50 protein-coding genes, 1 tRNA gene and 1 riboswitch (1 of these 52 running past the window's edge) are annotated in these 56,886 nt (G+C 64.7%); of the genes, 26 read left to right on the top strand and 25 right to left on the bottom strand.

Annotated features, from left to right (window positions below; all coding sequences use genetic code 11):
- Positions 1–117 precede the first annotated feature (117 nt).
- From OJB03_RS09210 to OJB03_RS09220, 3 genes are all read right to left on the bottom strand, one after another.
- On the bottom strand, positions 118–861 hold the full coding sequence (locus OJB03_RS09210) for an ABC transporter ATP-binding protein (protein WP_263786722.1): 744 nt from the start codon (positions 859–861) through the stop codon (positions 118–120).
- Positions 862–970: 109 nt separating this feature from the next.
- Positions 971–2,350, bottom strand: a complete 1,380-nt coding sequence (locus tag OJB03_RS09215) for a sigma-54-dependent transcriptional regulator (protein ID WP_263786724.1) — start codon at positions 2,348–2,350, stop codon at positions 971–973.
- 129 nt (positions 2,351–2,479) lie between these two features.
- A complete protein-coding gene (locus OJB03_RS09220) occupies positions 2,480–3,196 on the bottom strand; it encodes a tetratricopeptide repeat protein (protein WP_263786725.1) in 717 nt (238 codons plus the stop codon).
- A gap of 344 nt (positions 3,197–3,540) precedes the next feature.
- Here OJB03_RS09220 and gap point away from each other — a divergent pair, with 344 nt between their 5' ends.
- From gap to OJB03_RS09265, 9 genes are all read left to right on the top strand, one after another.
- Positions 3,541–4,545, top strand: coding sequence for a type I glyceraldehyde-3-phosphate dehydrogenase (gene gap / locus OJB03_RS09225; protein WP_263786726.1), 1,005 nt, complete (start codon positions 3,541–3,543; stop codon positions 4,543–4,545).
- A gap of 90 nt (positions 4,546–4,635) precedes the next feature.
- Positions 4,636–5,832, top strand: coding sequence for a phosphoglycerate kinase (locus OJB03_RS09230; RefSeq protein WP_263786727.1), 1,197 nt, complete (start codon positions 4,636–4,638; stop codon positions 5,830–5,832).
- A 44-nt stretch (positions 5,833–5,876) separates the two neighbouring features.
- Complete coding sequence (locus tag OJB03_RS09235) at positions 5,877–6,818, top strand: mechanosensitive ion channel family protein (RefSeq protein ID WP_263786728.1); 942 nt, start codon at positions 5,877–5,879, stop codon at positions 6,816–6,818.
- 5 nt (positions 6,819–6,823) lie between these two features.
- Positions 6,824–7,768 carry an ABC transporter ATP-binding protein gene (locus OJB03_RS09240; protein ID WP_263786729.1) on the top strand — a complete coding sequence of 315 codons (945 nt, stop codon included), beginning with the start codon at positions 6,824–6,826 and terminating at the stop codon, positions 7,766–7,768.
- Positions 7,769–7,773: 5 nt separating this feature from the next.
- A complete protein-coding gene (locus tag OJB03_RS09245) occupies positions 7,774–8,622 on the top strand; it encodes an ABC transporter permease (RefSeq protein ID WP_263786730.1) in 849 nt (282 codons plus the stop codon).
- A 93-nt stretch (positions 8,623–8,715) separates the two neighbouring features.
- A complete protein-coding gene (locus OJB03_RS09250) occupies positions 8,716–9,609 on the top strand; it encodes a dimethylarginine dimethylaminohydrolase family protein (protein WP_263786731.1) in 894 nt (297 codons plus the stop codon).
- Between the two features lie 181 nt (positions 9,610–9,790).
- Positions 9,791–10,489, top strand: a complete 699-nt coding sequence (locus OJB03_RS09255) for a TIGR04283 family arsenosugar biosynthesis glycosyltransferase (protein WP_263786732.1) — start codon at positions 9,791–9,793, stop codon at positions 10,487–10,489.
- Between the two features lie 119 nt (positions 10,490–10,608).
- Complete coding sequence (locus tag OJB03_RS09260; protein WP_263786733.1) at positions 10,609–11,022, top strand: BlaI/MecI/CopY family transcriptional regulator; 414 nt, start codon at positions 10,609–10,611, stop codon at positions 11,020–11,022.
- The gene (locus tag OJB03_RS09265; RefSeq protein WP_263786734.1) at positions 11,003–12,724 is read left to right on the top strand and encodes a M56 family metallopeptidase; all 1,722 of its coding nucleotides are present in this window, start codon (positions 11,003–11,005) and stop codon (positions 12,722–12,724) included. The genes OJB03_RS09260 and OJB03_RS09265 overlap by 20 nt, the downstream gene beginning before the upstream one ends.
- A 10-nt stretch (positions 12,725–12,734) precedes the next feature.
- Here OJB03_RS09265 and OJB03_RS09270 read toward each other — a convergent pair whose 3' ends face one another.
- From OJB03_RS09270 to obgE, 6 genes are all read right to left on the bottom strand, one after another.
- On the bottom strand, positions 12,735–13,259 hold the full coding sequence (locus tag OJB03_RS09270; protein ID WP_263786735.1) for a hypothetical protein: 525 nt from the start codon (positions 13,257–13,259) through the stop codon (positions 12,735–12,737).
- A gap of 119 nt (positions 13,260–13,378) precedes the next feature.
- On the bottom strand, positions 13,379–13,879 hold the full coding sequence (locus OJB03_RS09275; RefSeq protein WP_272507283.1) for an HNH endonuclease: 501 nt from the start codon (positions 13,877–13,879) through the stop codon (positions 13,379–13,381).
- A 265-nt stretch (positions 13,880–14,144) separates the two neighbouring features.
- Positions 14,145–15,275, bottom strand: coding sequence for an RluA family pseudouridine synthase (locus OJB03_RS09280; protein WP_263786737.1), 1,131 nt, complete (start codon positions 15,273–15,275; stop codon positions 14,145–14,147).
- 38 nt (positions 15,276–15,313) lie between these two features.
- Entirely contained in the window at positions 15,314–16,453 is a 1,140-nt protein-coding gene (locus OJB03_RS09285; protein ID WP_263786738.1) for an aminotransferase class V-fold PLP-dependent enzyme, read from the bottom strand.
- Between the two features lie 168 nt (positions 16,454–16,621).
- Positions 16,622–17,785, bottom strand: coding sequence for a DNA-processing protein DprA (dprA, locus tag OJB03_RS09290; RefSeq protein ID WP_263786739.1), 1,164 nt, complete (start codon positions 17,783–17,785; stop codon positions 16,622–16,624).
- Complete coding sequence (obgE, locus tag OJB03_RS09295; protein WP_263786741.1) at positions 17,782–18,801, bottom strand: GTPase ObgE; 1,020 nt, start codon at positions 18,799–18,801, stop codon at positions 17,782–17,784. The genes dprA and obgE overlap by 4 nt, the downstream gene beginning before the upstream one ends.
- Positions 18,802–18,980: 179 nt before the next feature.
- Here obgE and rnhA point away from each other — a divergent pair, with 179 nt between their 5' ends.
- Positions 18,981–19,427, top strand: a complete 447-nt coding sequence (rnhA, locus tag OJB03_RS09300; RefSeq protein ID WP_263786742.1) for a ribonuclease HI — start codon at positions 18,981–18,983, stop codon at positions 19,425–19,427.
- Positions 19,428–19,482: 55 nt separating this feature from the next.
- On the opposite strand, the gene OJB03_RS09305 is transcribed toward rnhA, so the two are convergent.
- Positions 19,483–20,112, bottom strand: a complete 630-nt coding sequence (locus OJB03_RS09305; protein ID WP_263786743.1) for an IMPACT family protein — start codon at positions 20,110–20,112, stop codon at positions 19,483–19,485.
- A gap of 279 nt (positions 20,113–20,391) precedes the next feature.
- On the opposite strand from OJB03_RS09305, the gene OJB03_RS09310 reads away from it, so the two are divergent.
- From OJB03_RS09310 to OJB03_RS09320, 3 genes are read left to right on the top strand one after another with little or no spacing between them, the layout of a single operon-like run.
- Positions 20,392–21,753, top strand: coding sequence for an efflux RND transporter periplasmic adaptor subunit (locus OJB03_RS09310; protein WP_263786744.1), 1,362 nt, complete (start codon positions 20,392–20,394; stop codon positions 21,751–21,753).
- Between the two features lie 45 nt (positions 21,754–21,798).
- On the top strand, positions 21,799–24,930 hold the full coding sequence (locus OJB03_RS09315; protein ID WP_263786745.1) for an efflux RND transporter permease subunit: 3,132 nt from the start codon (positions 21,799–21,801) through the stop codon (positions 24,928–24,930).
- A 43-nt stretch (positions 24,931–24,973) separates the two neighbouring features.
- Positions 24,974–25,645 (top strand): SAM-dependent methyltransferase, encoded by a 672-nt coding sequence (locus OJB03_RS09320; RefSeq protein WP_263786746.1) that lies wholly within the window; start codon positions 24,974–24,976, stop codon positions 25,643–25,645.
- A gap of 89 nt (positions 25,646–25,734) precedes the next feature.
- Here the strand turns inward: OJB03_RS09320 and OJB03_RS09325 are convergent.
- A tRNA-Ala gene (locus tag OJB03_RS09325) sits at positions 25,735–25,807 on the bottom strand.
- Between the two features lie 246 nt (positions 25,808–26,053).
- Here OJB03_RS09325 and OJB03_RS15770 point away from each other — a divergent pair.
- Together OJB03_RS15770 and OJB03_RS09330 are read left to right on the top strand one after the other, a co-directional pair.
- The gene (locus tag OJB03_RS15770) at positions 26,054–26,215 is read left to right on the top strand and encodes a DUF2256 domain-containing protein (RefSeq protein WP_081580681.1); all 162 of its coding nucleotides are present in this window, start codon (positions 26,054–26,056) and stop codon (positions 26,213–26,215) included.
- An 81-nt stretch (positions 26,216–26,296) separates the two neighbouring features.
- Positions 26,297–27,748, top strand: a complete 1,452-nt coding sequence (locus OJB03_RS09330) for a DASH family cryptochrome (protein ID WP_263786748.1) — start codon at positions 26,297–26,299, stop codon at positions 27,746–27,748.
- Positions 27,749–27,920: 172 nt separating this feature from the next.
- Here OJB03_RS09330 and OJB03_RS09335 read toward each other — a convergent pair whose 3' ends face one another.
- From OJB03_RS09335 to recO, 4 genes are all read right to left on the bottom strand, one after another.
- Positions 27,921–29,117: an MFS transporter gene (locus OJB03_RS09335; protein WP_263786750.1), complete on the bottom strand. Its 1,197-nt coding sequence runs from the start codon at positions 29,115–29,117 to the stop codon at positions 27,921–27,923.
- A gap of 77 nt (positions 29,118–29,194) precedes the next feature.
- Positions 29,195–29,821, bottom strand: coding sequence for a class I SAM-dependent methyltransferase (locus tag OJB03_RS09340; protein ID WP_263786752.1), 627 nt, complete (start codon positions 29,819–29,821; stop codon positions 29,195–29,197).
- 57 nt (positions 29,822–29,878) lie between these two features.
- Entirely contained in the window at positions 29,879–30,529 is a 651-nt protein-coding gene (gene lexA, locus OJB03_RS09345; RefSeq protein WP_263786753.1) for a transcriptional repressor LexA, read from the bottom strand.
- 110 nt (positions 30,530–30,639) lie between these two features.
- Positions 30,640–31,422 carry a DNA repair protein RecO gene (gene recO / locus OJB03_RS09350; protein ID WP_263786754.1) on the bottom strand — a complete coding sequence of 261 codons (783 nt, stop codon included), beginning with the start codon at positions 31,420–31,422 and terminating at the stop codon, positions 30,640–30,642.
- Between the two features lie 196 nt (positions 31,423–31,618).
- Between recO and OJB03_RS09355 the strand changes: the two genes are divergently transcribed.
- On the top strand, positions 31,619–32,056 hold the full coding sequence (locus tag OJB03_RS09355; RefSeq protein ID WP_263786755.1) for a ComEA family DNA-binding protein: 438 nt from the start codon (positions 31,619–31,621) through the stop codon (positions 32,054–32,056).
- A 26-nt stretch (positions 32,057–32,082) separates the two neighbouring features.
- On the opposite strand, the gene OJB03_RS09360 is transcribed toward OJB03_RS09355, so the two are convergent.
- Positions 32,083–32,352, bottom strand: a complete 270-nt coding sequence (locus tag OJB03_RS09360; RefSeq protein ID WP_263786756.1) for a hypothetical protein — start codon at positions 32,350–32,352, stop codon at positions 32,083–32,085.
- A 181-nt stretch (positions 32,353–32,533) separates the two neighbouring features.
- Between OJB03_RS09360 and OJB03_RS09365 the strand changes: the two genes are divergently transcribed.
- The 4 genes from OJB03_RS09365 to OJB03_RS09380 all read left to right on the top strand — a co-directional run bounded on the left by OJB03_RS09365 (position 32,534) and on the right by OJB03_RS09380 (position 39,325).
- Positions 32,534–33,298 carry a response regulator transcription factor gene (locus tag OJB03_RS09365; protein ID WP_263786757.1) on the top strand — a complete coding sequence of 255 codons (765 nt, stop codon included), beginning with the start codon at positions 32,534–32,536 and terminating at the stop codon, positions 33,296–33,298.
- 424 nt (positions 33,299–33,722) lie between these two features.
- Positions 33,723–33,911, top strand: a complete 189-nt coding sequence (locus OJB03_RS09370) for a hypothetical protein (protein ID WP_263786758.1) — start codon at positions 33,723–33,725, stop codon at positions 33,909–33,911.
- Between the two features lie 547 nt (positions 33,912–34,458).
- Entirely contained in the window at positions 34,459–35,478 is a 1,020-nt protein-coding gene (locus tag OJB03_RS09375; protein WP_263786759.1) for an NAD-dependent epimerase/dehydratase family protein, read from the top strand.
- A 115-nt stretch (positions 35,479–35,593) separates the two neighbouring features.
- Positions 35,594–39,325 carry a multifunctional oxoglutarate decarboxylase/oxoglutarate dehydrogenase thiamine pyrophosphate-binding subunit/dihydrolipoyllysine-residue succinyltransferase subunit gene (locus OJB03_RS09380; protein WP_263786760.1) on the top strand — a complete coding sequence of 1,244 codons (3,732 nt, stop codon included), beginning with the start codon at positions 35,594–35,596 and terminating at the stop codon, positions 39,323–39,325.
- A 173-nt stretch (positions 39,326–39,498) separates the two neighbouring features.
- Here OJB03_RS09380 and rpsU read toward each other — a convergent pair whose 3' ends face one another.
- The gene (gene rpsU, locus OJB03_RS09385) at positions 39,499–39,711 is read right to left on the bottom strand and encodes a 30S ribosomal protein S21 (RefSeq protein WP_263786761.1); all 213 of its coding nucleotides are present in this window, start codon (positions 39,709–39,711) and stop codon (positions 39,499–39,501) included.
- A 132-nt stretch (positions 39,712–39,843) separates the two neighbouring features.
- On the opposite strand from rpsU, the gene rdgB reads away from it, so the two are divergent.
- Entirely contained in the window at positions 39,844–40,455 is a 612-nt protein-coding gene (rdgB, locus tag OJB03_RS09390; protein WP_263786762.1) for an RdgB/HAM1 family non-canonical purine NTP pyrophosphatase, read from the top strand.
- A 45-nt stretch (positions 40,456–40,500) separates the two neighbouring features.
- Entirely contained in the window at positions 40,501–40,953 is a 453-nt protein-coding gene (dtd, locus tag OJB03_RS09395; protein WP_263786763.1) for a D-aminoacyl-tRNA deacylase, read from the top strand.
- Between the two features lie 45 nt (positions 40,954–40,998).
- Here the strand turns inward: dtd and OJB03_RS09400 are convergent, their stop codons facing one another.
- On the bottom strand, positions 40,999–42,477 hold the full coding sequence (locus OJB03_RS09400) for a glutamate synthase subunit beta (protein WP_263786764.1): 1,479 nt from the start codon (positions 42,475–42,477) through the stop codon (positions 40,999–41,001).
- A 124-nt stretch (positions 42,478–42,601) separates the two neighbouring features.
- Entirely contained in the window at positions 42,602–47,176 is a 4,575-nt protein-coding gene (gene gltB, locus OJB03_RS09405) for a glutamate synthase large subunit (protein WP_263786765.1), read from the bottom strand.
- Positions 47,177–47,421: 245 nt separating this feature from the next.
- Between gltB and OJB03_RS09410 the strand changes: the two genes are divergently transcribed.
- From OJB03_RS09410 to OJB03_RS09420, 3 genes are all read left to right on the top strand, one after another.
- Entirely contained in the window at positions 47,422–49,062 is a 1,641-nt protein-coding gene (locus tag OJB03_RS09410; RefSeq protein WP_263786766.1) for an amidohydrolase, read from the top strand.
- A gap of 118 nt (positions 49,063–49,180) precedes the next feature.
- On the top strand, positions 49,181–49,693 hold the full coding sequence (gene moaC / locus OJB03_RS09415; protein WP_263786768.1) for a cyclic pyranopterin monophosphate synthase MoaC: 513 nt from the start codon (positions 49,181–49,183) through the stop codon (positions 49,691–49,693).
- 48 nt (positions 49,694–49,741) lie between these two features.
- On the top strand, positions 49,742–50,344 hold the full coding sequence (locus OJB03_RS09420; protein ID WP_263786769.1) for a hypothetical protein: 603 nt from the start codon (positions 49,742–49,744) through the stop codon (positions 50,342–50,344).
- A gap of 31 nt (positions 50,345–50,375) precedes the next feature.
- Here the strand turns inward: OJB03_RS09420 and OJB03_RS09425 are convergent, their stop codons facing one another.
- The 5 genes from OJB03_RS09425 to rpmE all read right to left on the bottom strand — a co-directional run bounded on the left by OJB03_RS09425 (position 50,376) and on the right by rpmE (position 54,527).
- Entirely contained in the window at positions 50,376–51,326 is a 951-nt protein-coding gene (locus OJB03_RS09425; RefSeq protein WP_263786770.1) for a hypothetical protein, read from the bottom strand.
- A 19-nt stretch (positions 51,327–51,345) separates the two neighbouring features.
- Positions 51,346–51,828: a hypothetical protein gene (locus OJB03_RS09430; protein WP_263786771.1), complete on the bottom strand. Its 483-nt coding sequence runs from the start codon at positions 51,826–51,828 to the stop codon at positions 51,346–51,348.
- A 77-nt stretch (positions 51,829–51,905) separates the two neighbouring features.
- Positions 51,906–52,694 (bottom strand): PspA/IM30 family protein, encoded by a 789-nt coding sequence (locus OJB03_RS09435; RefSeq protein ID WP_263786772.1) that lies wholly within the window; start codon positions 52,692–52,694, stop codon positions 51,906–51,908.
- A gap of 66 nt (positions 52,695–52,760) precedes the next feature.
- Complete coding sequence (locus OJB03_RS09440) at positions 52,761–54,128, bottom strand: thymidine phosphorylase (protein ID WP_263786773.1); 1,368 nt, start codon at positions 54,126–54,128, stop codon at positions 52,761–52,763.
- 144 nt (positions 54,129–54,272) lie between these two features.
- Positions 54,273–54,527: a 50S ribosomal protein L31 gene (gene rpmE / locus OJB03_RS09445; RefSeq protein WP_263786774.1), complete on the bottom strand. Its 255-nt coding sequence runs from the start codon at positions 54,525–54,527 to the stop codon at positions 54,273–54,275.
- A gap of 178 nt (positions 54,528–54,705) precedes the next feature.
- A riboswitch (SAM riboswitch) is annotated at positions 54,706–54,824 on the top strand.
- A gap of 96 nt (positions 54,825–54,920) precedes the next feature.
- Here rpmE and OJB03_RS09450 point away from each other — a divergent pair.
- On the top strand, positions 54,921–56,120 hold the full coding sequence (locus OJB03_RS09450) for a trans-sulfuration enzyme family protein (RefSeq protein WP_263786775.1): 1,200 nt from the start codon (positions 54,921–54,923) through the stop codon (positions 56,118–56,120).
- Positions 56,121–56,226: 106 nt separating this feature from the next.
- Here the strand turns inward: OJB03_RS09450 and uvrB are convergent, their stop codons facing one another.
- Positions 56,227–56,886: the 3' end of an excinuclease ABC subunit UvrB gene (gene uvrB, locus OJB03_RS09455; protein WP_263786776.1), read on the bottom strand. The gene runs 1,416 nt beyond the window's last position; the window shows 660 of its 2,076 coding nt (coding positions 1,417–2,076); its start codon lies off the right edge, out of view — the gene reads right to left on this strand; it ends in the stop codon at positions 56,227–56,229.

The following is a 56,886-nucleotide window of genomic DNA, read 5'->3' on the forward strand; positions in this document are numbered from 1 at the left end:
GGACCCGGCTCTGTATACGAGCGTGTACCGCCCCGTTTGTACAGTTTGGCACAACGGACCCTCGAACCCGGAGTTCGACGCCCGCCGCCAAAGGATCATTTTCGTTTCATCCCAAGATCAGGCCTCCGGGCGCTCTCCGTCGGGCGGGCCCGTTTCGGGAGCCATCTCGTCGGCTGGGGCCGGCGGGTGCAGCGAGCCGTGCTCAAGCCGAAGGATGCGGCCGGCCACCTCAGCGAGGGACGGGTCGTGCGAGGCCAGCACGAAGGTATGAGCCATCTCGCGGCTCAGCCGCTCAATCTCGCGGTGCAGGGGCTCGGCCGTGCGGGCGTCCAGATTGCCGGTGGGCTCGTCCATGAGCACCAGTGCCGGCTCGTTCATGAGGGCCCGGGCGATGGCTACTCGTTGCTTCTCTCCACCCGAGAGGGTACGGGGCCGATGGTCGGCACGGTCGTCCAGGCCCAGCAGGGCAAGCAGGTCGTGGGCCCGTGGCGTAACGTCCGCCAAAGAGCGGTGCTGGATGAGGGCCGGCATGGCCACGTTTTCGAGGGCCGTGAACTCCGGGAGCAGGTGATGAAACTGAAAGACAAACCCGATCGACCGATTGCGGAAGGCCGCAAGCTCCTCGTCGCTTTTCGCGAAGAGATCCGTTCCGGCAAACCGGACCGTTCCATCGGTCGGCCGGTCCAGGGCCCCCAGCAGGTGAAGGAGCGTGGACTTCCCGGTCCCACTCTCCCCCACGACGGCAAGAATCTCCCCTTCCTGTACGGCCAGGTCAAGGTCCTGAAGAACGGTAAGCGGGTCATCGCCCCCCGTGTCGTATTGCTTGAGGAGCGCATCGACCTGAAGCAGCGGCGTGTCCACGGCGGAAAGAGAAGTAAACGACGACAATGGAGTGGTGAGCACGGGCCGCCCGGAGCACGGATCCCTGGTGCACCCTCAGTTTTTGTGCGGGGACGAGCCGCGCCCCTCGCTAGTCCCCCCGTTCGAGCCCGTACTTGTTGAGTTTGTTGTAGAGGTGGGATCGCTGGATGCCGATCGTTTCGGCCGTCTGACTTACGTTCCAGTCGTGCTCGTGGAGCTTGTGTTGGATGAAGTGTTTCTCAAACTGATCGCGGGCGTCACTGAAGTCGTCGTAGCCCTTGATGAGCTCCTGGGCCGGGCCCTCCCCATTCCCCCCCGGCTGCAAAAACTGATCAATGTCGTCCCCTTCGATGACATCGCCCTTAACGAGAATGAGGAGGCGCTCGATGACGTTGTGCAGCTCTCGGACATTTCCCCGCCAGTCGTACCGCTGCAGCCGCCGGATCGCTTCCTCCGCAAAGTCTTTCGGCGGAAGCCCGTTGCGCTGGGCCACCCGCTCGGCGATGTGCCGGGTCAGCGGCGGGATGTCTTCTCGGCGGTCTCGGAGGGGCGGGACGTCGATGAGGATGACGCCGATGCGGTGATAAAGGTCCTCCCGAAACTGTCCCTCTTCAATCTCCTCCATCAGGTCCTTATTGGTGGCCGCCACCACTCGAACATCAACCGGAATGGTGTGCTCCCCCCCGACCCGCTCAATTTCATTTTCCTCCAGCACGCGAAGTACCTTCGCCTGCGCCGAAAGGCTCATGTCCCCAATCTCGTCCAGGAACAGCGTGCCCTCGTGGGCTTGCTCGAACTTGCCGATGCGCTGCTCCGTGGCCCCGGTAAAAGCCCCCTTCTCGTGCCCGAACAACTCGCTCTCAATCAACTCACTCGGAATCGCGGCGCAGTTCACCTCCACCATCGGCTCGTCGGCCCGGCCCGATTTGTAGTGCAGCCATTTGGCCACGAGTTCTTTGCCGGTGCCGTTCTCACCGGAGATGAGTACCCGCGCCGCCGTGGGGGCTACCCGCTCAATCGTATCCTTAATCGCTTGAATCTCGTCGCTCTCCCCAATGATCGGGGGCAGGTCTCCGGTGCTCTGCTCGGTGATCGTCTGCCGCATCCGGCGGTTCTCGACCTCCAGTTGCCCGTGGTCCAGGGCGTTGCGGACGGTTACCAGCAATCGGTTGAGGTCCGGCGGCTTCTCGATGAAATCGAAAGCCCCCAGCTTGGTCGACTCCACCGCCGTCTCGATGGTGCCGTGGCCACTGATCATGAGGACCGGGACCTCGTATCCCTCGTCGGCGATCGTTTCGAGCACCTCCATGCCGTCCCTCTTCGGCATCTTCACGTCGAGGATCACCAGGTCGTAGGCATTCTCGCGGAGGGCCACCAGCGCCTCCTCCCCGTCGACCGCCTCCTCCACCCCAAAGTCCTCATACTCCAGGATTTCGCGAAGCGTCCGCCGAATGCTCGCCTCGTCGTCAACGACTAAAATTGTAGGCATGCCGCGAAGGAGACTCGTCCATAGAACGCGCAGGAGGTCGAAGGACCAGACCTCGCCACAGGGATGCCTGGAGCCCCGAACGCTGATCTCTCACATGCTCGCGTCCCCGGACCCGAAGTGAAGGAGCGACTATGACGAGGGTGCGCTACCCAGACGCACTTCGGCGCGGGCCAGGTATTGCTCGGCGTTGCTGGCCTGGTCGGAGTCCGGGTACTCGTCCTGGATCCGCTCATATACCCCAATGGCCGCCTCGTACTGGCCGGCCTCTTCGTAGGCCCGTCCCGCATTGAGCAGATATCGGGGGGCCGTCAACTCATTCTGATACTGTGAGGCAGCCTGTTCGTAGAGATCGGCCGCCCGCTCAAAGGAGCCCTGGTTTTCCTGAATGGCCGCCTGTGCCGCGTACGCGCTGGCGCCGATGAAATCCTGCCCCTTCTCGAACCGCTGGTAATACGTGGCGGCCCGGTCGTACTCTTCCCGCTGATAGAGGGCGTTTGCGGCGTAGAAGGTGGCGAGGTTGCCCGCGTCGGTGCCGCCGTAGTCGTCCGCAATGGAAAGGAGCCCCGCCCGGTCGCCCGTCCCGTCAAGGGCCTGCTGAAAGTTGCCCTGCTCATACACCGGGAGAATCTGGCCGAGCTGCTGGTTGGCCGCCTCTTCCTGCTGCTGGTGGTAGTAGATGTATCCCGGAATCGCCAGAATCAACACCAGAAGCGCCACCCCGAGTCCCTGCGCGAGTTGCTTGTACTCGTCGTAGAACAGAAGGGCCCGCGCGTACAGGTCGACGAAGATGTTTTGCCGAAGTTCTTGTCGGCGCGACGTCTTTTCGGGCGTTTTGAGGGCAGCCATGTCCAGCGGGAGAGTCCGGAATCAGAATAACGCGAGAGGACGGATCGTCGATGGAAGAATTCCACACGGATGGATCCACATTGGGTACTGAATGCCGTTTAACGTCCCGTCGTTCATTCGTTTCCCCCGCGGTCAGGCCGTCCCGGGGTGGGTCCGGTTTTGCATGTGATCTTTACCGAAGAGACTTCCGGCTCTTTTATACCTTTACGACGCGATACGTATAGCTCATTTGCTTCGTAGCAAGGGGGATCCGCGAACAGATTACACCCATTGTCCCCTTGTGGCCGCCGTCACCGCGGCGTGCCTTCGCCCATCTGTTGAACTAAGACGACTCTTGACTCCTTATGTCGATCAAACTAGGAATTAATGGATTTGGCCGTATCGGGCGGCTGTGTTTTCGTGCCCTCCTGGAACGCGAGGAGGACGAGATCGAGATCGTGGGCATCAACGACCTGACGGACGCCGAGACGCTGGCCACCCTGTTCAAGTACGACTCGGTACATGGGCAATTCCCCGGCGACGTGCACCTGGAGGAGAACACCCTCGTGGTGGACGATGAGGAGTTTCCCGTCTTCAGCGAAAAGGACCCGACGAACCTTCCCTGGGGCGACCACGACACCGACGTGGTGATCGAGTCCACGGGCGTGTTCCGCACCCGGGACAAGGCGGCCCAGCACCTTGAGGCCGGCGCGGACAAGGTTGTCATCAGTGCCCCCGCCAAGAGCGAGGTGGACGCCATGGTGGTGCTGGGGGTCAACGACGAGATCCTCACCGGAGACGAGAAGGTGGTGTCCAATGCCAGCTGCACCACCAACTGCCTCGCCCCCCTGGTCAAGGTTCTCGACGATGCCTTCGGCGTGGAGAGCGGCCTCATGACGACCGTGCACGCCTACACCGCCTCCCAGAACATCGTCGACGGCCCCCACGGTGACCTCCGCCGCGCCCGGACCGCCGCCGAGTCCATCATTCCCACCACTACCGGCGGCGCGAAGGCTGTCGGCAAAGTTCTGCCCCACCTCGACGGCAAGCTCGACGGCATGGCGATGCGCGTCCCGACGCCGGACGGCTCGGTGACCGACCTCACGGCGGTCGTAGAGCAGGACGTGACGGTCGAGGACGTCAATGAGGCATTCTACGAAGCCGCCAACGGCGAGCTCGAAGGGATCCTGGCCTACAGCGATGACCCGATCGTCTCCCGCGACATCATCCACGACCCGCATTCCTGCATCTACGATGCGCCGTGGTCGAAGGTAGCCGGCTCGCAGGTGAAATTGGTCGGCTGGTACGACAACGAGTGGGGCTACGCGAACCGGACCGTTGATCTCGTGGAGCGGCTCATGAACGCGTAACGGTGCTCCCGCGTCGCCCCGTGTTCCGGGCTACGCCCTTGCGGGGCGGCGTGATCAATCGCTCGTTCTGTCGCTCAACTTCCCCGTTCCATGCACAAGTTAACCCTCGACGACGTCGACGTACGCGGCCAGCGCGTCCTCATCCGTGTCGATTTCAACGTGCCGCTCGACATCTCCGAGGACGGAAGTCCCTGTGTGGGGGACGACACCCGTATCCGTGCCGCCCTTCCCACCATTCGCCACGTCCTCGACCAGGGCGGGAAGGCCATCCTCGTGAGTCACCTGGGCCGCCCAGGCGGACAGCCCGACCCGGACTTGAGCCTCGCCTGCGTGGGGGACCATCTCGGCACCCTCATCGAGGAGCGGGTTCGCTTCTCCAGCAACACGGTGGGGGATACCGTCGAGGAGGTCATCAACGGCATGAGCGACGGCAGCGTGATTTTGCTGGAGAACACGCGCTTCGACTCTGGCGAGAAGGCCAACGACGACACTTTCTCGAAGGCGCTGGCCAGCCTGGCTGACGTGTACGTCAACGATGCCTTCGGCGCGGCCCACCGGGCGCACGCCTCCACCGCCGGGGTGGCCGAGTTCATGGACGTGGCCGTCCTGGGGCGCCTGATGGAGGACGAGATCGAGGCCCTAGCGCGCGTCCGAGACGACCCGGAGCATCCCCTGGTCGCCGTCCTCGGCGGCTCCAAGGTCTCCGACAAGCTGGGGACGATCCGGGCTCTATCGGAGACGGCGGACCACCTGCTCATCGGAGGGGCCATGAGCTACACCTTCCTGAAGGTGCTCGGGCACGAGGTGGGAGCCTCCCGCGTGGAGGCCGATCGGCTGGAAACGGCCGAGGACCTGTACGAACAAGCCGAGGGCGCCATCACGCTCCCCACGGATCACGTCGTGGCCGAGGCGCCGGAGGCTGAGGCCGAGGCCTCGGTCGTGGAGGACGACATCCCCGAGGATCTCATGGGACTCGACATCGGTCCCGCTACAATTGACGCCTACCGCGACCGCATCCTCGACGCGGCCACGGTGGTCTGGAATGGACCCATGGGCGTGTTCGAGGTGGATCCATTCGCGGACGGCACGACCGCGATCGCAGAAGCTGCGGCCGACGCCACGGACGATGGCGCCTTTTCGGTGGTCGGGGGCGGCGACTCGGTGTCGGCACTGACCCAGTCCGGGTGCGACGACCGCATCAGTCACGTCTCCACCGGCGGCGGCGCCCTGCTTACGTTCCTTGAGGGCACCCCCCTTCCCGGAGTCGAGGCCCTCACGGATGCGTAGCTGCCCGACGCCCCGCTCCCCTCTCCGATGTCCTGCCTCCCGCCGTGCTTGACCTTCTCCTCCAGTTCGGTGCGCCTCCGGCATGGTTCGACTCGCTCAGCCTACGGGTCCTCCTCCTGGGAGCAGTGCGGATCGTCATCATTCTCGCCCTCGCCGCGCTCATTCTCGCGCTGGTCCGGCGGGGCACGGAGCGGTGGATCGCAGCCGTCGCGGATCTCCCGGCGACTGATCCCAAGCGCCAGCGCGCCGTCACACTTGGCAACCTGCTCCAGTCCACGGCAGGTTATGTCGTGTGGGCGGTCGCGGGCATCATGGTGCTCAGCGAAGTGGGCCTCGACATCGGGGCGCTCATCGCCACTGCCGGCATCGCGGGCCTGGCCGTTGGATTTGGGGCTCAGACCCTCGTGAAGGATGTCATCGGGGGCATTTTCCTCCTCTTCGACGACATTCTGCACGTCGGCGACCTCGTGACCATCAGCGGGCACACCGGAACGGTCGAGACGATCGGGGTGCGGCTGATCAAGCTGCGGAAGTTCGACGGCGAGCTCGTTATGATTCCCGCCGGAGAGGTGCGCATCTTTGGCAACAAGAGCGTCGAGTGGGCCCGCGCCATCGTGCCGGTGGGCCTCAGCTACGGCCAGGACGTGGATGCCATCCTACCCGTCATGGAACAGGTCGCGAACGAATGGGTGGCGGACCACGAGGAGATTGTGCTGGACGAGTCCCCGCAGGTGCAAGGCCTCATGGACTTCGGCGACTCGTCGGTCACGGCCCGGGTCGTGGTGCGCGTGGCGCCGGGCGAACAGTACGCCGCGGAGCGCGAACTACGACAGCGTCTGAAGCGGGCCTTCGACGCGAAGGACGTCGAGATTCCATTCCCACAGCGCACGACGCACGTCATCCAGAGCGAGGCACCGGCCCGAACCCCCGAAGCGGACGATGCATCGGATCCCCCTGCCCCCCCGGAGTCTGAAGAGAGCCGATAATCCCCATGCCTGCCCTCTCCGTCTCGTCGCTGTCGAAGACCTACCGCACCGGCCTCCTGCGGCGCTCAGCGGTGCGGGCACTCGACGGCATCTCGCTTGAGGTCGAGGAAGGCGCAATTTTTGGGCTTCTCGGTCCCAACGGGGCGGGAAAAACGACCCTCGTCAAAATTCTGCTCGGCCTCGTTCACCCCTCTGGCGGCACTGCCCGCCTCTTCGGCCGGCCCGCCGGCACCCCGGCCGCCCGCCACCGGATCGGGTTCGTCCCCGAAAACCACCGCTTTCCGGGGTTCTTCACGGCCACCCAGACGCTGCACGCCTACGGTCGCCTGGCCGACGTGCCGCGGACTGAGCGCAATCATCGCATCCCTCAGCTGCTGGACCGCCTCGCCCTCGACGGGCGGGGCGACACGAAGGTTAAGACCTTTTCGAAGGGCATGCTCCAGCGACTCGGGCTGGCCCAGGCCCTCCTCAACGAGCCCGACCTGCTGTTCCTCGACGAGCCGACCGGCGGCGTGGACCCAGTGGGGCGCCGCGCCATTCGGGACATCGTGCTGGAGCTGCGGGACAAAGGCAAGACGATCTTTCTCAACTCCCACCTCCTCTCCGAGGTCGAGAAGGTCTGTACGCAGATCGCCATTTTGCGGGACGGGACGCTGGTCCGGCGGGGAAGCGTCGAGGAGCTGACCGCCGTGGATCGGGTGTACGATCTCGTCGCCACGCCCGTCCCCGATTCGCTCCTGGACACGCCGGAGCTTCCCCTGACCCCCGCGCCCGACGGCTCTGCCTCTGCGTCGGACCTCGACCAGTATCGGGTCCACGCCGACGACCGGGCCACACTCAACGCGGTCGTGGACCGACTGCGCGGCGCCGACGTGGAAATTGAGTCCATCACCCCCCTTCGGCAGTCCCTCGAAGACTACTTCATCGACGTGGTCGATTCCCCGACCTGAGCGTCATGCGCCCCCTATTCGGTCTTGTTCTGATTACGTTTCGGGAGCTCTGGGCACGGAAGATCGTGCTGGGGCTGTTCATCGTCAGCTCCCTGGTGCTGCTGGCGGTCACCTTCGCCCTGAACCTGGACGTGGTGGAGGGGTCGCTCGCGGGCATCCGCCTCTTCGGGCAGGAAGCCGCCCCCGAGGACATGAGCGGGGAGGACGCACCGCCCTTGACGCTCTCCCGGGTGGTCGTCGCGGTGGAGTCTGTCGTGGCCGGCGTGGCGTACTGGATTGGCATTCTGCTGGCGCTCTTCGCCTCCGCCTCCCTTTTCCCGGACCTGCAATCCGACGGGCGTGTGGAGCTGCTGCTGTCCAAGCCCATTGGCCGCCTGAACGTCTTGTTTGGACACATGCTGGGGGTGTGGAGCGCCATCGGCATCCTCGCGGCGTATCTCTTGGGGGGGGTATGGGTCATCATGTCGCTCAAAACAGGGGTGTGGAACCCCCGCTTTCTGCTCTCCCTGCTTCTGGTCGTGGGCATGTTCGCGGTGATGTACGCGGCCGTCATGCTGATGGGGGTCTGGACCGAAAGCACGGCGCTGGGACTCATCGTCTCCTACGGCCTCATCTTCGTCTCGATGGTGCTGGCCGCTGCCGACCAGATCGGCCCAACCCTCGGCCCCGTCGGCAGCCCCGTCTTCTGGGGAATGTACCACACCTTGCCCAACTTCACAGAAGTCACCCAGATTGTCTCCACCCTGGCCAAAGGCGAGGCGGTGTCGTCCTGGTATCCGTTCGTCTCGTCGCTGCTCTTCGGCGGGGCCGCCTACGGAGTGACGGGCTACTGGTTTGTCCAGCGGGACTTCTGACCGTAGGGGCGGCGCATCTTTCCACCGGGCGTAGACTTCCCCCACTGCGTTGCCTATTTTTTCGCCCATCGCCTGTCCACGGTCCCCCTCCCCATGATTTACCAAACCCCCGACGCCCTTGACCTCCGGCTCAATCAAATTCCGCCGCTCCCTCGTCCGCAGCGTGTCGTCCTAACGACACCGACTCACTTCGACGTCGAATACGTCATCAACCCGCACATGTCGGAGAACGTGGGCGCGGTCAACAAGGACGTTGCCTGGCAGCAGTGGAAGGCCGTCCGCGCCGCCTACACGGCCCTCGACCACGCGCCCGTCACGATAAACGGCCAGTCCGGGCTGCCCGACATGGTCTTCTGCGCGAACCAGACCCTTCCCTTTTACAACCCCGAGTCCGACACAAAGGGCGTGGTGCTCAGCCGCATGCACAGCGAGCAGCGGGCGGACGAGGTGCCGTACTACGCCCGGTTTTTCGAGGAAAAGGGGTACGCGGTCGAGACCCTGCCCGAGAACCTGAACGCGGACTTTGAAGGCATGGGGGATGCCCTCTGGCATCCGGACCATCATCTCCTGTGGGGCGGGTACGGCTACCGGACGAGCATTGAGGCGTACGAGGCGCTCGGGGAGCTACTAGACGTCCCCATCGTGGCCCTCCGCCTCGTCGACCCGGACTACTACCACCTCGACACCTGTCTGTGTCCCCTAGACGCCCAGCACGCGCTCGTGGCCCCGGCGGCCTTCGACGACGCAGGCCGCGCTCTCATCGACGCCCTCTTCGAGACGGTCATCGAGGTGCCGGACCACGAGGCCCGGCATCAGTTTGCCTGCAATGCCCACTGCCCCGACGGCACACACGTGCTGATTCAGGAAGGCTGCGAGGGCACCAACGACCGACTGCGGGGCCACGACTTCGTCCCGGTGGAGCTCGACACCGGCGAGTTTATGAAGTCCGGCGGATCGGTATTCTGCATGAAACAGATGATCTGGTAAGCCCACACACTGGTGAGTCCACACAGGAGTCCCATGCAGGAGCAAGGTGCCTCTAGACGTGTGTCCTGGATACTGTGATGTGTGGAGGGGGGGCCCCAGAACAGGCACTCCCACGACACACGTATCCACCGCGTCTTGACAGCCCTGACGCTCCTCTGTCACAACGTCCGACCGCGTCGGAGTGATTGCCCCACGGCTTGTCTCGATCATTATCCCTACTCTGAACGAGGAAGACGCAATCGTCCCCACGGTGCGCCGGGCCCGCCGGCAGGAGGGCCCTGTGGAAATTCTGGTTGCGGACGGGGGGTCCACCGATGATACCCGGTCGGTGGCGCAGGCCCACGGCGCGGCGGTCCTACAGGCCCCGTGTGGCCGGGCCTCCCAGATGAACCACGGGGCCGATTGTAGCAGTGGAGACATTCTCCTTTTTCTGCACGCGGACACCCACCTCCCCCCGAACGGACTGTCACGGATCCGGCGTGCCCTGGCCGGGCCCGATGCCCACGCCGGCACATTTCGCCTGCGCTTTGATGACCCGACGCCGCTTCTCCGCTTTTACGCGTGGTGCACCCGATGGCCGTGGGTTCGTCTCTGCTTCGGCGACCGGGGCCAGTTCGTGGAGCGGTCGGCATTCGAGGCCGTGGGCGGCTTCCCAGACTGGCCCCTCTTCGAAGACCTGGAGCTAGCGGCCCGGCTCCACGGGCGTGGGGGATTTCACTTTCTGGATGCGGCCGTCACGACGTCGGCCCGCCGGTTCTACCGCCACGGGCCGCTCCGCCAACAGCTTCTCAATCTGTATCTGTGGAGCCACTACCTGTGGGGCACCGACCCGGACCGGCTGGCCTCCCTGTACCCCGACCGTCCCGCCCACCTCGACTAGCACTCCGTCCCGGCTAGGAGACGGCCTGCGCAAAAAGTGAAGATTCATGAAACCTGCTTGCATTGATACGACTTGCGTAGTACTAATTAAATAGTAATTACACACAAAGACATTCCCCCATGCAGCGAAAGTCCTTGACCCACCTCGGCGAAACGGAAATGGAGGTCCTCCACCACGTGTGGGACCTCGGCGAGGCCACCGTGGCCGACGTGCGCGAGCGCATTTTGGAGGACCGCGACGTGGCGTACACCACGGTCATGACAGTCCTCAAGAAGCTCGCCGAGAAGGGCTATCTCGACTACCACAAGGAAGGCCGATCGTACGTGTACAAGTCTGCCCAGGAGCAGGACGCGGTGCAGCACAGCCTACTGCGGCGACTGATGGAGAAGGTCTTTCGGGGCTCGCCTTCGGCGCTGGTGCAGACGCTCGTCCAGCGCGAGGACCTGAGTGACGACGAGCGTGAGGAGATCAGGGCCCTTATCAACGCCCTCGATGAGAAGAACTCCGAGACTGATGATGCAGATGATTCTTGACGGGCTCTCCGGCCTCGGCACGGCGACGATCGACCCACTGTGGCGGCCGGTTCTGGCGTGGACGGCCCTTGCTCTCCCCCTCTGGGCACTACTGGAGCAGACCGACCGCCTCCATCCGTACGCCGAATATCGGCTCTCACAGTTGATCCTCGCGGCCCTGCCCGCCGGCATCGTGGCGGTGGGGTTCGTTGAGCTGCTCCCTGGTGCCACACGTACCGCGGTCCTGCCTGCGCCGTCGGTTGTCGTGCTGCCGCCGATCGAGACCACGGCCGTCTCCACTGTCTCATGGTCGTGGATGCACGCGGTAGGGCTTCTCACCATCGGCGCGGTGGGAATTGGCCTGTTCCACCTTGGTCGCCTCGGGCTGGAGGTTTTGGCGGTATGCCGTGTCCGTCGGCGCGTTGGGACTACGGCGACGACGTCCTTGAACGCCGAGATCGATCGCCTCCGGAAGCAGCTCAACGTCGGCCGCCCGGTCCAAATCTGCACCTCTTCAGATGCGGCCGTGCCCGTGACGCTCGGCGGCCTCCGTCCCACGATTCTGATGCCGGAGCGGCTCGCAGACGCGCCGGAGGCACGTCGCATGGCCCTCCGCCACGAACTGATCCACATTCGCCGCCGGGACGACTGTGCCCAACTGGTGGAGCAGTTCATCGTCGCCCTGTTCGCCGCGCACCCGCTCGTGGGTCGACTGCGGCGACAGATTACCGAGGCGCGGGAGCGGGCCTGTGACGCGGCGGTCTTGGACCACGGCGCGACCCCCGCAGGCGACTACGCCCGCCTTCTCACCGCCTTTGCGGACGGAGACTCCTCTCGGCGCCTCGGCTCCCTCTCCCTCTCCGAATCGTCCTCTTCCCTCACCAACCGCCTTACTGCCATGCGCTCCTCAATGCCCTCATTTCTTTCCTCTCGATTCGCTCTCGGCACTGCCCTCGTGGCGGGGGGACTTGCACTCACGCTCGGCGTGGTCGCCTGCTCGGACAGCATCGGGCCGTCCTCCTCGACGGAGGAAACCACGGAGTCCAGCCCCTCCACGACGGCTAACAACGATGAGGTGTACATGGCCGTCGACGATCAACCCGAGCTCGTGGGCGGCATGGAGGCTCTACAGGAGTCCGTCTATTACCCCGAGGTGGCAAGGAGGGCGGGGCTTGAAGGGCAGGTCATCGTCCAGTTCGTGGTAGACGAGAAGGGAACTGTGACAAATCTCAAGGTCACGCGAGGGGTCGACGAGATACTGAACGAATCAGCCCTTGAGGCAGTGCGGCAGCAAACCTTTGAGCCAGGTCGAGAAGAGGGGGAGCCGGTGCCCGTACAGATGTCTCTTCCGATCACCTTCAAGCGGCCAGAGGCCGGTTCTCCCGAAACTACGACTCGGAATGAAGTTGTCGAATCTCCTAAATGGTCTCCGGCTGTTGCAAGTATTGAAGGAGGAAAACAAGCTCTTCAGGATGCTACCTCCTACCCTGATCTTGCCAGAAGTGCAGGAATTGAGGGAACCGTTCGCATCACCTTTACCGTGAGGAAATCAGGCGAGATCGAGGATGCCCGAGTCACGAAGAGCGTGCACGAAGCCCTTGATGCCGCTGCACTTGAGGCCGTGAGGAACGTATCGTTTACTCCAGCCAAAGAAGACAGCATTCTGGTTCCCACAGAGATGACCCTACCGATCAGCTTCTCCCTCGCAGGCAATGGAGAATAAAACTCTCCGTTTAGCGAGCCACCTGCCGGGCCGGATGGTTAGGGTCAGCCTCCGTAAGCCCGCGTTCTGCCGGGTCCCCGTTCTGTCGCAGGCTCCGGTTCCAGAACCAGATGATGACGCCGAAGAACAGGGCGGCCCCAAAACTCATGAGCCCGTTGATGCCGGCAATTCGGATCTGCGTATCCACGACCGGTGTCGCATTGATGGCCTCCGTGACGACAATGGACCGGCTGCCCCCCGACGCCACCCGTACCTGCAGGGTTTCTCGCCCCTTTAGGGCAGGCACGATGCCGTGGGGGAGCGAGAGCCGCTCGCGTGTGAGCGTGGAGCCGTCAGGCATCGGGACGCGGAGGCTCACGTAGTCGTACGTGACCTGGGTTCGGTTCGAGGCATGAACCTCCTGTACCTTCGCGGTGGCCGTCGTGCCTTGCGTCTTGGTGCTGTGCAGGTCGTACGCCACCTTCCCCTGATGCAGCGAGAGGACGACCATCAGGAACGGGACGAGCAAGGCAGCACGGGCAATCCAGCGGATCATCGGAGACAGGGGGTCCTGGTAGAGTGAGGATGGAGAGTATATCGGGTCCGTACGGCCGTGGTCCGCAGTCGATCAGTGGATGCCGGGGATTGTCCGTGAAAAGTCCTCCCTGAGCAACTCTACGACAGAAAGAGGTATGGCTTCCAGGTGTCTTCGATCTCGCCAGCAAAGTCCCGCAGAAACATCACGTAGCTGGGGCGGAACGGTTGGCGTGCCAGTTCCATGTCTGCCTCCTCAGGCGTCGAGTCTCCCTTCTGGTTGTTACAGGTGACACAGGCCGCCACGAGATTCTCCCACGTGTCGCGTCCCCCTCGAGACTTCGGCACCACATGGTCGATGGTGAGATTGCTTTGGGACCCGCAGTACTGACACGTGTTTCGGTCCCGCTTCAGAACGTTCTTGCGGGAGAGCATGACTCGCTTGTATGGGACGTTGGCGTACTGCTTCAGACGCACGATGCTCGGCCACGGCAGTTCTACGCTCGGCGAACGCACGTATCGATCGTCCGCCGATTCCACAAGGTGCACCTTTTGTAGGTGCATGAGGACAACGGCCCGCTCCACACTACAGACGGTGAGTGCGCTGTAATCCTGGTTCAACACGAGAACATGCCCGTTCATCGGACGCGAGCCTCCCATGCGGTACAGGACTGTCGCTCACTCCCCGCTCTGGCGGGGGCGGGACGGACCTCTAGCACGACCTGCGTGGAGTTAGTACGGAAGAGAAGAGCCTCCACCGGAATGTCCGGTGCTGATTCGGGATGCTAACGCTGCGGGTAAGCCCAAAATGCGTGGTGCGTTATCAAAGGTTAGGGCCCTTTGTTTCTCCGCGAGGTGCTCCGCAGGCTCGCACCCCTGTAACGTTTCTCTTTTTGTAAAACCCGTGTCACGGGTCCGTCATCCCCGCCCCTTCCTCCCGTCTTAGGTCGCGCAAGACGCGGCGCCAGGCCACCGGCGGATCGGCCTCGAAGCGAAGACGCTCCTCTGTAGCAGGATGATCGAAGCCGAGACGGTACGCATGAAGCGCAGGATGGGGAAGCGTCTCGAAGAGCTGATCGTAGAAATTCCGCCGGCTTCCACTCTGCGTCCCGTACCGGACCCGCTGCCCACCGTACTTCGGATCGCCAAGAAGCGGGTGGCCCTGCGAACGCGCATGCACTCGGATCTGGTGGGTGCGCCCCGTTTCCAACTCGAACTCGACGACGGACGTGTGGGCGTGGGCCTCTACGGTCTCGTAGTGCGTACGGGCCCACTTGCCCTCGTCCTCGGGCACGACGGCCATCCGCTGCCGGTGGTGCGGGTCGCGGCCGATGGCCCCCTCAATCGTCCCGTCCGGAGGGGCGAAGCCCCCCCACACAATCGCCCGGTACCGCCGGTCCACTGTGTGGGCCTTGAATTGCTCGGCCAAGGGCTGGTGGGCCCGGTCCCGCTTCGCCACGACCAGCAGGCCGGACGTGCCCTTGTCAAGCCGGTGCACGATGCCAGGACGTACCACTGGGTGATCCGGCGCCTCGGGAAGCGCGTTGACCAGCGAGAGGCCGACCTCCTCCTCCGACACCTCGTTCCGCTCATCGTCTGCGGCCACCGCCCCGCCATCCACGTGGTGAAGCAGGGCGTGGACGAGCGTCCCCGAACGGTGGCCCGGCGCCGGATGCACCACCATGCCCGCCGGCTTGTTCACCACGAGCAGGTCATCGTCCTCGTGGACCACGTCGAGCGGAATCGCCTCCGGCTCGGCCTGCATCGGCGGCTTCCGAATGAGCCGGAAGACGATCTCGTCGCCGGGCTCCACCCCGTACGACTTCTTGACGTCCTCCCCGTTCACGTTGAGGTGTCCCTTTTTGATTGCGCGCTGGATCTTGGTGCGGGAGGCCTCGGGGTAAAAGCGCGTGAGGTACTTGTCGATGCGCAGTGCGTCCGTTTCGGTCTCCGGCACGACCACCTCAACGACGTTCTCCTTCCGACGCACGTCGGCGTCGTACTGATTGGGATCGAATGACTCAGGAACTTGGCCCATCGCTCGAAAGCTAAAAACTCAAGGTACGGATGTCCGCCTCAACGCACGAACGAGTCAATCGCGTCGACGACAGTCCGAAGGTCTTCGTAATTGTTGTAGTACGTCGGCGCGAGCCGGAGCTTTTGGTTGCGCACCGCCCCGGTAATGCCGTGCTCCTTCAGGTGCTCGAACAGGGCTTCCGGGGCGTCCGGCGCGACCGTCACGATGCCGCTCGCGTGTGTCGGGGCGTCGGTGCCGTAACGGGGCAGCCCGCGGTCGCTCAGTTCGTCCGCGAGGGCTTTGGAAAGCCGAAGAACGCGCTCTTCGCACCACTCCGGGCCCGCGTCGAGGTACAGGCCGAGGGCTGCGTGCAGGGCCGCGACGCCGACGCTGTTAAGGGTGCCGGTGCGGAAGCGTCGCGCGTCGTCGTGAAACGTGAGGTCGTAGTCGTCGAGGTGCTCCCAGTCGACCGGCCCGTGGAGCCAGCCCGTGGGCGGCCGAAGGTGGCCCTGAAGCGCCTCGTCGCAGTAGAGCACGCCGACGCCCTGCGCGGCCATCAGCCACTTGTGTCCGCCGGCGGTCAAAAAGTCGATGCCCGTTGCCTCCACGTCCACCTGCAAGGCCCCGAGCCCCTGAATGGCGTCCACGCAGAAAATCACGCCGTGCTCCTCACAGAGCGCGCCGAGCGCCTCCAGGTCCGCCCGGAAGCCCGAGAGGAAGTGCACCCAGGAGACACTCAGGAGTCGCGTCTCGGACCGCAGGGTGTCGGCCACGTCCTCCACGGTGTACGCCCCCTCGTCCGTCGGCACGAAGTCAACCGCGACGCCCTGGTTCTCTAGGTTCAGAAACGGATATACGTTGGTCGGGAAGGCGCCATCGGGCACCGCGATGCGGTCGCCCTCCTCCCAGTCGAGCCCGCGGGCCAACACATTGAGGCCGGCCGAGGTGTTGGGGACGAACTCGACCCGACTCGATTCGGTGCCCAGTACCGTCGCCACCCGGTCTTTTGTCTCTTGAATCACGGGCAGGAAGGACTCAAAGTTTTCGACGGGCGCCTCTGGATCGGCCCCGTGCCGTTCTCCCACATACGCGTCGATGGCCTCGCGCACCGGCCGGCTCATGGGGCTCACCGCCGCGTGGTTGAGGTAGGTCTGATGCTCCGTGTGGGGGTAGTGGTTTCGGAGTGCTTCGGGGGTCATAGAGAGCAGGATTCTTCGCGAGAAGTAACGGCACTACCACGCGCCATCTCGGCTCGCGTTCGCCATGTCCCGGTCTGCTATTGTTGCAACGCCGAGGCCTGGCCGCCGCGGGGACTCGCCCCGGCCCCGGTGTTGCACACAGAGATCAGAACAAAGAACAGGGACAATCTACGACCGTCGAAATTGCTTCCCTGCGAGCTGACGCACGAGGCCCTTAAACTCAAGCCTGAGGAGAGTCGGAAGGGCCGACGACGGGTCAAGGCCCGTTTCTTTGCACAGCTCGTCGACGTGAACGGGCGTATCCGAAAGGGCGTTGTACAACACCTGTGCGTCGCCCGACAGGTCGTCGGGGTCGGGTCCGCCCCCCGCGGCCACGGTTTCCGCGTCCACCTCTTCAGGCTCTTCCACCGTCGCCGCCGGAAGCTCCTCCAGCAGATCGTCCATCGCCATCACGAGCTTCGCGTGGCCCTTCTGGATGAGGCGGTTGGTCCCCCGGCTGGAGTCTTTGGTGATGGCCCCCGGCACGGCGAATACCTCCCGGTTCTGCTCCAGCGCCAGGCGGGCCGTGATGAGGGCCCCACCCTCCGCGTACGACTCCACCACGAGCGTGCCGAGGGCAACCCCGCTCAGGATGCGATTCCGCTCTGGAAAGTGGGGCGCGTCGGGCTCTGCGTCGAGCCCATACTCGGACAGCACCGCCCCGTGCTCGGTAATCCGCTCGGCGAGGGCCGTATGCTTCTGCGGATAGATGTGCCCCACCCCCGACCCGAGGACGGCAATAGTGCGGCCCCCGGCGTCGAGCGCCCCCTTGTGCGCGGCGGCGTCGATGCCGTAGGCCAGTCCGCTTACCACCGTAAAGCCGCGGCGGGCCAACGCGGCCCCGAAGTGATGCGCCTGGGCCCGCCCGTAGTCCGTGCAGCGGCGGGTGCCCACGACCGTTACCATCGGGCGCCCGTCTTCGGGCAGCGTGCCCCGCATCCACAGGAACGCGGGCGGGTCGTAGATTTCGCGGAGGCGGTCGGGAAAGCGCGCATCCCACGGCGAGACGAGCGACGCCCCCAAATCGTCGGCCCGTTTCATTTCCCGCCGCACCGCCGCCCGGTCGTCGAACGTGAGGATGGCCTCGGCGGTCTGATCGCCCACCCCGTCCACCTGCGTCAGCGTCGAGCGCGATGCCCGAAAGATCGCACTCGGGGTCTCGAAGGCGGCCAGAAGGGCCCGGAGGCGCTGCGGCCCCACCCCCGATACGAGCGAAAGGCCAATCAGGGCCCGCTGGTCGTGGGCCTGGTTCTGGCCCGCCGGTTTGTCGTCGTCCGGAAGAGGCAGTCTCATGCGTCGATTGCGTCCGGCGATCGCGTGGAATGGACGGTGTCGAAGAGGGTATACTTGAGCTGGTCGAGGCCCATGTCGGCCACGGCACTGATCGGGAGCAGGGGCACGTCGTCCGGGAATTCGTCGGCCACCACGTCGGGCATTAGCTCTCGCTCGTCGGGGGCCAGAATGTCGATCTTCGACAGCGCCACGACGCGGGGCTTGTCGAGGAGGCCGGCCTCGTGGGACGCAAGTTCGTGGAGAAGCGCCTCGTACTCCTCACCCAGGTCCTGCGACGTGATGGGGATGACGAACAGTAGGACCGACGTCCGCTCAATGTGACGGAGGAATTGGAGGCCGAGGCCTTTCCCCTCATGCGCGTCCTCAATGATGCCGGGGATGTCGGCCATCACGAAGGTTTCGTACTCGCTTACGTACACCATCCCCAGTTGGGGGGTGAGTGTCGTAAATGGGTAGTCCGCCACCTCTGGCTCCGCGGCCGACACGGACGACACGAGTGTGCTCTTGCCCGCGTTCGGGAACCCCACAAGGCCCACATCCGCCATCAACTTGAGCTCGAACGTCAGATCGCGCTCTTCTCCCGGCTCACCGGGCTGCGACTCGCGGGGGGCCTGGTTTGTGCTCGACTTAAAAAAGGCATTGCCCCGCCCCCCCTGTCCCCCTTCGGCCACGCAAATGCGCTGTCCCGACTCCACGACCTCTCCGATGGTCTCTCCCGTCTGTTCTTTCACCACGGTTCCGGGCGGCACGCGAATGACCTTGTCCTCTCCCGAGGCGCCTGTCTGCTCGCGGCGTCCCCCCGGCTCACCATCCCCCGCAAAGACCTGGGTGTTGTGGCTGAGGTCCATCAGCGTGTAGAGGTTCTCGTCGGCCTCAACGTACACCGAGCCTCCATCCCCCCCGTCGCCCCCCGCGGGACCGCCCTTCGGCACAAACTTTTCGCGGCGCCACGCCACGATGCCTTTCCCCCCGTCCCCACTGCTCACTCTGAGATCGACCTGATCAAGAAACTTCATGCTGACCCCCCAAGGAGTGTCCCTTGGAGTTGTTTTGGACTATGAAAATGGTAGTGCCGTCGTACGTCCGCCCCACGCCCAAGGTTTTCACCGGGCTTTTTCGGCACAGTCCCGGACCTGTCCGGCCCGGCCGCGTACGTGTGGGCACGTCCGTCTTTTTCCTCTGACTTTTCGGCCTTATGAACGACATTACCATCTACACCGACGGTGCCTGCAGCGGGAATCCGGGCCCTGGCGGCTGGGCTGCCATCCTCCTTCCCGACGACGACCCCGACGCCACCGACCCGCTCACCGGCGGGGAGCCCCACACCACCAACAATCGCATGGAGCTGACGGCCGCCCTGGAGGCGCTCCGCGCCCTCGGCGAGCAAAGCCGGGTTGCACTCCACACCGACAGCGAGTACCTCTCGAAGGCGTTCAACGAGGGATGGCTCGACAGCTGGCAGGACAACGACTGGCAGACCTCCTCAAACAACGACGTCAAGAACCAAGACCTGTGGAAGGCGCTCCTCGAGGAGGCGGAGCGGCACGAGGTCGACTGGGTGTGGGTGAAGGGCCACGCCGACGACGAGTTGAACATCATGGCCGATGAGCTGGCCGTGGCCGCGATGGAGCAGTTCAAGTGAGCATGGGGCCGAGGACCACGCTCCTCTCGTCCAACACGGTCATGCCCGACCGTCTTCAGCCTCCCGCCGCCTCCTCGCCGCCCACACGGATCAGCTCGCCGCGGGCCGACAGGGCATTCCGAAACGCCTCCACAAATTCCTCTACCCGTGACGCACGGACCCCGACCGTGAGGGTCGTCACGTCCGTGTACTCGCTGTCCCACACGTCCGCGTCGAACTGCCGCAGCACACGTTCCGCCGGAGCGGTGTCGTCGTACTCGTACCGAATCTGAACCGGCGTCCGCACGACGCGCTCCACACACTCCGCCTGCTCCAGTGCCGCGGCCGCAGCATCGCCGTAGGCTCGTGCCAGGCCTCCCGTCCCCAACTCCGTCCCGCCAAAGTAACGCGTCACCACGATGAGCGTGTCCGTAAGGTCGTGCGCGTCAATTTGGCGGAGGATGGGCCGGCCCGCGGTGCCACTCGGCTCCCCATCGTCATCGTACCGAAACGTATCGCCGGCCGCACCGAGCCGGTAGGCCGAGCAGTGATGCGTGGCCTTGTGCTCTCGGGTGCGGACAGCAGTGATCGCCTCTTCGGCCGCCGTCCGGTTCGCCACCGCGACTGCTTCCGCCAGGAACCGGGACCCGTCGACAGTGTGCTCGGCCCGCCCCGAGTTTTCAAGCGTGCGATACGTGTCCGTCATGACGTGTGGACCGAATGCAAAGGACTTGTCCCCCGGCCTCTCTGGCGTGGAGCTGCCTGTTTTCCGCGGCGCCAAGGTGTAGTTGGAGCCGTCGCGTGTGCAATTGATCGACGACCCAGAAACCTGCACCGGGTGGACGGGTGGGCATAGCCTCTCAATCCAAGGGGGGATCCCCCACACAAGCGCAACAATGCTGCATCCCTAGTGCCAAGAGGGCACGTCGCCAGTGTTGATTCAGTAGTATTTTTGCGTCCCTTTCCCAGTTCCTCTGTACCCATCATGGCCCGATTGGCTTTCGTCGGTCTCGCGCTTCTTTTCCTGCTAAGCGGCTGTGGCTCGTCCTCCGACGAGGGGGACGACCGCCGCCGAGGGCGGGGAAACAGCTCTCCCCCGTCTGTGGAGGCCGTGCAGGCCCGCAACGGAACCCTTCCGCTGGAGGAGCGGATGAGCGGCACGGTTCGGGCGCGCAACCAGGTGGCGATCTACCCGGGACTGAGCGAGCCGGTCGTCGCCGTAGAGGTCCAGACGGGCGATTATGTCGAGGAGGGCGAGCCCCTCGTGCGCCTCCGGCGCGTGACCTACGAGCAACAGGTTCGACAGGCGGAAGCCGCCCTCCGGAACGCCCAGGCCGAGGCGAAGGGCGCCCAGGCCAGCCTCCGTGGGCTTCGCGCCCAACTAAAACGGACCGAGCGCCTCGCCGACCAGGACTTTGAGAGTCAGCAGCAGCTCGAGTCGTTACGGGCCCAGGTGAGCCAGGCCGAGGCCTCCTACGAGCAGGCCCAGGCTCAGGTGGAGCAGGCCGAGTCCACCCTGCAAGAACGGAAAACGGCCCTCCGCCGCACCGTCGTGCGTGCCCCAATCAGCGGATACGTGGGGCAGCGCAACGTCGAGGTGGGCCAGCGCGTGGGGCCCGACACCCGCCTCTACACCATCGGCGACCTCGACTCCATGAAGGTGCGCGTGGAGGTGACGGACCGGATGTTTGGGCGCATCCGCCCCGGCCAGACGGCCCGCATCCACGTGCCCCAGCAGGACACCGTCCTCACGGCGTCGGTGACTCGCATGTCGCCGTTTCTGAGCGAAGCGTCCTACAGCGCCGAGGCTGTGATCGAGGTCGGGAACGACCCCCGCCTCCTCAATCCCGGGATGTTCGTCGAAGTGGACGTGGCCTACGGGGAAAGCGAGCGGGCCACGATCGTCCCCCTCAGCGCCCTCTACGAAGACCCCGCCTCCAACACCCGCGGCGTCTTTGTGGCCCCGACACTGGGGACGGAGATTCCCGTGGACGTGCCCGAGGACTTCGACACGGACAATCCCCCGCCACTCACCCCCCCAACCCCCACCACCTTTCGGGAAGTTGAGGTGCTCGCAGAGGGCCAACAGACCGCCGGCATCCGGGGCGTCGAGCCGGGGGACTGGATCGTGACCGTCGGCCAGGACCAGGTCAGTTCTGCCGGACAGGAGCGAGTGAACGCCCGCGTCCGCCCCATGTCCTGGTCACGCCTGATGTCGCTGCAGCGCCTTCAGGACACGGACCTGCTCTACGATGTGCTTGAGCGACAGCAGCGCGTTGCGGAGCGGCGCTTCGGCAATGCAGACTCGACCTCCAGCGACTCCGCACAGTCGTCCATTGGGGGCTAGCCGCCCGCCCCCGCCGCACACTCTTTTTCTCTCTTCCCTTCCCTCATGGCTCTTTACGATACATCCATTCGGCGCCCCGTCGCGACGGCGATGTCGTTCCTCGTCGTGATCGTCGTGGGGGCCGTGAGCTTCTACTACCTCCCGGTGGACCTGCTTCCCGAGATTGAGTACCCGCGGGTGTCGGTGACGACCAGTTACCCGAACGTGGGGCCCGAGGAGATGGAGCAGATCATCACCGACCCGGTCGCGAATGCGGTCTCGAGCGTGTCGAACGTGGAGCGCATCACCTCCCAATCGTCGGAGGGCGACAGCCGCGTGAACATGGAGTTTGCACAGGGCACCGACCTCAACGCCGCCGCGAACGATGTGCGCGCTGCTCTCGACCGCATTCGGGACGACCTGCCGGTCGAGGCCGAGCCGCCCAGCATCCGAAAGTTTGACCCGAACAGCCAGGAGATCGTCTCGATCTCTGTCGAGTCGAGTCGGGACTTGCCCTCACTCACCCGGCTGCTGGAGCGCAACCTCAGCAAGCAGTTCGAGCAGATACCCGGGGTCGGGACGATCAGCGTGCAGGGGGGGATCTATCGGCAAATTCAGGTAAATGTGAACCGCGACCGGCTCGCGGCCTATGATCTCTCCGCCGCACAGGTCCAGCAGGCCATCTCTTCCTCCAACGTGGCCCTTCCGGGCGGCAACGTGAAGGAGGGCCTCAAGGACCTGTACGTGCGAACGCAGGGGGAGTACCAGTCCCTAGACCAGATTCGAAGCACCGTCGTGACCACGGCCGACGGAGCGCCCGTGCAGGTCCAGGACGTGGCGGAGATCGTCGACGGCTACGAAGACCTCGGCCGGATCGCAGAGCTGAACGGGATACCGGTGCTTCGACTCGACATCCAGAAGCAGAGCGGGGCCAACACCGTGAGCGTCGCGAACCGGGTCCGCGAGGAGGTGAGCCGCGTGAATCAGACCCGCTCGGACGTCCGCCTGACGGTTGTAAGCGACCAGAGCGACTTCATCCGGAAGTCGATCAACAACGTCCAGAACTCGGCCATCTGGGGCTCGCTGTTGGCCATCCTCGTGCTTTACCTGTTCCTGCGGAACGGGTCGACGACGTTCATCATCGCGCTGTCGATCCCCATCTCGATCATCGCGACGTTTGCATTGCTGTTCTTCAACGATCTAACGTTGAACCAGATGACATTCGGGGGGCTGGCCCTGGGGGTGGGCCTGATCGTCGACAACGCGATCGTGGTCTTAGAGAACATTATTCGACAGCGCGAGGAGAAGGGCCGGTCTCTGCGCGAGGCGGCATCGATAGGGACCCGCGAGGTGGCGGGCGCCATCCTGGCCTCCACGATCACCACCTCCGTGATCTTCCTCCCGCTCGTCTTCGCCCGCACGACGACGGCCTCCCTCTTCCAGTCCCTCGCGCTGGTCGTGGTCTTTGCGCTGGCCTGCTCGCTGCTCGTGGCGCTTACGCTGGTGCCGATGATGGCCAGCCGCTTCCTTACCGTCGACGCTGGCGAGGGGGATGCCACCGCAGACGCGTCGAAGTCCTGGTTCCAGCGTGCCTTCGCGACTCTAGAGAACCGGTACTCCGACGCCATCCGGGCCGCACTGCAGCGACGCTGGCTGGTGTTCGGCGCGACGGGCGCCCTGCTGGCAGGCGCCCTCCTGCTCTGGCCCTACGTGTCCGTCGAATTGGCCCCGCAGACCGACGCCAACCAGATCGACGTGGACATGCAGATGGCACAGGGCACCAACATCGCCGTGGTGATGGAGTACCTGGAGGAGCTGGAGCAGCGGGTCCAGCCCATGCTCCCGCAGGACGAGGTCGTGAACGTTGCCAAGCAGGTGCAGCCCTGGGGGGCCGAGGTGGAAGTGCAGCTGAAATCGGCCGGGGAGCGTTCCATCAACACCTTCGCCCTCGCCGACAGCATTCGGGCGGAGGTGACCGGCAAGGTGCCGGGAGCCGACACTCGCGTGAGCGCGCAGTCGGGACTCTGGATCCTACGACGCGTCTTCAGCGTGGGGGGCGGAAATGAGGCCCTGCGGGTTCAGCTCCGCGGGTACGACCTTGAGCAGGCCCAGAAGATTGCGCAGCGCGTGAAGCAGGAGCTCGAAACCGTAGAAGGGGTGGCCGGGGCGCGCAGCGGACGGCGCGAGGGCCAGCCCGAGCAGAACATCCGGTTTCTTCGGAACAAGATCTCGTCTCTCGGCCTCACGACCCAGGAGGTGGCGCGGGCCGTCCAGACCAACCTCGGGGGCAGCCGGGCCGCCTCCTACCGTGCCGGTGGTGAGCAATTCCCGATCACGGTCCGCCTCCGTCCCGAGGACCGTCTTTCCGTGCAGGACCTGGACAACGTGTCCATTCAGACGCCAGACGGGACCTCGGTCCCTCTTTCGACGCTCGTGACGACTCAGCGCGGCCGCGGCCCGACGGAGATCCAGCGCATCAACGGGCAGCGCGTCACCTACATCTCGGCCAACCTGACCAGCGACGCCGTCCTGGGCGAGGTGGTCAACCGGGCCCGAGAGAAGGTGTCGACCCTTTCTCTTCCCGAGGGCTTTTCGGTCACATTCGGGGGCCAGTACCGCGAGCAGCAGAAGGCGCAGACCGACTTCTTAATCGCCATCTTCATGGCCCTTGTGCTCATCTACATGGTGATGGCTGGGCAGTTCGAGCGCTTCCTAGACCCACTCATCGTCATGTTTAGCGTCCCGCTTGTTCTGGTGGGCGTGCTGCCGACGCTCGTCTTCACCGGCACCACCGTTAATATTCAGAGCGTGATGGGGTTCGTCATGCTTATCGGCATCGTGGTAAACAACGCAATTGTGCTGGTCGACTACATCAACCTGATGCGGCGGGAGCAGGACCTCCCTCTGAAGGAGGCCGTGGCCGAGGCCGGGCGGCTGCGCCTGCGGCCCATCCTGATGACCACGCTTACGACAGTGCTAGGACTGGTGCCCCTCGCGCTGGGCATCGGTGCCGGGGCGGAGATTCAAGCCGCGCTCGCGCGGGTCGTGATTGGGGGACTCACGGCGTCGACGCTCATCACACTCCTGCTCATTCCGGTGGCCTACGTGAGCCTCGAGCTGGCGGCCCGCACCGTGCGGTCGAAGCTTCCGGACTGGTCCTGGCTTCCCGACTCTACGGTGCAGCCCCGGCGGGCGTAGCGCAGGGTCCACGCGCATCTCCTCCATTGTCTGATTCCTGATCATGCGTCTCGCCCGCTTCTCCGCGCACACCCTGGCCGTTCCGCTTCTCGCGTGCAGTCTCTTGGGGACCGGACTGCTTCCCCTTTCCGGCTGTGCGCAGGATCAGGATGACTCGGCGACCCGCGGGCCGGACACCTCGGTCGCTCAGGTCCCATTGCCCGCTACGTCTCCCTCCATTGTGGACTCGACGGTCGATGCCGACGTGCCGTTCGTCGTAAGCCCCGAGAAGACGGTTGAAGGCATGCTGGAGCTTGCCGGCGTCTCGGCGTCCGATACAGTGTACGACCTCGGCAGTGGCGACGGGCGCGTCCCCATCACGGCCGCCAAGCGCCATGGCGCCCGGGGCGTCGGGATTGAGATTAAACCCGATCTCGTCCAGCGGGCTCGCAAGCGCGCCGCGCTCGCCGGCGTGAGCGATCAGGTGGAATTTCGGCGACAGGACCTCTTCGAGGCCGACTTCAGTGACGCAACCGTCGTGACGATGTACCTCTTCCCGGAGGTCAACCTGCGGCTCCGACCGATGCTCTTCGAGCAGCTCGACCCGGGGACGCGGGTCGTCTCTCACAGTTTCGACATGAACGGCTGGGCACCGGATTCCACTGTGAGCGTGGACGGGGACGTGTTGTACCTCTGGACCATCCCCGAGGAGGTTCCCGCCCACCTGCAGGAGTAGCGCACTCCCCCACCACAGCAAAACCCCCACTTCTGCCTGAAGGCAGGAGTGGGGGTGTCGTGTGATGGGCCCAAATGACGGGCTGAAAGTGGAGCCACTGGGATTCGAACCCAGGACCTCTGGAGTGCGATTCCAGCGCTCTACCAACTGAGCTATGGCCCCAGTAGGAGGATAGCCAGTGCGGGTGCCTGCTGACCTTCTCGCTATGACATGGTTGGCTACGGCCCGTTTTTCGCGTCTGTTCCTGCGTGGCGTGTGCCTGAACCTCCTCGTCGGTCGAATTGTCGTGAGAACCGTGCGAAGTCGGCCGGTCTTGACGAGCGTGTAAGAAGCCCCGCCGCACAGGCACGCCGCTTCCCTGGGACCGTATGTTCGGCTACTACTCTATGCCACAAGCCCCCAGGTGCCATGAGTCACCAAAATCTCCCGACCAAAACGTGTCCCGTATGCAACCGCGAGTTTGAATGGCGAAAGAAGTGGGAGGATGACTGGGAGAACGTGAAATACTGCAGCGAACGCTGTCGCCGCAACAAAGACCGCGACCACATCCCCTGGGCCAAGGAGGAATAGCGCGTAGCCGGCTCGGAACACCCCTGCTCACGTCTCCGGGGTTCGCCGCCTCGACACTCACCATTTCACCGCACTGACACCGTGCTTTCAACCGCTCTCGTCTGGATTCGGAACGACCTCCGCGTACGCGATCACGCCCCGCTTCGCTACGCGGCCGACCACTACGACCAGGTCATTCCGGTTTACTGCTTCGATCCCCGCCACTTCGGCACGACAATGTTCGACCTGCCGAAGATGAGTTCGGTCCGGGCCCGCTTCCTCCGCGAAAGCGTGCAGGACCTTCGAGACTCGTTTCAGGACCTCGGGGCGAACCTCGTGGTCCGTCGGGGACGCCCTGAGGACATCCTGCCGGAGCTCGTGCGGCAGACCGACGCCAACGAGGTGCTGCAATTTCAGGAAATCGGGGGGGAAGAGGAGGAGGTGGAGACGGCCGTGGAGGATGCGCTCCGGGACACCGACGCGACGCCCGGCTTCTTCTGGGGGAAGACCCTCTACCACATTGACGACGTTCCTTTCGACGGCCCCGACGACATCCCGAAAGTCTACACGAACTTTCGGAAGGCCGTAGAGAAGAAGAGCACGGTCCGGCCCACCTTGGACGCGCCGGACTCGCTGCTTCCCCTGCCCGAGGACATCGACCCCGGCACGATCCCCACGCTCGACGACCTCGGCTTCGACGATGACGGGACCGTTGACGAGCGAGGCGTCCTTCCCTTCCGGGGCGGCGAAAGCCGCGGGCACGACCGCATCGACGAGTACATCTGGCGGGGGGACTTTCTAAAGAAGTACAAGGCGACGCGCAACGGCCTGCTCGGCGCCAACTATTCCGCGAAGTTCAGTGCCTGGCTCGCCCACGGCTGCATCACCCCCCGGCAAATCCACGAGGAGGTGGAGCGATACGAGGACCAACGGGTCGACAACAAGTCCACGTACTGGATGAAGTTTGAGCTGATCTGGCGCGACTTCTTCAGCTACGTCACGTGGAAGGCCGGCGAGCGCCTCTTCCGCCCCGGCGGCATCAACGGCAACGACATCGACTGGCGCTACTATGACAAGTCCTTCGAGCGATGGGCCGCCGGCACGACCGGCATCCCGTTCGTCGACGCCAACATGCGGGAGCTCAACCTGACCGGCTACATGTCCAACCGGGGCCGCCAGAACGTGGCCAGCATGCTCTCACAGAGCCTAAAGCTGGACTGGCGAATGGGGGCGGCCTACTTCGAGTCGCGCCTCGTAGACTACGACGTGGCCTCCAACTGGGGCAACTGGGCCTACAACTCCCGCGTGGGCAACGACCCGCGGGCCCGGTACTTCAACATCGTGAAGCAGGCGAAGCGCTACGACGAGGACGGTGAGTACGTCCGCTACTGGCTTCCCGAGTTGAAGGACGTCCCCGACAAGTACGTGCACGAGCCCCATCGCATGAGCCACGAGCAGCAAAAGAAGTACGGCTGCGTCCTCGGGGCCGACTATCCGAAGCCCGTCGTGGATCTGGACAAGACGTACCAGCGGATTCAAAACGAGCGCGGTTGAGGACAAGGCCCCCGTACCGAAAAGTAGAGTGTGATCTCCTTGCACGCCGCGCGACCGCCTCTTCTGCCCGTCCCTTAAGGCCACCGTTTCACGGCGACAGGAGGCCGCACCGGGGACCGCCGCTCGTCCTTGCAACGCCTCCCTTCGCACGGTGGGCTCTGAACGGAGGGGCTTACGCCCCCCCACCCCTCCTCGACGTCGGCGCCCCAGTCCCCTTGGACCGCCGCAGGACAGGCCCGGCCACTAGCGCAACGCCCCCTGCCAGGGCCGCCACCAGCCCGATCGCGCCGGACAGGCCCACCGTGTCGGCCACAAATCCGAGCAGGGGCGGCCCCGTAAAGAGCCCGGCGTGCCCCGCACTCGCCACCGCAGCGATGCTGGATCCCGGCGCCATGCCCGGCGTCTGCGCCGCCCTCCGATACATGACCGGCACCAGCACAGAGAACCCGAGCCCCTGGACGAAAAAGCCTGCAATGCCCGAGACCGGGTGCGCAATTAAGACGCCCACCCCGAGTCCGAAGGCTGCGAGCAGTGCACCGCCCTGCACCATCCGCCGCGCTTCCAGGTGCTGCAGAAGCCGGTCGCCCTGGAGGCGCCCAAGGGCCATGGCCGCCGAGAAGGCCGCGTAGCCCAGGCCCGCGACGCCGGCCGTCGCGCCAAGGCCGTTTCGGAGGTAGACCGCACTCCAGTTCGAAACCGCCCCCTCCCCGAGCAGCACACAGAAGAGCAACGCGGCGAGTCCGGCCAGTGCCGACGACGGCATCGCAAAGACGGGACCGGCCTGTGCCCTCGTCGGTCCCCCCAACAGGGCCCCGCGGTGGAGCAGTATGACTCCGGCCCCCACCCCAACGAGGCCCGCGAACTGCCAGCCGAGGGAAAGCCCGAGTGCCGCGGCGCCACTCCCTACCCCGGCCCCCACCATCCCGCCAATGCTGAAAAACCCGTGGCAGGTGGATAGAATGGGCTTGTCCCGCCGGTCCTCGACCGCGTTGGTCCGGGCGTTCATCGCCACGTTGAGAAGACCGTTCATCATTCCGGCCCCGATGAGTGCCCCTGCGAGGCCCCCCGCACTCTGCACAAGTGGAAGCGCGATGAACGGGACTCCTTGCCCGAGGGCCAGCACGAACGTGGTGCCCCCTGCCCCCCACCGGGCCACCAGCCAGCCGGCGAGGGGCATTACGAGGAGGGTGCCCGCCGGCATGCCCAACAGGACCAGCCCAAGGGCCGCCTCCGATAGTCCAAGGGCCGCCTGCACCTCCGGGATGCGGGCAAACCAACTCCCCACGAAGATACTCAGGAGTGAAAATACGAGTGCAACGGCGCGGCTTGGCCGGTGCGTCCAGACAGTGCGGAGAGACGTAATCATCATTCCCAACCTCCGACGCGACGGCGGCTCCACAGGGATTCCACTTCTCCCTCCCGGCCCGCCATGGCCTGTTCAGTAGCTCAGGGACTCTTTCGGCCGCCCGCTACGAAGAAATCGTCTTGGCGCCACGCACAGTCCACCTCCGTGAACCCGGCGCGCTCCATGGCTTTGAGCTGCCGATAGAGCGGCAGGGTGCCGACGTGGTCTCCAATGAGGAAGTGTCCCCCCGGGCGCAGGGGCTCAAGGACGCTACGGAAGAGGAGTTCATAGCGCGACTCCGCCTCCGCCGGGTCCACCTCGTGCCCCACGATGGCGTGGAGGGCCAGCGAGGCCACCACGAGGTCGTAGGGCCCGCCCGGGAGCGGCGCCCCGTCGGAGGGCACCGCCACCTGAAGCGGCTCGGCGTTGCGCGTGAGTTGCCCCACCTTCTCGTGTGCGATGGAGAGCAGGTCCGGGTCTTCATCCAGCAGCACGAGTTCTACCTGCGGGTACGCATCGAGCACCGTAGCGGCTGCATTGCCGGTGCCGCACGCAAGGTCGCCAACAGTGGCGCCGGGCGGCAGGGGCGGAAGGGCCATGGCCAACTCTTCCAACATCGGAATGGCCTGTGGAAGCCGTCGCTCCAGATGGATGTCGTACCAGCGGCCGTCGTCCCAATGCCCCCCCTCACGGCGCAGATTATCTCTCCAGTTCGGAAGGTCACTCATGAACGTAAAGGCGTGAGATCGAAGCAAATGGACGTGTGGAGACGCACTCGTGACGGGCTAATGGACCGCCGTGGCTCCCTGACCGCTTTTCTTGTGGATGCCCTCCTCGTTGATGTGGCCCACGTAGCGCCCAAGGATGGTAACTTCCTCAAACACATCAGGCTGGATGTGAATGTCGTCGTACTCCGGATTGCAGGGCTCCAGGCGAAGGCCCTCATCGTCGTGGTGCACGCGCTTTAGGGAGGTTTCTCCGTCATACAGGACCGCGCCAATTCCCCCCTCCGGAATGTCCTCGTCGATGAGCAGGACGTAGTCGCCGTCACGGATGTCTGCCCCCCGCATGGACTGTCCCGACACCCGGATCGCGAAAATCTGGTCGAGGTTCGGGAAGAGCATGTCGAGCGTGATGGTCCCCAGGTCGGCCTCCACGGCTTCCTGGAGCGTCCCGGCCGAAATAATGCCCTTCACCGGGATGCCCGGCTCCTTTTGTTCCTGATAACGCTTGGCGAGGTGATAGCCCTGATCGTCCCGCGTGAGGTGCCCCTTGCGATGGAGCGCCTTTAGGTTCTGGGTGACACTGTTGGGCGAGTTGTAGCCGAAGTGATCGATAATTTCTCGATAGGTCGGCCACACCCCTGTCTCCCGAGTGTGGTCGATCAGGAACTGCAAGAATTCATGCTGCTTGGCAGTGAGCTTTTTCCGGCCCATGACGGAAAAGCGGTAGCGCTCAGCTGATGAATGGAATGCCGGCGTTCTCGAAGAGAAATAGAGGCGGCCACATATTCCACACAGTAGGGTATCCAGAACGCCGGAAAAGGTCAAGTCGCTCGTTCGGTCGGCCCCGTGCCCTCAATCTGCGCGATGACCGAGCGGCTCCGATCCGGATAGGCGTCGTCGAACTGGTACCGCAAAAAGTCACGCACGAGGGCTTCTACCTCTCGCCGAACCGCCGGGGTCATGTTCAGACGCATCACCGTATCGAGATCGGCACGGGCACAGACGGCGTAGGCCCGGAGGGCGGGCCGGGAGGCTCGCCTCGGCTGTTCCGGCGTCGCGTCCGCCGGATACACCCCTCCGTCGGCCAGGGAGAGGAGTCCCTCATCACCGGTCACGGCCTCCACCCGTGTCCGGTCGACGGCCGGTGCCACCCCCAGCATCTGGGCCAGTTGGAGTTGCACGTACGGCCAGAGGTTACTCACCCGCGTCTCCACGGTGTTGAGGCGATGAAGGGCCCGGACGACCAACGCAAACGCAGCGGGTTGCGGGTCCTCCTCTTCCATCAGGGCATCGACCAGCTCGACAATGCGCAGCCCCACCGTGATGGTTGGCAGCTTCTCGCGGAGACGGTGGAAGGACTGGACGTGACTGCTTTCACTGAGGGTCTGCAGGGTGCGGGAGGGTTTGTGGTAGAACACCACCTGCGTGTACGCCATCGGTTGCAGGGTCGCCCCGAACGAACTTTTGGGACGCCGGGCCCCCTTCGCCATCACGCCAATCTTGCCTTTCTCCTGCGTGAAGAGCGTCACAATCTGACTCGTTTCGCCGTAGTCGATGCTCCGCAGGACAACGGCTTTCGTCCGGACGATTGAGCGCTGTGCCATGGTCACGAAATACTGACAGGTTCAGGGGCAACACCCCCCATACGGGGATTTTCGACCGCAAATTGTCGAGGGTCAAATTCAGGCCAATGGGCCCATCCCTCCAGGCTTCACAGACGTTAAATTCTGGCTCCACTCGTGTCTGTATGTACGAGACAATGGATTACAGCGTGGTGCGTATCCCCGTAGGTCCGTCGCCATGATTTGGCTCTACCGGCTGCAGCAGCGGCTTTCCATTACCCGTCAGGAGGGCCTCGCGATTCTCACTCTGGCCGTGCTCTTTCTGGTCGGCCTCACGGTGCGCCACATTCAGAAGCAGCAGGTTCCTCCAGTGGCCACCGACTCGCTCGTCGCCCAGCCCTCGGCAGACTCAACCGCCCCTTCTTCAGCGTCCGCCGAGCCGCGGCCGCCCTCCGCGGAGCACCCGATCAATGTAAATGCAGCGTCGCCGGAGGCCCTGGACGCCCTGCCGGGAATTGGGCCCGCCCTCTCGAAACGGATCGTGACGTATCGGTCGACCCAACGTCCGTTCCAGCGCGTCGACGAGTTAAAGCGCGTCGGCGGCATCGGCCCAAAGACACTTTCAACCCTCCGTCCTATGGTCCGGGTCGCTGCTCCGGATAGCACCTCTGAATAACGAATCGAGCGCACTCGCCTATGACTCTATGAGCCGGACGGACGGGGGGCCGCTTCGCCCTGCTTCGCGGAAGGGTCGGATTCCTCTGCGGTCTCCGTTGCGTCCGACGAGCCTTCCTGTTGCTCGCGCACCCGCTCCGCAACGGCCTCCGGGGTCCACTCTTCCGCTACCTCCTCCTCCCGGTCGAGAAACCGCCAAATCGGCACGAGAAGCAGGGCGGCGAGCAGGGCGAATCCGACCAGGGTCCCGGCAATGATGGGCAGGTATTCGGGATCAAAGAGCGGCGATGCGTCCATGCGTTGAGGCGCGTACCAGAGCAGTATCGTGTGCGTGTACATACGTGCGATCCTCTTGGCCGTTCTGCATGCGTGCCTTTCGGTACGTCCTCACGAGTCTTGCACTTCGAACGCCGGAAAGGTAGATTCCTCATTGCGAAATCTACTTTCTCTACAGTTTTCGTGAACCACAAGCACGGTCATGTCTTTGCCCGGCAGCGCGACAGGGTCCTCTGAGGCCCGGCTCCTCATCGCGGAGGACGACCCGGACCTCGGAAGCAGCCTGGAGTCATTCTTTGCCCGACACGGCTACGCGGTTCACCACGCCACCGAGGGCGAGAATGCGCTTCAAGAGATGACAACCCTTCCCCCCTACGACCTTGTGCTGCTGGACGTGAAACTGCCAAATAAGGATGGGTTTGAGGTGCTGCGGGAGGCGCGGCAGTCCGGGGTGAACTCGCCCGTGATCATGCTCACGGTCAAGGACGAACACAAGCACAAGCTGCGGGGCTTCGACCTCGGGGCGGACGACTACGTCACCAAGCCCTTTGACACAAAAGAGCTTGCGGCCCGCGTCCAGGCGGTCCTGTCCCGAAGCGAGTCGGCCCTCCCCGACACCGGGGATGTGTATGGGTTTGGGAACGTGACCGTCCACTTTCCCGATAAAACTGCCAGGAGAAATGATGAGCCGGTCGGTCTGACCGAGCTGGAGTTCGACATTCTGGCCTACTTCATCGAGCACCGGGGCCGAACGGTCAGTCGCGAACGGCTTCTCCGGGACGTGTGGGGCATCAGTGGCGACATTACCACCCGCACCATCGACCGGCATGTGGCGTCGCTCCGCAAGAAAATTGAGCCCACGCCGGACGATCCTGCCCATCTACAGACGGTCTACGGCATTGGGTACAAGTTCGTGGCCGAGGATGGCCCCGACTCTTCCGGGGCTTCCGCCTCGGAGGACAGTTAGGGCTCTGCTCCCTCATCCTGCGGATGAGCCCGCAAGCCTCCCCTTCAGATCCGGGTCGTGGGGAAAGCAGACCGCCACCAACGCTCCACCTGAGCCGCGGGAGATCGATATCATTGTAGGGTGGGGCCCCTCGCAACGAGTCGCGGAACGCCTGCCTGTCTGTGCGGGACACGCTGGCCCCCACGTCCGCGTCGAGCGAGAAGGTGCCTTCCACGACCTCGTCGGTGGTCGTCTCGACTGTAACGGTCCCCTCTTTTAGCGGGTAGAAGTGCAACGAGTCGGCGGTCTGCCGCCCGTAGCTGGCAGTAAAGAGGCCCCCCGGAAAGAATCCTGGCTCACAGGGACCGTCGCAGCGCGCATCAGGGCCCATCTCATAGGTACCCGGATCCAGGGGGCCGTCGGCCAGCCGCATGAACGACAGGTCGTGCGTCACTGTGTCCTCGTATGTCCCGGCGAGCTGGAGGACGGTGACGGTCTTACCCAGCGGCTGGATGGGGAGCACAAAGACGCTTTGCTCGCCGAACGACAGATCGGTGCCGAGTGTCGCCTTGCCCTCGACGGAAGCATTCACCGGCGCCCCCGCCGAGAGCTCGAAACGTGGCTCGGGCGTTGACTCAGGGCCGGTGCCGTCGCAGGCAGTGAGGAGTCCTACGAGCAGGAAAACCATCGGACGAACAGTCCATCGCATGATTCCATCACCCTTGACTGAGAAAATGTTCGGTTTTCGAGAAATATGGTCCAGACTATATTGTGAACAATTAAAATTTGGGAGAAATGATTCTGATGAAATCTCTTTCTGTCAGGGTTTCGGGGTTCAGCGACCGGTTTGTAGCTTGTTGTCGGACTCGGTGTAATTTCCAACGGTCAGTCCTGTAGTGTGGATCGTGAAGCCGGTACAGTTTCGTTTTCGATGAGCAAGCACGAGCGGCAGGATCGGCCCGACGTGGATGGGAGCACACCGTGACTGTCGCCCCCACATCTACGATGACGGTGTCCGCAGGCATGGCCTGGAGAAGGCACCGCTCCAACGCGTTCGTCGAGATTCGTCGAGATAGGCGGACGTCTGGATATCCTCGTCGTAGATCCTCCCGGTCTCCGGCGTGGGCCTCCTCCATCCTCTCCTTCGCTTTCGTCTCTATTGCCCTTTTCTTCTATACTCGATGGCCTCGTACACGGAGCGAACAGCTTTTGTCACCGGCGGCACCGGCTTCGTCGGGAGTCACCTCGTGGAAGAACTCCTGCACCGCGGCATGGACGAGGTGCGGTGCCTGGTCCGTACCGATCCGAAGTGGTTGGCCGACCTGGACGTAACCTACGTGCACGGCGACCTGTCGGACGTGGACGTTCTCTGGGACGCGCTCGACGGCGTCGATGAGGTGTACCACGTGGCGGGCCGCACGCGCGCTCCAACCGAAGAGGAATTCCGTGAGGCGAACGTACAGGCCACGCTCAACCTGCTGGGGGCTGTTCAGCACGCCGCGCCCGACCTGGACCGCGTACTGATAACCAGCAGCCTCGCGGCCGTAGGGCGCTGCGATCAGGACGTGGCGACGGAGGATGTGCCCCTCCATCCCGTCAGCATGTACGGCCGGAGCAAGGCACAAATGGAAGAAGCCCTTCGGGAACGCCCCGAGACCACCCCCGAATCGTATGCCGGGACGCTCCCTCTTACGGTCATTCGCCCCCCGGCCGTCTACGGGCCGCGCGACCGCGACATTCTCGACTTCTTTCGCGCGATCAAGCAGCACGTGTGCCCCATCGTGGGCGGGGGCTCGGCCCGCACGCTGAGCCTGGTGCACGTGCAGGACCTCGCCACCGGCATGGTGGACGCGGTCCGCCATCCGGACGCAAACGGAGAGACCTACTTCCTCGGCAGCGCGCGGCCCCACGCCTGGAATGAGGTAAAACAAGCCGCCACCACGGCCCTCGACACCTGGGCGGTCACCCTTCCGGTGCCGGGGCCACTGCTCGGGGCCGTGGGAGCCGTGGCCGAGGCCTGGGGCTGGGCAACCGGCACCCATCCACCCCTCAATCGCGACAAGACCCGCGAAATTCGGCACGCCTGTACGGCCTGTTCCAGCGAAAAGGCCGCCCACGACTTCGACTACGAGCCGTCTACCTCCCTCCACGACGGGGTGGCCCACACGCTTCGTTGGTATGAGGAGCACGGGTGGCTGTAGGGCCCTCGTTCCCGCCCGACCTCTCCGCGAATCCTCGTCGCGAAAGCGTCGTACATGGTAGTCGCTCCAGGCGGGGAGCCGCAATTTCTTTCACGATCAACTACCGTTTTCCACCGTGAGCAGCCTCGGATTCAACACGGGCTACATCGAAGAGCTTTACAAGCAGTATCAGGACGACCCTGATAGCGTGAGCGAGAGCTGGCGCGAGTTCTTCGCGGATTACGACCCGGACGCCTCCTTTATCCCGGTCAGCCGGACGACCGCAGGCGACGGGGAGGCCACCACTCCCCCCGAAGAGCCCACGGAACCGGAGCCAACGGATCGCGACTCCCCGCCCGACTCGCCCCCGCCCCAGACAGAGGAGGCCGAAGACGGCGTCGTGGAGCCCCTGCGTCCCGCCTCGGCCCCGGCGGTCGACGAGGAAAAAGCCGACGTGACGGCCATGACGGGTCCGTCGGCCAAGGTCGTCGAAAACATGGAGGACAGCCTCGGCATCCCGACGGCCACCTCCGCCCGTACGATCCCGGTCAAACTACTGGACGAGAATCGCACCCTCCTGAACGACTATCAGAAGCAGGTGGGCGGCGAGAAGGTGTCGTACACGCACATCATCGCCTACGCGATGGTACAGGCGATGCAGAAATACCCCGACATGAACACCACGTTTCGGCGGAACGAGGACGGCACGCCGGAGCACGTCGAGCCGGACCAGATCAACCTGGGGCTCGCGATCGACGTGGAGCGGCGGGGCGAGCGCACGCTCCTGGTTCCGAACCTCAAGGACGCGGGCAGCCTCAACTTCGCCGAGTTCCTCGGGACCTACAACAACGTTGTCGGCCGCGCGCTGAACGGCGACCTCGACCTGTCCGATTTTCAGGGCACCACGGCCACCCTCACCAACCCGGGCATGATCGGCACGTCGATGAGCGTGGCACGCCTGATGCCCGGACAGGGCGTCATCATGGGGGCCGGGGCCATCGACTTCCCGCCCGAGTACCGCGGGTACGACTCGGAGGTTGCCAGCAAGGCCGGCGTCTCTCCGGTCATGACACTGACCTCCACCTACGACCACCGCGTCATCCAGGGCGCCACCAGCGGGGCCTTCCTCAATCACATTGAGGAGCTGCTGATGGGCAACCACGACTTCTACCAGCGGATCTTCTCCGAGCTGGGCGTGCCCTATCAGCCGTTCCGGATGGCTACCGACTCCACGCCGCAGCTCGGGCAGTCCCAGCCCCAGGACGAGCTCGACATGACCGAGAAGCAGGCGGCCGTGCTCCAGCTGATTCGGGCCTACCGGGTCCGCGGCCACCTGCAGGCGGACATCAACCCGCTCGGCTACGAGTGGGAGTACCACGAGGAGCTCGACCCCGCCACCTACGGCCTCACGGTCTGGGACCTGGATCGGGAGTTCATCACCGGCGGCCTCGGGGGCGAGGACAAGCTGCCCCTGCGCGAGATTCTATCCATCCTGCGGAAGTCCTACACCAGCAAGGTGGGGACGGCCTTCATGCACATCTCCGACCCTGAGGAGAAGACGTGGATCCAGAACCGGATCGAGCCGATGCGGAACGCCGGTCCGCCGTCGGAGGACGAGCGCCACCGGATCGTCCAGAAGCTCAACGCGGCCGAGGCGTTCGAGCGCTTCCTGCACACCAAGTACATCGGCCACAAGCGCTTCTCGCTGGAGGGGTCAGAGACCATGATTCCCCTCATCGACACCCTTCTCTCCGACGCCGCCGACGCGGGCGTGGAGGACGTGGTGATGGGCATGGCCCACCGCGGGCGCCTCAACGTGCTGGCCAATATCATCGGCAAGCCCTACGAGGAGATCTTCTCCAAATTCGAGGGCAACATCGACCCGAATACAACGCAGGGATCCGGCGACGTGAAATACCACCTGGGGGCCGAGGGGGACGTCACCTCGCCCGACGGCAACGAGATTGCCGTGACGCTCGCCTCCAACCCCAGCCACCTGGAGGCGGTGAACCCAGTCGTGGAGGGCATGTCCCGCGCCAAGCAGAACCTGTTGCGCGACGAACACCCGGAGGCCACCGAGGACGACTACCACGACGCCGTAATGCCCCTTCTGCTCCACGGCGACGCCGGCTTCGCCGGACAGGGCGTGGTGGCGGAGACCCTCAACCTCAGCAAGTTGCGCGGCTACACCACCGGCGGCACCGTCCACCTAGTCATCAACAACCAGATCGGCTTCACCACGCCGCCCGGTGACGCCCGCAGCTCCACCTACGCGACAGACCTAGCCCGTGCCATCGAGGCGCCGATCTTTCACGTCAACGGCGACGATCCGGAGACCTGCGTCCGCATCGCGCGGTTGGCGTTCGAGTATCGCCAGCGCTTCAACAAGGACGTGGTCATCGACATGATGTGCTACCGCGTCCACGGGCACAATGAGGGCGACGAGCCGACCTTCACGCAGCCGTTGCTCTACGAAAAGATCGAGGAGAAGCGCTCGCCCCGAAAGCTCTACACCGAAATGCTGCTCCGCCGTGGCGAAATTGAGCCGGACGAGGCCGAGCAAATGCTCGACGACTACCGGGGCCGGTTGCAGGAAGCCTTCGAACGCACCAAGGACCTGGAAGAGAAGGACGCCGAGAAGGCATTAGATGAACGCGTTCAGCGCACGGCCGACGATCGTCTGCCCACGGTGGACACAACGGCCGAGCGCGAGCACCTGGAACGGGTCGTAGAGGTGCTCACCGACTTCCCGGACGACTTCAACGTCCACCGGAAGCTCGAACGGCTATTCGGGAAGCGTGACGACCTCTTCTACGATGAGGAGCGCATCGACTGGGCCTTCTCCGAAACCCTGGCGTTTGGCTCGCTGCTGCAAGAGGGGACCCGTGTCCGGCTGAGCGGACAAGACTCGCGACGCGCCACCTTCAGCCAGCGGCACGCCGTCCTCTTCGATCAAGAGACCGGCGAGGAGTATACCCCCCTCAACCACCTCACCGACGAGCAGGAGCGACTCCTCATCTACGACAGTCTGCTCTCGGAGTACGCCGTGGCCGGATTCGAGTACGGCTACTCAGTGGTGGACAAGAACGCCCTCACCTGCTGGGAGGCCCAGTTTGGGGACTTCGCGAACGGGGCAGAGATTGTATGGGACCAGTTCGTGAGTGCCGCCGAGGAGAAATGGGGACAGACCTCCAGCCTCGTGGCCCTGCTGCCGCACGCCTACGAGGGACAGGGCCCGGAGCACTCCTCGGCCCGCCTGGAGCGCTTCCTGCAGCTTTGTGCGGAGCAGAACATGATCGTCGCCAACTTTTCCACGCCCGCGAACTACTTCCACGCCCTACGCCGGCAGGTGAAGCGCGACGTGAAGAAGCCCCTCATCATCATGACGCCGAAGAGTCTACTACGGCATCCGAAGTGCGTGTCCACGCCGCAGGAGCTCATGGAAGGGGGGGTCCAGGAAGTGATCCCGGCCGAGACCGAACCCGCCGAGGCGACGCGACACATCCTCTGCAGCGGCAAGGTCTACTACGACCTCGTGACGGCGTTGGAGGACACTGATCGTCACGACGAGATTGCCATTACGCGCCTGGAGCAGTTTTATCCCTTCCCCGAATCGGACGTGAAGGAAGAGCTGGAACGCTACGCGGAGGCCGACAACACGGTATGGGTGCAGGAAGAGCCAAAGAACATGGGCACCTGGTCGTTCCTGCAATCCCGCCTAGACGACCTGCTCGAGGAGGTGCACGGCCCCTGTGAGCAGCGCATTCAGTACGTCGGGCGTCCGGCAAGCGCGAGCCCGGCCACCGGCTCGGCGAAGGTGCACGACCGGGAGCAAGAACAGCTGGTTGGTGAAGCCCTCGGCCTCTAAAATTCCTCCTCGTCAGAACTTCTCCCTCGTCAGCCCCGAAAGCCCCACCCGGTGTGGTGGGGCTTTCGGGTTGAGGGGGACCCAAAGAAAAAGGGACGGACCCGCTCGGGCCCGTCCCCAACAACGTTGCCGCGCGCCGATTCACCGACGCCGGCGACCAAATGTGCGGCGCTCTACTTGCGCTTCCGGTTGTCGCCACGCTTCCGCTGGCGGTGACGCCGGCGGCGAGACCGCTTCTCTTCAAGCCGCTTCTCTTCTGAGGGCTTCATGTAGGTCATGTTCTGCCGATACTCCTGCAGCACACGACTCCGGTTTACCTGACGCCGGAAGCGCTTGAGCGCACGATCAATGTCTTCGTTGTTTCGGACTTTTACACCAACAGACAAAGTAGATCCCTCCGTAGGGAGTTTGGTTTTGAAATAGAGTGGACGCTGCGCAAAATACAGAGTGGAAACGCGAATGTGAGAGGCATGTTTCTTTTCCGCACTTTGGTATTACTTCCCCAGTCTCTCCCCCACATGACGGCTCTCTCTCCCCTGGTATTGGCGACCGGAAACACCGGCAAGGTCGACGAGCTCCGCGCCCTGCTCGTCGGCCTCGACCTGACGCTCCTTCCGGCCAACGAACTCGACCGGTCTCTCACCGTGGTTGAGGACGCCGACACCCTCGCCGGCAATGCTCAAAAGAAGGCCCGGGCGTACCACGAACACACCGGTCGCGCCGCCCTCGCCGACGATACGGGCCTGGAGGTGGCGGCGCTCGACGGAGGACCGGGCGTCCACACCGCCCGGTTCGCTGGTGCCGACGCCACGCCCGAAGACAACAAACAAAAACTGTTGAGGGTCATGGACGGGGTGAGTGACCGACGCGCTCGCTTTCGGACCGTCGTGGCACTCATCGACGCAGACGGAGCCACCCATACCTTCGAGGGCCGCTGTGAGGGCACCATCGCAGCTGCTCCCCACGGCGATGGGGGCTTCGGGTACGACCCAATCTTCCGCCCGGACGGCTACGACCAGACGTTTGCCGAGATGCCGGCGGAGGCGAAAAACGAGATCAGTCACCGCCGAAAGGCCCTCGACGCCCTTCGTGCCTTTCTTTCGAGCCTGGAGTCCGACACGGATCGCTGACCACCGCCGTTCGTCTCTGCTTCCCACCTCTACGCATCACTCCGTATGGTTGCTCTCGTACAGCGCGTTTCCGAAGCCACCGTCGAGATCGACGGCGAACCTGTCGGGGCCATCGGACACGGCCTGCTCATCCTGCTCGGTGTCCATGAGGACGACACCCGCGCCGAAAGCGCATGGTGTGCCGAGAAGTGCGCCCACCTGCGCGTCTTTCCCGACGCCGACGGCAAAATGGACGAGTCGCTTCTCGACACCGGGGGCGATGCCCTGGTGGTGCCTCAGTTCACCCTCTACGGCGACACGAGCGCGGGCAACCGGCCCTCCTTTACGGAGGCCGCGCCGCCCGACCGGGCCGACCGGCTCTACGAACACTTCGTCCGTGAACTCGAAGGGCACCTCGGACGAGACGTCCCTACCGGCGAGTTCGGCGCACTGATGGATGTCCACCTCACGAACGACGGCCCGGTGACGCTCTGGGTGGAGCGCCGGGCGGACGAGTAGCTGGGGTGGGGCGCGGGAAGACGGCAGTCGGTCGTCTCGGCCCGGTTACCGGCCGAGGGGCGGGTTGGAGGTCTGGAGGCTCGCTGGAAGCTCCGTGTTGCCGGTAAGGTAGCGATCAACCTGACGGGCCGCGTCGCGCCCCTCCCCGATGGCCCACACCACGAGTGAAGCTCCCATCCGGGCATCCCCCGCCGCAAAAATGCCCTCTGCGTCCGTCATCAGTCGGTCGTCCGTGGCGAAGGTCCCATCATCGGCCCGCGCCACGCCCGATGATGCGAAGGGATTGCTGTCCGGCCCCGTGAACCCGATGGCGACGAGAACCAGGTCGGCAGGGATCTGGAGCTCGGGGTCGAGAACCGTCTTGTCGGCGCGACGGCCATCCTCGTAGGTCCACTCTACCCGCTCGGCCTGCAGTTCATCCACCCGGCCGTCGTCATCGAGGTCGACCAGTGCCTGGGTATTGACCGCAAACTCCTCGGCCCCGCCCTCCTCCTGGGCGTAGGTCTTGGTGTACACCTGTGCGGCCTCCGGCCAGGGATTGTCCGCCGCCCGCTCGGTGGAGCCTCGCTCGTTGATGCCAATCTGGACGACCTGCTTCGCACCCTGTCGGTGGGCCGTGGCGACGCAGTCGGCCCCGGTGCTCCCGCCCCCCAACACAACGACATTCTTGTGGGCGGCCGTGGTACCACCAGGGGCGGCCTGGCCTTGCTGACGACGGTTTTCCTGCGGGAGGAACTCCATGGCCGGCAGTACGCCGTCCAGGTCGGTGCCCGGGACCGGGAGCGTACGGGGCTCCTGTGCGCCCAGGGCGAGACACACCGCATCGTGGCCCGCGCGAACCTGCTCCGCCGGGAGGTCAGCCCCCACCTCCGTGTCTACTACGAACCGAATGCCCTCTCGCCCAAGCTGATCGACCCGCTGCTCGACGCGGCGCTTCGCAAATTTGAAGTCCGGAATGCCGTATGTCATCAGGCCGCCGATGGCCTCGTCCCGTTCGTAGACCGTTACCCGGTGCCCGGCACGGTTGAGCTGCTGCGCGGCGGCAAGGCCGGCCGGCCCGCTCCCCACCACGGCCACCTGAAAGCCAGTCCGTTCGGCGGGCGGCTCCGGCTGAATCCAGCCTTCCTCCCATCCCTTGTCCACGATGGCCCGCTCGATGCTTTTGATGGCCACGGCATCGTCGTTGACGGCCAGAACACAGGCATCCTCGCAGGGGGCCGGGCAGGTGTAGCCCGTAAACTCCGGAAAGTTGTTCGTGGCGTGGAGCTGCTCCAGGGCCTCCTTCCAGTCGCTGCGGTGCACCAGGTCATTCCACTCCGGAATGCGGTTGCCGATGGGACAGCCGCTCATGCAGGTGGGCACCCCGCAATCGACACAGCGCTCCCCCTGATTCTGTAGGGCCTCGGGGCTCCACTCCGGCGCCCAAATTTCGCGAAAGTCAGCCGTGCGCTCCGTGGCCGACCGCTTGCCGATGGGGCGGCGCGGGTGCTTCCGGTATCCGTCCGGATGGTGTTCGCGGGGCATGGCACTTGAGCGTAGGGGTAGAGAGCGTAGGGGCAGGGGGGCAGAGGATGCGCCGTTTCCGATGCGTATTGCGTGAGGGACGACGCGCAACGAACTTCTCCCTCACGCTTTCACGCTTCGCGAATCATGCAGCTACGGGAGCAGACGCCGACGGCGAAGACGGCACGGTGGGGCGGATGTCCTCTCCCCGTTCGAGACTCGCCTCCACCTGTCGGGCGAAGGCGTCGGGCATGACTTTGCGGAACCGGCCGACGTACTTCTCCCACTCGTTCAGCACGCGGGTCGCCTTGGCGCTGCCCGTGTGGTGAAGGTGGTGCTCCACGAGGCGACGAACGAGGCGGCGGTCCCGCTCACCGGACAGGGCCTCGACGCGCACCATCTCGCGATTGACCGTGTCCGCAAAGGTCCCGTCCTCGTCGAGCACGTACGCCTCCCCGCCACTCATGCCCGCCCCGAAGTTGCGGCCGGTGCCTCCAAGCACGACGACCACACCGCCGGTCATGTACTCGCACCCGTGGTCGCCCACCCCCTCCACGACCGCCTGTGCGCCGGAGTTGCGAACCGCGAAGCGCTCGCCGGCCTGGCCGTTGACGTAGGTCTCTCCCCGGGTTGCGCCGTAGAGGGCCACGTTGCCCAGGACGATGTTCTCGTCTGCCTCGAAGCCCGCTGTCTCTGGGGTGCGCAGAATAATCCGCCCCCCGGAAAGGCCCTTCCCGACGTAGTCGTTGGCCTCGCCCACGAGCCGAAGGGTGACCCCGGAGGCCAGAAATGCCCCGAAGCTCTGCCCGGCCACCCCCTCAACATCAACCTCGATGGTGCCGTCGGGGAGCCCGTCCGGCCCGTAGCGACCGGTCACCTCGGAACTGAGCATGGCCCCGACCGCCCGGTCCCAGTTGTGAATGTCGTGGGTTATCTGGACCGGGGCCTGCTGGTCGAGGGCCGGACGGGCCTCTTCAATAAGGGTATGGTCCAGCTTGTCGTCGAGCTTATGGTTCTGTTCCGTCGTCTTCCGCGGATCGTCGTCGCTGGCCGGACGGTGCAAAATCGACCCCAGATCCAGCCGACGGGCCTTCGGGTGGTCGGTGTTCCTCTGCCGCAACAGGTCGGTACGCCCCACCATCTCGTCGACGGTGCGCACCCCGAGGTCCGCCATGATCTCGCGGAGTTCTTCCGCCACAAAGTGCATGTAGCGCATCACGTGCTCGGGCTCGCCCACGAACTGCTCGCGCAACTCCGGGTCCTGCGTGGCGATGCCCACCGAGCAGGTGTTGCAATGACACTTCCGAAGCATGATGCATCCCAGACAGACGAGTGCCGCAGTGCCGAAGCCAAATTCCTCTCCGCCCAGCAACGCCGCCACCGCCACGTCCCGCCCGGTTTTGAGGCCGCCATCCACACGGAGACGGATGCGGGAGCGGAGGTTGTTTTCGAGGAGCACCTGCTGCGCCTCCGATACGCCCAACTCCCACGGGAGGCCCGCCGACTTGATGGAGGTCTTCGGCGACGCCCCCGTCCCGCCGGACTGGCCGCTGATGAGGAGGGCATCGGCCTTCGCCTTGGACACGCCCGCGGCGATGACTCCGATGCCGGCCGCTGCCACGAGCTTCACGTGCACGTCGGCCGCCGAATTGACACTTTTGAGGTCGTGGATGAGCTGTGCGAGGTCCTCAATCGAGTAGATGTCGTGGTGGGGCGGCGGCGAAATAAGCGACACCCCCGGGGTCGTGTAGCGCGTCTCGGCGATGAGCTCGTTTACCTTCTCCCCCGGCAGGTGTCCACCCTCCCCGGGCTTCGAGCCCTGCGCCATCTTGATTTCGATGTCGTCGGCGTGTTGGAGGTAGGTGCTCGTCACCCCGAAGCGCCCACTGGCCACCTGTTTGATCGCACATTCGCGTTCGGTGCCGAAGCGGTCGACCTGCTCGCCGCCCTCGCCGGTGCTGGCCCGCCCGCCAATCCGGTTCATCGCGACGGCGAGCGTCTCGTGGGCCTCCGGGCTGAGGGAGCCAAACGACATGGAAGCCGTGAAGAAGCGCTGGACAATGGACGCGGCAGACTCCACCTCGGCACGCGGGATGGCCGCGTCGGGCGCGGCGTCAAACGCAAGCAAGCCCCGCAGCGTCTGGTGCTGGGTCGACTGCTCGTTGATCAGCGCGGCAAACTCATCGTACGCCGCGCGGTCGTCCTGCCGCACCGCGTGCTGGAGCGTGCCAATCGTTTGTGGGCTCCACTGATGATGCTCCCCGTCCCGTCGCCAGTAGAGCTCCCCACCGCTCTCCAGGTCCGTCGCGCCCGGCAGGGACTCCTCAAACGCGCTCTCATGACGATCGCGCAGATCGGCCTCCAATTCGTCGAGGCCCGCCCCTTCAATTCGCGAGGGGGTGCCGAAGAAGTACGCCTCCACAAATTCCGAGTCGAGGCCAACCGCTTCGAAGACCTGCGCCCCCTTGTAGCTCTCGAGGGTGGAGATGCCCATCTTGGCCATCACCTTGAGAAGGCCCTGTTCGAGAGCCCCAACGTATCGCTCGACGGCCGTCTCCGCGTCGGGCACCGCGTCGCTGCGCCCCGCCCAGTCGCGCACAGTGGCGTAGGCCAGATAGGGGTGCACGGCGTCGGCCCCGTAGCCCAAGAGCGTGCAGACGTGGTGCACCGCGCAGGGCTGCCCACTGTCGACCACGAGCGCCGCGTGCGTCCGGCGGCCCGCCCGGATCAGATCATGGTGCACGGCCCCCACGGCAAGAAGACTCGGGATCGGAAGCCGGTCCGGCCCCGTTGCTCGGTCCGACAGGTGGAGAATTTCGTCGCCCGCCGCCACGGCCTGGCGCGCGTCCCGGCAAATTCGCTCAACGGCGGCCTCCAGGCTCATCTCCTCCCCGAATGTCGTGTCGATCGTCGTCGACCGGATGCCATTCGTGTCGACGTGGCGGAGCGCGTCCAGCTCCGCGTCACTGAGGATGGGCGAATCCAGGTGCACCTGCCGGCAGTGCTCCGGCCCCTCCGTGAGCAAATTCCCCTTGCGCCCGACGTGGCTTTCGAGCGAGGTGATTAGCTCCTCACGAATGTAGTCGAGGGGCGGATTTGAGACCTGCGCGAACAGTTGCTTGAAGTAGGTGAAGAGGGTTTTGCTCTGGTCCGAGAGAACGGCGGGCGGCGTGTCGTTGCCCATCGCACCCACCGGATCCTTGCCGTCCTCTCCCATCGGCTGCACGAGCCGCCGGACGTGCTCCCGCGTGTAGCCGAAGGCCTGCTGCTGCCTAGGGAGGGCCTCCGCCTCTCCGTTCAAGGAGGACAGGCCCTCCGGCCCGGGGGCATCGCCCGAGGGTGCACCGGCGGACACGAGCGTGCGGAGCCGCACGCGGGACTCGTCGAGCCACCGTTTGTATTTTTCGTCGGTCAGTTGGTCAAACACTTCCTCCTCCGGCACGATGCGCTCCGCCGCCGCGTCGGCAAGGAAGAGCTGGCCGGGTTGTAGCCGGTCCTTTCGGGCCACCCGTTCGGGCGGCACGTCCACCACGCCTGCTTCGCTGGCCATTATGAGCTGGTCGTCGTGGGTGACCCAGTAGCGACACGGCCGCAGGCCGTTGCGGTCGAGCACCGCCCCGACACTGTCCCCGTCGGTAAAAGCCGCGAGGAGCGGCCCGTCCCATGGCTCGATGAGGGTCGAATGGTACTCGTACCAGGCCCGCCGGGCCGGACTCATCCGGGCATCCTTGGTCCAAGCCTCCGGGATGAGCATCCGCAGGGCGTGCGGCAGCGAGCGACCGCTCTCTACGAGCAGCTCCAACACGTTGTCGAGCACCGCCGTGTCGCTCTGCGCCGCCGTGGTGATGGGCCGGATCCGCTCCAGATCCTCCCCGAAGGCGTCGGTGTGCAGGTCTGCCTCCCGGGCCCGCATCCAGTTGAGGTTGCCACGGAGCGTGTTGACCTCCCCATTGTGGACGACGGTGCGGTAGGGATGAGCGAGGCGCCACGCGCCCAGCGTGTTCGTGGAGAAGCGGGAGTGGACGAGAGCCAGGGTCGATCGTACCCGATCGTCGGCCAGTTCCGGGTAGTAACTAGCAACCTGCGCGTTGGTGAGGAGCCCCTTGTAGACCACCCTGCGCCGGTCCAATGAACATACGTAGAACGTCTCGCTGTCTTCGAGGTCGCTGTCCGCCACCGCCGATTCGAGAAGACGACGAAGGACGTACAGCCGGGCGTCGAGAGTCTCGGGAGAAAGCGACGCGGTGGGCCGGATGAAGAGTTGCCACACGTCGGGCTCCGTGGCGCGGGCCGTGGGGCCGAGGTCCGAGGCGTCGGTCGGCACAGAGCGCCACGCAACAGATTCAAAGCCCTCGGCTTGTACCTGTTGATCGATAAAATCGCGGAGCGCCGATTGGACGTGCTCGTCGGTCGGGAGAAAAAACTGGCCGACCCCGTAGGAGTCTACGTCGTTGAGACTCGGGACAACATCTTGATAGAACGCGTGCGGCTTCTGAATCAGGATGCCTGCCCCGTCGCCCGTGTTCTCTTCGGCGCCGCGCGCGCCACGGTGATCGAGGCGGCGAAGCAGCCCGAGTGCCTCGTCAACCATTGTGTGGCTCTTCGTGCCGTTCAGGTCCATAAGGACCCCGACGCCACAGTTGGATCGTTCTCGCCGGGGTCCTAGTGCCGGGCGGTCTGGGGATTGCACGAGGGATGGGGGTGGGAGGGAGTGGCCCATATTCGTGTCGCGGGTCGTGCCGCAATGGAAACTATTTATTCGGACCGGTCAGACGTCTGGAACGGCCTTTTTTTCATAATCCGTGTAAAGGGACCCGTTATATGAGTGAAAGCCCTGTGAGTATCAAATGGTGATTTTGTGCAAAGCGCTTTCAGTCACTGGTTCTTTACGAAAAGCGCTTCTACAGAATCACTTATTCTCGACCTACTGTCTTTTTGTACCTTCTACTGCTTACTTCTTCTTAGATGCCATCCTCCGAGCTCCTAATTACGAATGCCCGCGTGCACCCCGTCAACGACGCTCGTGACGAGCCCGTCCCTGCCACGGCCCTAGCCGTCCGCGACGGCCGTATTGCCGCGGTTGGCTCATCCGCGGAGGCGTCGGCGGCCGTTCCGGGCGCCCGGCGCATGGACGCCGGCGGGCGGACCATCGTGCCGGGCTTCATCGACGCACACGCCCACCTGCAAGAGTTGGGACTGGCCCTCCGACGTGCCGACCTTACGGATGCCTCGTCCCCGGACGCGGTCGTCGAACAGCTCCGGTCATTCGTCGCCGACCACGACCACCCTCCCGACGCGTGGCTGCGGGGCCACGGGTGGGACCAGACCGAGTGGACGCCCGCTCGCCTTCCTTCTCGTAGCGCCCTGGATGCCGCGTTCCCGGAGCGTCCCGTCTGGCTCACGCGTACGGATGTCCATGCCGGCTGGGCCAACACGGCCGCTCTAGAAGCCACCGTGGGCCTGAACCGCCTCCATGAGATGAGCGACCCCGACGGCGGGCACATTCACCGCGACGGCACTGGTGTCCCCACGGGAGTGCTGGTCGATGCCGCGATGACCCTCGTTGAAGACCATATTCCGCCCCCTAGTGAGGCACAACAGGAACGTGCCCTCTCCGCCGCCCTCCGCCAGACTGCCCGGCGCGGCATCACGAGCCTACACGACGCAGGGCTGGGGCTCTCTACCCTGCGACGAGTCCAGCGCTTTCTGGAGGAGGGGCGGTTCCCACTCCGGCTGTACGCCATGATCGACGGGCGCGGGGACACGCTCGAGCATTTCTGTGACCGCGGCCCACTGCATCACCCATCCGGACGCCTCGACGTGGAGTCGGTCAAGTTCTTCGCCGACGGCGCGCTCGGCAGCCGGGGCGCCGCCCTGCTCGAAGACTACGCCGACGCGTCGGGCAACCGCGGATTCCTACTCCACGAAGACGACGCGTTTCGGGAACACGTGCGGGTAGCCCATGAGTGCGGGTTTCAGGTAAACACCCACGCCATTGGCGACCGCGCCAACCGACAGGTACTGGACGCCTACGAAGACGTCGCCCGGAAGAGTCCCCACCCGCTCCGTCGGCCACGGATCGAGCACGCTCAGATTGTGGCCCCCGAGGACCGATCTCGCTTTGGCCGCCTCGGTGTGATCGCCTCCGTACAACCGGCATTCGCGCCGAGCGACCACGATTGGGCCCCGGCGCGTCTCGGCCCGGACCGGATCACAGACGCCTACGCGTGGCGAAGCCTGCAGGATGCGGGCGCCCGCCTCGCGTTCGGGTCCGACGCACCGGTCGAGCCTCCCGACCCGATTCGGGGCTTCCACGCCGCCGTCACGCGCCAGGACGCGGACGGTGCGCCCGACGGGGGCTGGCAGCCCAACGAGCGGCTGGCCCGCGCTACAGCCCTCCACGCCCACACTTGGGGCGCCGCCTACGCTGCGTTTCAGGAGGACGAGATCGGATCCATATCCGCAGGCAAACGCGCCGACTTCGTGGTACTCTCTCAAGACCTCATGACGGTGCCTGCTGACCGTCTTCTGGACACGGAGGTCGTGGCGACGTATCTGGGGGGCACTCCGGTGCACACGACGCCCGACTGGCCGGATGCACACTAATCATCCCCCGTCCCGCGTTTTGAAACCAACGGGCCCCCTCCCGATTCGAACGGACGGAGTTTTCTCGCCGAGTCCCGCCCCACGTGTACGTATTCATTTCGCTTTTGCCGATTGACCTATGGCCGATCCTTCTACACTCACCCACCCCGATCCCGAAGGAGGCGTCCGCATGATGGACGCGTCCCAGAAGTCGGACTCCGCCCGCACCGCCGTCGCCGTCGGACGGGTTCATCTGGGAGAGGAGGCATTCCGGCGCGTCCGGGACCACGACATCGAGAAGGGCGATGTCCTGACGACCGCCCAGATCGCCGGCATCATGGGGGCGAAGCAAACCGACAAGCTTATCCCCCTCTGCCACGACGTCACCATCAACGGCGTGGAGGTCGACTTCACGTTCAACGAGGACGAACAGGCCATCGACGTCCGGGCCTTTGCCAAGTCCTTCGGCGTGACAGGGGTCGAGATGGAGGCGCTTACGGCAGTCTCGGTGGCCTCCCTCACGATCTACGACATGTGCAAGTCGGTCACCAAAAACATCCGCATCGGCGACGTGCACCTGCGCGCCAAGACCGGAGGACAGAGCGGGAACTGGAAGAGCAAGTCCAAGGACACGTCCCCCGCTGAGTCCTAGCGCTGGCGCCTCCTGACTCCGATTTCCCGCTCTCCAACCGGTCACTCCATGTCTTCCGACGATTCCGATGCCCCGCTCAACCGCGTGGCCCGCTTCACGTCTTTCGCCACGGTGGGGACCCTGGGCCTCACGCAGGACCTGACCCACGCCGTGATTGAGAGCATCGGCGATATGGAAGGGGCCGACCCGGAGCTCGTGGCCGAGGAGACGCTCTGCCTCATCGCTACGGCCACCGCACGGGCCGCCGAGATCGGGCTCGAGGAGGAGCCCGACCGGGCCCCAACCATTATCGAAACGCTCCTCGATCTCCCCTTCACGTACCGGAACTACCTCCTTGGGAAGGCGATGGTGGCCGAAGAGCGCCCGGAGCTCTCAGAAGTGGCCGAGGAGGTTCGCGCCCGTCTCGAGGAGAAGCGCGCCTTTTACACGACTCATTTGCCGGGCGGCCAATTTCCGGGGCCGCACGCGCTCGGGGACAAGATGGAGCTGTGGATGGGGCGTGTAAGCCCCCCAAAACTTCCAGAAACCCCTCAGGAACGACTGGACGCGCTCGGCCTGGTAGACCCGACGGTGGCCCACCTCAAACTCGTGCTCGCGTACGGGCGTCGGGGCGTGCCGCCCCTCGGGTCCGCAGCCGAGTCGTCCGAGTGAGGCCGCCCGCGGGGCCTTCTCCCTTAGGAAACTACTCTCGGACTCGGGACTGAGACGACCGCTCCTGGGTCTTATCCTCGAGGTCAGACACGGACCCGTCATCGCCGTCGGGCACATCGAGAGCCCCCTCCGTGGCCGCGTCCAACTCTGCGTCGAGCGCATCTAGGTCTTCCGCCATCTCGTCGTCGAGATAGTCGGTGGGAGCGGCGAATACGTCTTCGATCTCACGGATGGAGCTTTGGGTCTCCTCCACCTCCTGCAGCAGGGTGTCGAGCTGTGTCGTCACCTCTTCCGGGTTTTGCAGTGTCCAGGACTGCTCGTGGATGTACCGCACCACGTCCTCGATGGTGCTAAGCTGCGCGCCAATGATCTCCAGGTTTTCGTGGGCCTTGCGGAAGCGTGCCAGCCGGCGCTCCAACACCTTCAGCCGGCGTTGCTTGACGGCCCGCACCCGTTCGGCGTCGTCGGCCATGTCTTTCTTCAGCGCGTCGATGGACTCGAGAATTTGCGCCTCCGTGGCGCTGTCCATGAAGTCCCGGTACCGCTCCCGCTGGTGAAGCAGGTCGAGGTACGAGTCCAGAAGGCCGTCGATCTTTTCGACGTGGCTCCCCAAGATGCCCTGGGAGGCGTAGCTGAGCTTCTGGTAGTTTGCCTGGATTTGCTCCTTGAGCTTCCGAAGCTTGGCGTAGCGACGCTGGCTCTGATTGCGGAGCTGGCTGAAAATCTCGCGCTGGGACGGCGCCTGGTGTTGTTCGGACCGCTTCTCGGCGCGGATGTACCGCTGAAACCGGTCGTGCCGCGGCATCACCCCTAGGTAGAGGAGCTCCGCTCCGCCCCCCAGCAGGAGGAGGAGTTCGGGAAGCCAGGCGGGGAAGATGCCGACCAGCCCGAGGCCCGCCGCCACAGCCACGACCGTGATCAAAAACACCAGATTCCAGGTGTTGAAGAGGGCCTCTTTCGTGTAATTGATGTCGTCGTCCATGACAATGGGATTATTCGGGCTACGAAGCGTCGTCGGCGTGGAGGTCGCCCATGCGGCCAATGGTCTTGTCGGGCCCCTCCGGATGCGGATCGTCCGCCTCCGCTGCCTCTTCTGCCCCCGAATCAGACGATTCGTTGGTACCAGGCGCCGCACCCGGACGGGCAGACGTCTCCGCCTCTTCCGCCTTCATCCGACGGATGAGCTGCTCGGCGCGCTCGTCACGAAGGGCCTCTTCGGCCTCGCGGAGCTCCGCATCCTCCCCCCACTCGTCGTCGAGGGCCACCTCGAAGCGGGCCTCCCGCTCCGCAACCGCCCCTCGCAACCGGTCCACGAGCGACTCGGTCTCGGCCAGCAGGCGCCGGGCGCCCTGCTTCATGCGCCGCACGACTCCCTGCACCTCGCCCCGCTGCTTCAACTGTTCAAGGGTCGTCTGGAGCCGTTTTTTGGCCCGCAGGTGCCGCTTTTCGGTCTCCTTCAGCCGCTGGAATTCTTCGTCGGTCATGGCTCTATCGGACGGCGGATTGTGCATGCTGAGCGAAGGCATCCAGGCTCGTCATTCAATCGTCGGCCCAGGACGGACTACTCTGACTTGTTGCGCTGCTTGCCGATGGTCTTCGACGGCTCTTCAATCTCTTCGTCCTCCGGTAGGTCGATCGTCTCCTCCTCCATGGACTCCTGGTCCAGCGTCTCCCCTCCTTCGGCCATGCCCATATCGGCCTTGAACTCATCGACGACCTGCTGGGCCCGCAGCTCCTCGGCGTCTTCCTCAATCTGCATGGCTTCGGTGTCCACCGAGTCGAGGGCCATTTCCATGCGGGCCTCGTTTTTGGCGGACTCTTCGTCCAGACGCCGGACCATCCCATCGTGGGTCTGGTCCAGCCCCGACACCTCGAACTGCTCCATTGTATCGGCAATCTCGGCCTGCCACTGCGCCCGCTCGTGCTGGCGGAGGGCGTTTTTCGCCTCTTGAATCTTCTGCTCTTTCTCGCGCATGAAGGCCTTCTTGACCTTGAGGGCTTTCTCGTAGGCCCGCTCGGCGCCCTTGAGCTGCTCCTCCGTCCGCTCTAGGCTTTCTTTCTGGTCCTCCAGTCGCTTTGCGTACTTTTTGGCAATGTCTTCGCGGTCGGACTTGAGGGCGGTCTTGATGCGGTTGGAGAGCTGCTCGACCCGGTCTTTCGTCTTCTCGACCTCCTTCTCGAGCATGATCTTGTTCGCCTTCACCGTGGCGATGTTTTCGTTCATCTCCGGGACTTGATCGTTGAGCTCCCGGATGTTTTGTTCGAGAATCGTCCGCGGATCCTCCATCGCCGAAACGGCGCCGCCGAAGAGCGACTTTACTGCGCGCTTGAATCGGGACCAAATAGACATAGCAGGGGGGTCGGTGTCGAAGGGCCGGATGAATACAGTTCATATACTTTGCACGGAAGCGGATTGTTACACCTCGCCCGCAGTGCCCTCCGACAGATGGGTCCAGCCTTGAGCGTCATAGCGGGCCTTCAGGGAAGGGGCGGCGGATGGGGGTGTGTCCGAGAAGGTGTAGGCACTGCGCACGGCGGCCCGAACGGCCCCCAGGTCGGGGCTCCCACCGGCGTGAAGCCGGGCGAGCACGTCCCCCCCGTCGACCCGATCCCCCGGCTTCTTGAGCTGGGTCAGGCCCGCAACCGGATCGACCGGTGCCTCTTTCGTTTGGCGTCCGGCCCCGAGTTCCACGGCCGCCTGCCCGATCGAGAGGGCGTCGAGATCCGCGACGTATCCTCCCGCCTCGGGCGGCGCAGTCACCTTGGCCACCGGTGCGCCATCGGGCCGCGTGTCTGGATCGTCGACGACCGCCGGGGCCCCGTCCTGTGCCTCAACGAGGGCCCGGAACTGGCCCAGGGCCCGTCCGCTCTCGATTGCCTCTCGGGCCCGTACGCGGCCCTCCGCCGGCGTCTCCGCCTGTCCGCCCAGAGCAATCATCTCACCCGCCAGCCCACGCACGATTTGCATGAGGGGCGATTCCGCCTGCTCGCCACGGAGACAGGCGATTGCCTCTCGGATCTCCGGCCAGTTGCCTACGGCCCGGCCCAGCGGCACGTCCATGTTCGTCATGACCGCCACGACGGGCGTGTCGTGTTCGGCGCCGATGGCGACCAGGGTCTCGGCCAGCGTTCGCGCGTCGGCGTCGGTCTTCATGAAGGCCCCACGCCCGCACTTCACGTCGAGCACGAGTGCGTCGTTGCCCTCCGCGAGCTTCTTGCTCATGATGGACGCCGCGATGAGGGGAATCGAGTCAACGGTTGCCGTGACGTCCCGGAGCGCGTAGATCTTCTTATCGGCGGGGGCCACCTCGCCGGTCTGTCCGGCGATGACCCCGCCCACATTCCCCACTTGCCGCCGATACTGCTCGACGCCCAGGTCCGTACGGAACCCGGGAATGGATTCGAGCTTGTCGATGGTGCCGCCGGTGTGGCCGAGCCCGCGCCCGCTGAGTTTGGCCACCGGCACGCCGCAGCTGGCGACGAGGGGCACAAGGATCGGCGACACCTTGTCTCCCACCCCGCCGGTCGAGTGCTTGCCCACCTTGGTGCCCGGCACTGAGGAGAGGTCGATGTGGGTGCCCGAGTGCAGCATCGCGTCGGTCAGAGCAGCCGCCTCCGCGGGGGAGAGGCCGTTGAGGTACGCCGCCATCAGAAATGCGCTCATCTGATAGTCCGGTACCTCCCCGTTGGTGTAGCCGTTGATGAGTGCCGCCACGTCGTCGTTCGACAGGGCATCGCCGTCGCGCTTGGCCGCGATGAGGGAAACGGGGTTGACACTACTCATGCAACGTGGGTGCGATTGTGGGGAGACAAGGGGAAGGGAGGTATGCCCGGATCTGACCGCCGCAACGCCGAGCATCCCCCTCGAAAACGAAAAGGCCACCCGTTCGCACAGGTGACCTTCACTCTTCGAAATGGGGATGGGGGCCTATTCGTCGGCAGCGTCCTCCGTCTCCTCATCCTCCCCCTCCTCGTCATCGTTGAGCCCGTACCGGCGATTGAACTTCTCGACGCGGCCGGCGGTGTCGACGAACTGACGACGGCCCGTGTAGAAGGGGTGGTTCGTCGAGTCGACTTCGGTCTCGTACGAGTCGGTCTCCATCGTGGACCGGGTCGTGATTTCAGTGCCATCCGCGAGTTGGATGGTCACTTCGCTGTACTCGGGGTGCAGATCGTTTTGCATAATGGGGCCGTCGGTGGACTCACTCGGTCAGTCGGGAATTATTGTCGACATTGATGCACGGCATCGTTCCCCAAAAGTTTCGGGGACGCATCGCCCGTGCGTGAAGAACGGGCGAGAGCCCTATGCCCTGGCGCATTGCCCGCTTGAAAACCCGCACCCCGCTCCTTAGACTATTATCGTCTCATCGAGAACGACTGAGGGAACAGGCCCGATGACGTCGTGGCAACCGGACTCCTCTTCGCGAGGGGTCGCCCTGGTGCCAACTCCTGCCCCGCCCCACGCGGGGACAGATGAGAGGGTTGCTTCAAGCACGCGAACGTGCGTCCTTGAGGTCCTCTGTCGCCGTTTCGGTGAGGCCACCACGCTTCTTCACTCACCGAGACGACTTTTCCCATGGATCTGGACCCGGAAACCACACTCTCCCTCGCTGGGCAGGACCTCGACGACACGTTTAATAGCGTCATACCTCCCCTCTACCAGTCGGCCATCTTTCAGTTCGAAGATGTCGGCGAGACGAAGGGGTACGACTATACCCGCAGCGGCAATCCGACGCGGGCGGCCCTGGAGGATACGCTGTCCGACCTCGACAGCGGGGCCGGCGCTGTGGCCTGCGCGACCGGCATGGCCGCCGTGTCGACCGTCACATCGCTCTTCGACGCCGGTGCACACCTAATCTGTGCGCACGACTGCTACGGCGGCACGGAGCGCCTCTTTTCTTGTCTCGGCGACCAGGACAAACTTTCCGTCTCGTACGAGGATCTCTCGGATCGCGACGCCCTGGCCGACGCCGTGCGGCCCGAAACGGAGGCCTTGTGGGTGGAGACACCTTCAAATCCCCTCCTCCGCATCGTCGACCTGGAGGCCCTTTCCACATTTGCCGACGCGCACGACCTGCTCCTCATCGTCGACAACACCTTTCTCTCCCCACTCCTGCAACGGCCCATCGACTACGGGGCCGATCTCGTGGTGTACTCGACGACGAAGTATCTGAACGGCCACTCCGACGTGGTCGGCGGCGCCATCATTGCCCGCACAGAGGCCCTGGCCAACAAAGTCGACTTCATGGCCAATGCGCACGGCACCGTTGCCGCACCGTTCGACAGTTGGCTTGTCCTCCGCGGGGCCAAGACCCTCCCGGTTCGGATGCGTCAGCACGAAACCAACGCACGGGCCATCGCGCACTTCTTGGACGAGCATCCGGCCGTGCAGCACGTCTGCTATCCCGGCCTCCACGACCATCCCGGCCACGAGATTGCACGTGCGCAGCAAAACGGCTACGGCGGCATGGTCTCCTTCTTCGTCGATGACGCGCAAGTGGACGTCGAAGAGCTGCTCCGCGCGACTGAGGTCTTTGCCCTGGCCGAATCTCTGGGGGGCGTCGAGTCGCTCATCGAGCACCCGGCCACCATGAGCCACGCCTCCATGGCCCCGGAGCAGCGGGACGAGGCGGGCATTACGGACAGCCTCATCCGTCTCTCCGTCGGCATCGAGTCGACCGACGACCTGCGGGCGGACCTGAGTCGGGCCCTGACGGCGGCGAGCACCGAGGCGTCAGCAACGGAGCACGACGCACCCGTCTCCACGGAGGCCTGAGCCTCCGGGCCCTGAGGGCCTGCTGAGAGGGTACGGCCACAGTTGCGGTCAGGGGAATTGGGAGCGCGCGGCCTCCGGCCTCCCCACCGGTCCACTCCCCGACCGTCTACTCTCCATTCTCGGCGAGCTCCTCCTCCAGCTCTTCGATGCTGTCTCGGAGCTCCGCGGCCCGCTCGAACTCCAGGTTCTCGGCGGCCTCTTCCATTTCCTCCCGCATCTGGTCGATGAGATCCCCCTTCTGGTCCTCCGAGAGGTACTCGACCACCGGGTCGGCCACCTCGCTAGAGAGTTGATCCGGGCTGCCATAGTGGTGGCGGGAGCCGGACTCTTCTCCCTCACTCTTCTCGTCGGCGATCGCCGTGCCCATCTTAATCTCGTCGGGCGACTTGCGGATCGGCTCCGGCGTCACGTCGTGCTTCTCGTTGTACTCGAGCTGCCGCTCGCGGCGCCGCTCCGTTTCGTCGATCATCTTCTGCATCGCCTCCGTGATTTCGTCGGCATAGAGAATCACCTCTCCATTCACGTTGCGGGCGGCGCGACCGGCCGTCTGGATCAGCGAGGTCTCCGACCGCAGAAAACCCTGCTGATCGGCGTCGAGGATGGCCACGAGCGACACCTCGGGTAGGTCCAGCCCCTCCCGCAGGAGATTTACGCCCACGAGAACGTCGTACTCCCCGAGGCGCAGCCCGCGGATGATGTCAACCCGCTCGAGGGCATCGATGTCGGAGTGCATCCAGCGGACGTCCACCCCGTAGCTGTCCAGGTA

The organism is Salinibacter grassmerensis (assembly GCF_947077765.1).
Classification (GTDB): domain Bacteria; phylum Bacteroidota; class Rhodothermia; order Rhodothermales; family Salinibacteraceae; genus Salinibacter; species Salinibacter grassmerensis.

Excerpts from the sequence above, each read along its gene's own strand:
- OJB03_RS09215 (WP_263786724.1), bottom strand. The coding sequence starts at position 2,350 with ATGCCTACAATTTTAGTCGTTGACGACGAGGCGAGCATTCGGCGGACG.
- OJB03_RS09220 (WP_263786725.1), bottom strand. The coding sequence starts at position 3,196 with ATGGCTGCCCTCAAAACGCCCGAAAAGACGTCGCGCCGACAAGAACTT.
- gap (WP_263786726.1), top strand. The coding sequence starts at position 3,541 with ATGTCGATCAAACTAGGAATTAATGGATTTGGCCGTATCGGGCGGCTG.
- OJB03_RS09230 (WP_263786727.1), top strand. The coding sequence starts at position 4,636 with ATGCACAAGTTAACCCTCGACGACGTCGACGTACGCGGCCAGCGCGTC.
- OJB03_RS09240 (WP_263786729.1), top strand. The coding sequence starts at position 6,824 with ATGCCTGCCCTCTCCGTCTCGTCGCTGTCGAAGACCTACCGCACCGGC.
- OJB03_RS09245 (WP_263786730.1), top strand. The coding sequence starts at position 7,774 with ATGCGCCCCCTATTCGGTCTTGTTCTGATTACGTTTCGGGAGCTCTGG.
- OJB03_RS09250 (WP_263786731.1), top strand. The coding sequence starts at position 8,716 with ATGATTTACCAAACCCCCGACGCCCTTGACCTCCGGCTCAATCAAATT.
- OJB03_RS09260 (WP_263786733.1), top strand. The coding sequence starts at position 10,609 with ATGCAGCGAAAGTCCTTGACCCACCTCGGCGAAACGGAAATGGAGGTC.
- OJB03_RS09265 (WP_263786734.1), top strand. The coding sequence starts at position 11,003 with ATGATGCAGATGATTCTTGACGGGCTCTCCGGCCTCGGCACGGCGACG.
- OJB03_RS09270 (WP_263786735.1), bottom strand. The coding sequence starts at position 13,259 with ATGATCCGCTGGATTGCCCGTGCTGCCTTGCTCGTCCCGTTCCTGATG.
- OJB03_RS09275 (WP_272507283.1), bottom strand. The coding sequence starts at position 13,879 with ATGAACGGGCATGTTCTCGTGTTGAACCAGGATTACAGCGCACTCACC.
- OJB03_RS09280 (WP_263786737.1), bottom strand. The coding sequence starts at position 15,275 with ATGGGCCAAGTTCCTGAGTCATTCGATCCCAATCAGTACGACGCCGAC.
- OJB03_RS09285 (WP_263786738.1), bottom strand. The coding sequence starts at position 16,453 with ATGACCCCCGAAGCACTCCGAAACCACTACCCCCACACGGAGCATCAG.
- dprA (WP_263786739.1), bottom strand. The coding sequence starts at position 17,785 with ATGAGACTGCCTCTTCCGGACGACGACAAACCGGCGGGCCAGAACCAG.
- obgE (WP_263786741.1), bottom strand. The coding sequence starts at position 18,801 with ATGAAGTTTCTTGATCAGGTCGATCTCAGAGTGAGCAGTGGGGACGGG.
- rnhA (WP_263786742.1), top strand. The coding sequence starts at position 18,981 with ATGAACGACATTACCATCTACACCGACGGTGCCTGCAGCGGGAATCCG.
- OJB03_RS09305 (WP_263786743.1), bottom strand. The coding sequence starts at position 20,112 with ATGACGGACACGTATCGCACGCTTGAAAACTCGGGGCGGGCCGAGCAC.
- OJB03_RS09310 (WP_263786744.1), top strand. The coding sequence starts at position 20,392 with ATGGCCCGATTGGCTTTCGTCGGTCTCGCGCTTCTTTTCCTGCTAAGC.
- OJB03_RS09315 (WP_263786745.1), top strand. The coding sequence starts at position 21,799 with ATGGCTCTTTACGATACATCCATTCGGCGCCCCGTCGCGACGGCGATG.
- OJB03_RS09320 (WP_263786746.1), top strand. The coding sequence starts at position 24,974 with ATGCGTCTCGCCCGCTTCTCCGCGCACACCCTGGCCGTTCCGCTTCTC.
- OJB03_RS15770 (WP_081580681.1), top strand. The coding sequence starts at position 26,054 with ATGAGTCACCAAAATCTCCCGACCAAAACGTGTCCCGTATGCAACCGC.
- OJB03_RS09335 (WP_263786750.1), bottom strand. The coding sequence starts at position 29,117 with ATGATGATTACGTCTCTCCGCACTGTCTGGACGCACCGGCCAAGCCGC.
- OJB03_RS09340 (WP_263786752.1), bottom strand. The coding sequence starts at position 29,821 with ATGAGTGACCTTCCGAACTGGAGAGATAATCTGCGCCGTGAGGGGGGG.
- lexA (WP_263786753.1), bottom strand. The coding sequence starts at position 30,529 with ATGGGCCGGAAAAAGCTCACTGCCAAGCAGCATGAATTCTTGCAGTTC.
- recO (WP_263786754.1), bottom strand. The coding sequence starts at position 31,422 with ATGGCACAGCGCTCAATCGTCCGGACGAAAGCCGTTGTCCTGCGGAGC.
- OJB03_RS09355 (WP_263786755.1), top strand. The coding sequence starts at position 31,619 with ATGATTTGGCTCTACCGGCTGCAGCAGCGGCTTTCCATTACCCGTCAG.
- OJB03_RS09360 (WP_263786756.1), bottom strand. The coding sequence starts at position 32,352 with ATGGACGCATCGCCGCTCTTTGATCCCGAATACCTGCCCATCATTGCC.
- OJB03_RS09365 (WP_263786757.1), top strand. The coding sequence starts at position 32,534 with ATGTCTTTGCCCGGCAGCGCGACAGGGTCCTCTGAGGCCCGGCTCCTC.
- OJB03_RS09375 (WP_263786759.1), top strand. The coding sequence starts at position 34,459 with ATGGCCTCGTACACGGAGCGAACAGCTTTTGTCACCGGCGGCACCGGC.
- rdgB (WP_263786762.1), top strand. The coding sequence starts at position 39,844 with ATGACGGCTCTCTCTCCCCTGGTATTGGCGACCGGAAACACCGGCAAG.
- dtd (WP_263786763.1), top strand. The coding sequence starts at position 40,501 with ATGGTTGCTCTCGTACAGCGCGTTTCCGAAGCCACCGTCGAGATCGAC.
- OJB03_RS09400 (WP_263786764.1), bottom strand. The coding sequence starts at position 42,477 with ATGCCCCGCGAACACCATCCGGACGGATACCGGAAGCACCCGCGCCGC.
- gltB (WP_263786765.1), bottom strand. The coding sequence starts at position 47,176 with ATGGGCCACTCCCTCCCACCCCCATCCCTCGTGCAATCCCCAGACCGC.
- OJB03_RS09410 (WP_263786766.1), top strand. The coding sequence starts at position 47,422 with ATGCCATCCTCCGAGCTCCTAATTACGAATGCCCGCGTGCACCCCGTC.
- moaC (WP_263786768.1), top strand. The coding sequence starts at position 49,181 with ATGGCCGATCCTTCTACACTCACCCACCCCGATCCCGAAGGAGGCGTC.
- OJB03_RS09420 (WP_263786769.1), top strand. The coding sequence starts at position 49,742 with ATGTCTTCCGACGATTCCGATGCCCCGCTCAACCGCGTGGCCCGCTTC.
- OJB03_RS09425 (WP_263786770.1), bottom strand. The coding sequence starts at position 51,326 with ATGGACGACGACATCAATTACACGAAAGAGGCCCTCTTCAACACCTGG.
- OJB03_RS09430 (WP_263786771.1), bottom strand. The coding sequence starts at position 51,828 with ATGACCGACGAAGAATTCCAGCGGCTGAAGGAGACCGAAAAGCGGCAC.
- OJB03_RS09435 (WP_263786772.1), bottom strand. The coding sequence starts at position 52,694 with ATGTCTATTTGGTCCCGATTCAAGCGCGCAGTAAAGTCGCTCTTCGGC.
- OJB03_RS09440 (WP_263786773.1), bottom strand. The coding sequence starts at position 54,128 with ATGAGTAGTGTCAACCCCGTTTCCCTCATCGCGGCCAAGCGCGACGGC.
- rpmE (WP_263786774.1), bottom strand. The coding sequence starts at position 54,527 with ATGCAAAACGATCTGCACCCCGAGTACAGCGAAGTGACCATCCAACTC.
- OJB03_RS09450 (WP_263786775.1), top strand. The coding sequence starts at position 54,921 with ATGGATCTGGACCCGGAAACCACACTCTCCCTCGCTGGGCAGGACCTC.